Origin of the sequence: Kitasatospora sp. NPDC051170, from assembly GCF_044455705.1 — a bacterium.
In the GTDB taxonomy this organism is placed as follows: domain Bacteria; phylum Actinomycetota; class Actinomycetes; order Streptomycetales; family Streptomycetaceae; genus Kitasatospora.
Map to the genome: position 1 here is coordinate 290703 of NZ_JBITFA010000004.1, position 57671 is coordinate 348373.

The window sequence follows — 57671 nt, forward strand, 5'->3', positions numbered from 1 at the left end:
GTGCGGGGGGGGGGGGGGGGGGGGGGGGGGGGGGGGGGGGGGGGGGGGGGGGGGGGTGGTGGGGGGGGGGGGGGGGGGGGGGGGGGGGGGGCGCGGCCCCCCCCCCCCCCCCCGCTTCGACGTAGGAGGGAGATGTTTGGTCAGGGCCCCGGACGGGTCGGCGTGGTGGCTCCCGCACTCGCGAGGAGGGAATCCAGCGGTTGGGACGTGGGCAAGGCGGGCCGGGGCGGGGAGTGCGGGGAAGCCGGCGGGTCCAGGTGGAGGGCCCAGGCGGCGAGCGCAGCGAGGACGACGGCAACGAGTGCGAGCGCCTGGGTCGAGCCGAACCGGCGGATCGGTCGGGCTGGACCGGGCGCTGCCTGGAGGGCCCGGAGGCGCTCGCGATCGGGGCGCCGGCCGTGGTGCACGGCGGCGATGTGGTCGCGGCGCTCGGCTGCGGCTCCGGCCTCGCTGGAATGCTCGCTGACGGTGCGGCAGACCCCGCACCAGTACTCGTACGGCATCCGCCGAGCATGGCAGAGCTCCTGTCGGCCGGGGGCCGAACGGCGGTTTCGGGAAACGAGGGCCCAGGAGCTGGGGTAGGGCGGTAGGTAGGGGCGCGGTAGGGGAAGCGGTAGGCGGGTGCTGACCTGCGATTCCTACTGCTTCACCGTCTCCGAGAGGGGGTGCTGGGGAGGGGTGGGGGAGCGGGGTCAGGCGGCCTTCCGGGCCACCGCCGGAAGGGTCCCCGGGGCGCTCTCCGGGAGGGCCTCCAGCAGCACCGCGAGGCGGTTGCGCTGGCGGCCGTTGAAGGTGAGCTTCTTGCCCTCGACCAGGGCCACCCCCAACCCCTCCAGATGGGCCCTCAGGTCGGCGACCTTCCAGCCCTCGAAGAGGCCCCGGGCTTGGCCCTCATCCAGGACGTGGGAGAGGTGCGCGGCGGTGCCCTGGTCAGACATCCCGGCGATGTACCGCACGAGGGCGAACAGGTCGGCGTCGGCGGGGGCGGCCTGGAGCTCGTCGTCCTGGTCCTCGGAGTCGTCCTGCTCGACCTCGGCGAGCGCCTGGTCGTCGGCGGCCGCGTCGGCGCTGAGGGCAGCGTTGCCCACCACGACCGCGACGACGACCCACAGGACCAGCGCGACGGTGACCACGGTCGGCGCGTACCGGGCGACGGGCCGGGCCAGCGCGGGGGAGAGGAACGCCAACAAGGCGACAGCTCCCCCGACTTGCTGCTTCGTGAACCGGACCTTCGCGGCGTGGGGCCGGACGGCCCGGATGATCCGGCGGTTGCCCGCCCCGAACGCGGTGAGGCTCACGCCCTCGAGGTAGCGGCGGAACCTCATCAGGCACCGACCAGGCCCTTGAGGACGGAGCCGATCACGGTCAGCGGCAGCGCCCAGATCCCGCCGGCGGCGGCGTAGACGGACGGCACCGTCGAGCCGAGGATGCTGTCCTTCCACGGACCGGGCTTGGTGCCGAACAGGACGAGGGTCAGGACTGCGGCGACCGCACCCGCGCCGACGTTGCCGAACGCCTGGCTCTGCGAGGTGAAGGCGTGGGTCAGCGCGTCGCCGACCGTCCCCGGTGCGCTGAACGCCTGGCCCGCGCCTGCCGCGAAGATCCCGAAGACGATCATCAGCCAGGCGGTGTGCTCGTCCTTGTGCTTCTTGGCGAGCTTGCCCTGCTTGTCGGCCTTACGACTGCCGAGGATGATCCACACGGCGATGGCCAGGCAGAGCCCGCCGGAGCCGAACGAACCGAGCAACTGGGTGTCCATGGTGGCCTCCTGGGGTCAGTGGTGGTGGGACGAGATGAGGGTGATCAGCGGAGCCAGCCCGAGCGCCCCGACCAGGGCGGAGGCGAGCGGCACCCGGACGAGGACCAGGACGGTCAGGGCGCCTGCGCCCCGGACCTCGGACACCCGGACATGGCCCCACCCGCGCATCCGCAGGTCGAAGAACCAGGTAGCGCCGGCGGCGAGCGCGGCAACGGCGATGGGCAGGTGGGCGGCCAACTGGACGGCGCCGACGCTGTAGCCGACCACGGCGGAGGCGGTGGTGAGGATGCACCAACGCCGGAACCGGCGGGCGCGCTCGGACTGCGGCTGACGCCAGGCCGCGGAGACCCGGCGGCGCTCGGCCAGCTGCTCGGAGCGGTGCCGGGCCTCGCGCTGGGCGGGGGTCTCACCCTGCCGCTCGTGCCAGTCCTCGCGCTCGGCGCGCATCCTCTCGACGCGCTCCTCCGGCGTCTCGCTGATCAGCAGGCCGAGGCGCTCGACGACGTCGTTGAGATTGTAGGCCGGGGCCGCGCTGGACTGCTCGTCCTCGACGGCCTGGTCCTCGGAGTCGGCGAGGACCTCGTCCTTGTGGAGGTCGACGGGCACGGCCCCGGAGGCGGCGCGCTGCTTCGGCGGCCAGCTCTTGCGCCACCACTCGACCACCTCGGTTGCCTCCGGCCGGGGCGGGGGAACGGTCACCGGAACCACCCCCGGCGGGCCAGCTCCTGCAGGGCCCAGAGGCCGATCCCGGCGTCAACCAGGATCAGCAGCAGAACCAGGTAGATCACTGTCTTCTCCAGTGGCAGATTGGGGGCTCGACCACGCGGGGCCGAGCCCTACAGCGGGTCAGGAGGAGCGCCGCGAACCGTCCGACGCCCGCCACCAGTTCGTGATGGAGCGGCTGGTCGGGAGCGCGTCGATCGCGGCGTGCCCGGCACGGTCCGCCTCGCGGACGGCCTTCGCCCGACGCTGCTGGCGGGACGGGGGCTGAGCGGGCTGCTTCTTGCCGATGCCGAACATCAGGAGCACGCTCCGATCCGGCCGATGAGCACGAACGGGTCGCCGTCCAGCTCGCAGATCGCGCGGAACTGGGCGGGCCGCTGCCCGTCGCTGGAGGCGTCGGAGACCTCCAGGCGGCGGCACCACGACTCGCGGGCCAGGCCGCTGACCTGGCCGATCGTCAGCGGGTCGGCCAGGCGGTAGGCGACGCCACCGCCGTCGAGGTAGGCGATGCCCAGCCCGGGCACCACCTTGTGCGGGTTCACCGGGCACCGCCCTTCGCAGCGGCGAGGCGGGCGAGCAGACGAGCGGCGGCGCCGGCGGCGCGGGTGCGGTCGTCGTTGGTGATCGGGGGGACGGGGAGTGCGCCCTTAGTCAGGGCCATGACATTGACCTCCTTGCGGCGTGGTGAAGCCGAGGAATTCGAGCAGGTCAGGCGGCGCTCAGCGCGTAGCCGGAAGCGAGCAGTTCGGCGGCCTCGGCCCGGCGCCCGGAGGCGGTGGCGAGGGAGACGTCGAGGGCTTCGGCGATGGACTGGAGGGTGACGGCCTCGGGGTTGCCGCCGGCGGCGAGGATCATCCGGGCGACGCGGCGGGTGGCGCGGGCGGCGGGGGTCAGCTTCGCCGCGTCCTCCGCTTCGACGGCGCGCAGCTCGGCTTCAGCAGCGCGTGCGCGGGTTTCAGCGGTCCGCAGCCGGGCCACCTCGGTGGCCTCTTCGGCGTCGGCCCGGGCGCGCTGAACGGCGGCCGCGCGTTTGCCCGTTTCAGCGGCTGACTCCTCGATTTCAGCGGAGTGCCTGGCCGTTTCAGCGGCACGCAGGCGGGCGGCCTGGGCGGCCTGCTCGTCCTCGGCCCGGGCCCGCTCGGCGGCCGCCGCCTCGCGGTCCGTTTCGGCGGCACGGCGCCGCGTTTCAGCGGCGACGTGCTCCGTTTCAGCAGCGGCCCGATCGGTTTCAGCGGCACGTCGGCGGGCCTCGGCGGCGTCCTGCTCGGCCTCGGCGGCGGCCAGTTCCTCGGTCGCCTGGTCCAGCCGCTCGGCGGCATCCGCCTCCCGGCTGGCGGCGAGCGTACGGGCCTGTGCCTGGGCGCGGGCGGCGGCCGTATCGGCGTCGACCTCGTACCCGGCGGCCTCGACCCGGCCCGTCGTACGCAGGCTGGAGATCCGGGCGTCCGCAGCCCGGGCCTCGGCCCGCGCGCTGACCTCGGCCTCGAACGCGGCCGTGCGGTCGGCCCGCAGCCGGGCACTCTCCTCTGCCTCGATCGGCAGGGCCAGGGCCTCGTTCACGGAGAGGCCGAAGCGCTCCATCGTGAGCGGGAGCCGCTGGTCAGCGGGGGCTTTGCGCCAGTCACCTCCGTACTGGCGCTCCAGTAGGACCCGGTAGACGAGCCTCTCGCGTTCCAGCTCGACCGCGCGGTCGTAGGAGGCGATGCCGTTCAGGCGCATCCGCCGGTACATCCGGAACGACGGCCACGGGGCGAGCAGCCAGCGGTGTACGGGTACGCCGTCGCGCTGGTGGCCGGCCTCGATGCTGGTGATCCGGATGACCAGGCGCCGTCCGGCCTCGACGGCCGCGACGAACATGATCGGGATGACGGCGTGCAGGGCCGAACCGGTCGGATCGGCCGTGATCGGGCCGTTCGAGGCGGCGTTGAAGTAGATCGTCGCGCCGGTGAAGGTGTGGGCCAGCAGCCGCAGCAGCGGCCACGGGGTGCGCTGGCGGATCAGGTAGAGATCCAGGGCCAGCAGGACCACGATCCCGGCATCCAGCCCGACCGGGTAGACGTGGCTGAAGTCGCCGAAGCCGTGCCTGAAACCGAGCTTCACCAGGGCCGAGTACGAGCCGGTGAAGCCGATCCCGGCCAGCACCACCCCACCCGCGAGGGCGAGCACCGCCAGCCCGATCAGCACCGGGCTGGACGTCTGGGGCGGCGCGGTTGAAGCGCCCGCTCGCGGCGTTGAAGCGGTGGCGGCCGGGGCCGAAACTCCCGTCGGCGCGGCCATCGTCGTCACGCGGCCACCCGCTCGAAGCGCGCCATGCGGCGGCGGGCCGCCCGGCGCCGCAGCGGCACCGGCGCGATGCTCAGCAGCTGCTCGGCGAAAGTGGCCAGCAACGGGTCCTCGCGGCGGAGGTCCGTCAGGACGTCCCTCGCGGCGTCCATCCGGGCCTCGCGCTCGATCTCGCTCTCGCCGACCACCCCGGTGAACAGCCGGCTGAACTCCGACTCCACGCCGAGCGCGAGCTCGGCGAACTCGCCCTCCGTCAGGGCGGTTTGACCTGCAACAATCGACCTCACGGGTCTACCTCGATTCTCGTGGGGAGGGGCCCGGGGCCGCCGCGCGCCCGGCCAAGGAATGCGCGGCGGCCCGATCCACGGGCCGATGGCAGCAGCGGCCAGCGCGGGACGCGCGGCGTGCTGCACGTGGACGGGGAGGGAGTCGCACCCTCGCCCCCGCAGGGGCCCACTTCGGGCCGTCCGCTCGGTCTGCCTCCGCCTCTCCCCAGGCACCTCCTATCGCGGGGTTCTCGGCGGGACCTATGGAGTTGTGAAGGAACGAGCGCTGCCATCGGGGGGCTGTCACCCCACCCCTCCGGGCGCATTTGCGCAGCTCAGAGCAGCCCAAAGAAGGCCCCTCTGTGTCGCCCCTGTCTCACTCAGTGCGACACTCACAACATAGACAACCTGCTTAGGCAGGTCAAGAGAGTTGGGTTTCTCGCCCCTCTTGGGTGTCTGCCCTAGCATGGGGAGATGGCCTTGGACCCAGACGACTCCCGCCCCCCGTATCAGCAGGTCGGCAGCACTCTGCGGGCCTCGATCCTCACGAAGAAGGCCGGCTTCGAGCCCGGCGACAAGCTCCCCTCCGGCCCCGAGCTGGCGAAGCACTTCGGCGTGGCGCGCGGCACGGTGGACAAGGCCCTCGATCTGCTCCGCACCGAGGGACTGATCGTGACCCGCCAGGGGAGCGGCTCCTTCGTCCGCGAGCGCACCTCCCGGCCCGTCGGCCTGCGGCCGCATCTAGAGGCGGCCTTCGAGCAGCAGCAGGTGACCCTCGACTTCGCCGGCTTCTCCAGTGAGACGCTGCACAACGCGCTCCAGGAGCCGCTCGACAAGGTCCGCTCCGGCCGGCTGGCGCCCGAATCCATCACGGTCCGCCTGCTGCTGCCCGACACGACGTCACCCATGGCCGTGCCCGTCCTCGTCGACGGCCTCCAGGACGAAGCCGCCCTCCGCGAGCGCGCCCGCAACATCGCCCTGACGAACGCCGGCGGCATCGCCCACTCGGTCGAGATGCTCGCCGAGTTGGGCCTCGTCCAGAAGGCCAGCGTCCAGGTCAAGGTCCACCGGGCGTCCAGCCTCTTCAAGCTCTATATCCTGAACAGGACGGAGGCGTTCTTCGGCTTCTACCCGCTCCGCGAGCGCACCGTCACGATCGACGACACTGCCCACACCTTCTTCGACGTGACCGGCAAGGACACCACCCTGTTCCACCACGTCGCCGGCCCGGACGACGCCTCACTCGGATCGCAGTACGTCCAGCAGGCCCAGATGTGGTTCGACAGCGTGTGGAGCACCATCGCCTACGAGCGGCAGCCATGATCGCCACCCCTGATCAACTCGCCGCCGTCCTGCGGCCGGTGAAGCACATCCTCCTCGACTTCGACGGCCCGGTCTGCTCGGTCTTCGCTGGCCTTCCCGCCCCAGTGGTCGCCCGCCGCCTCCGGGAGGGCTGGTTTGCGGCAGGGGCGCAGGCTCCGCCCGGGGTCGAGGAGGAGACTGACCCGCTCGCCCTGCTCCGGCTGATCGCGGACGCTCGGCCCGACCTCACGGCGAGCACGGACACCGCGCTGGCCACGCTGGAGAACGAAGCCGTCCAGGTCGCTCGCCCGACCCCAGGCGGCGAATCGCTTCTGCGCGCTGCTGTCCTCTCCGGCCGACTGGTCTCAGTGGTCAGCAATAACGCGGGCGCAGCCATCGAGTCCTACCTCGCCGAGCATGGTCTTACCGACTATGTGGCGGGTGTCTTCGGGCGCGCCCCGGGCGAGCCCTCCTCCATGAAGCCGAACCCGCGCCTTCTGCTCGAAGCGATGGAAGCCGCGGGCACCGGGCCGGTGCAGTGTGTTTTCATCGGCGACGCGGTCCGGGATATCGAGGCCGGTGAAGCCGCCGCCGTGCCGACGATTGGCTACGCCAACAAGCCGGGTAAGGACGCCAAGCTAGCCGCCGCCGGCGCCGTGATAGTCGTGGACTCGATGCAGCACATCGCGGATGCCCTGACCCGATGCTCGAGCTCCTGATGTTCCGTGCCTGAGACATCGAGGCATGAGGGGCATCGTGACGAGACGTCCGCGGCGGTCGGCCCCAGATAAATCATCTGCCGTCTGTGCTTTCCGGGTTGCCTGCTGAATGCTGTTCTACTCGACCACAGGCACTCACCCGACCAGACAGTCAGCAGCCGGGCTGGAGCCCAGGGCACAGAGCGCGCTGCGTGTAGGGCTTCTGCTGATTCGTGATTGCTTGCTACGTGGCGCTTGCCGGCTTCGTCGATTTCGTGATTCTGCAGACATGCTGCGCGCGTGCTGACAGAATTGATGAATCGGCTGATCCGGGAACGAGGGGAGAGTAGTGAGTCAACGGGAGCTAGTTTCCTACTTCAAGCAGGCCACCATGGAAATACAGCTCGAATACGAGCGAATCCGCGCACGTGCCATGGAAGATCCAGGGACAGCCGGAGATGAAGGCGAAGAGAATTGGGCGTCGCTCTTGAGGAAATGGCTTCCCGGGGACTTGCAAATCGCCACAAAGGGGCGAGTTCTATGTGGTGACGGAGAGGCGACTGATCAAGTTGATATCGTAGCCCTTTCTTCGCTGTATCCGCATGGAATGCTGACGAAGAAGATGCACCTCGCCTCGGAGGTGATGGTCATCGTTGAGTGCAAGTCGACCCTGAAAGCGCAGCACATCGAAAAGACGATCGCAAGTGCCAGTCGAGCAAAAGAGGCCATCTATAGGGCGCACGGGAAGGAGGTGATTTATGGACTAGTTGCCCACTCTCACTCGTGGCGAGCTGACAGGCAGCGGGTGGTGGACGTGATCTCGGGCATGCTTGCAGAGATCGATAAGAGGCATGTCGGCCACCCAAATAACTCGCTCGATTTTTTGTGCGTCGCAGATCTGGGGGCTTGGGTTCTTCGCGCGGAGTCAGACGAAGAAATGTATGGCCCGGGGGTCGTTAGCTATTATTCGGGTCCATCGTTTAGCGGCTTTGGCGGAAAAGCTGTCGAAATATCTCCGATTGGAAGGATGGTGACATATATGCTTCGGCGTCTTTCCTATCTAGATGGCAAGTATCATGGCCTGGCTGGATATTTCGCGATGGCAGGTCTCGAAGGAGTGGGTTCTTACAATTCGAGAAATCTTCGAAAATGGAAGGACTTTGAAAGTGGGCGTCAGCATGTCGACCTCTTCCTTTGATCGGATGTTGTCCCGCGAGGTTTTCCGGTGAAGAGTATTCGAGAGTCGAGCTTGGTTGCCGTCAGAAGCTGAGCATCCAGGGCGATGCCTATCGAGGCTCACTTTGTTCACGCTGCACATCCTGAACTGGCCGGAGGTTTTGCGGCGTCTGCCCCGCGAGCGCACCGTGGCGATCCGACGGCGTGGGTTAGGCATTAGGGGGTTGGAAATTTAGAAGCCATCGAGCGCCATGTTGCTAAAAAGCGTGGCGATCAAATTTTGCGCGTTTTGCAAGTTTGACGCTTCTGGTGAAGCTGGCTTCGGCGGTCGGAGGATTGGAATCCCTGTTGTCGGAGTGCTCGCTAAGGACCCTTTTGGCCTTCGCTACAGGATTTCGAATGTGAGCAAGTCGGGCCGCCACTTTGAATCGGTGTGCGGGCATCACCTCCCCTCTTTCTAGGCGCCGGTGAAACTGGATCAGCTTTCCATCGAAATGCCGATCTCCGGATGACATCCTCTCGATCAGGCCGAAGCCTTCCAGTAGAAGATGCGTCTCGTAGACATCCCTGGAGAGGCAGTACTCGTAGTCCCGAATGCTGCCGGCGCAGTAGACACCCGTCTCGCGATGGTTCTTGCGGAACCTCCGCGCCATATGTAGCAGTACCAGATACATTCGAATCTCGGACTGCGTGAGGATGAAGATCCAGCCATCCGTGAAGAATTCAACCGGAAGAAAGATGAGGCGCATCGAATCCCCGCTGGGGATTACGTAATCATTTACCTTGGAGTCGGTAATGCCAGACTCGTGAAGGGGCATGATCGAAATGGTGCCCCGCGAAGATTTAATTATCCTCACCAGGCCCTCGGAAGCCAGTCGTTGAAATCCTGATTTAACTTGCCTGATGCGATTTCCAAGCTCGGTAATCTGTCTCCTTGCTTCCATATTCTCCCTTGCCTGGGAAGCGGTGACCCTGACCCATGATGCTTCTTCTGGTTCAGCGCTATAAATTGGCAAGGGGCTCGGGCCGGCGACGCCGGTTCGCTTCCTGCATTGAGCTTCAAATAGTGCGATCAGGTAAAGCTGCAGATTTAGGCCGCGCGGCGCGGTGACCCGGCAGATAGGGGGCTCTCGGAGCGGCCCGCCATTAAACTCTCCTCCCCAGAAGAGGTCAGCCCTGACCCTCACCCACGCTGGCCTGGTGCCCTTTTGATGAACCGAGTGCAACCATCTTGCCGCGCTCAAAACTTGCGGTGCGAGCTCCTCTAGGGCCCGCCTGCGCTTGACGAGCCGTTCAACGTTCCTCGACACGCGTCCTCCCTGCCTGCGTGCCCGCATCTTTGCATGCCAGGTACCTGCAAGGGCCGTGGGAGCGGGGGCCCGAAGCCATTGCGACCTTTTGGCCGCGATGCTTCAGGGGCAGCTACCTGCGGTTTTGCGTGAGCCACGGCCCACCCCAGGGTGGTCATGCGGGCCAAAGGGTGCTGTGACTCTTTGCGACCTTTTGGCCGCAGTGCTTCAGGGCCAGCTACCTGCGGTTTTGCGCGAGGCACAGCGAACCTCAGGGTGGTCATGCGGGCCAAAAGGTCAATTGGCTGGACCCAGGTTGGCGTTAGCGATGGATCAAAGTGAGAGGGCAGAACGACGTGAGCGGCCTCCCTGGCCCGGGAGGCCGCTCACCGCATCACCGCTCACCATCTACGCAGACAGAGCAGGCAGGTAACGCCCTATGAATGTACGCCGAAGGCGCCACTTGGCATACAGCATCCGAAGCTCTCTACCTCTCGTAACGGTGTTCAGCGCTTCGCTCTTCACGGCTGGCCTGGTGTGGCTAACCCCGAGTCTCGCTACTCCGATCGCCACGGCCGCAGCTGTTTGCGGCGCAGCGCTGCCTGCGATCAAGCGGCGCCGTGCCCAAGGAGTCCAACGCCGGCTGCGTTCTGACATCGAGAGTCAACCGCCTGTGGGCCCCAATAGCGGGGCTCCAGCCCGCAGCACGTCTTCAGGGGGACGTGACGAGTAGCCGGCCGCTGGCGGGCCCGCAGGAAGCCTCCGCAACGAGTTCCTGCGGGGCTTCGCCCTTCTGCGGCGCGCGGCGTCGGTAGGTTCTGGGTGGTGATTACTCAGATCGTCACGCTGGTGGGCGTCCTGCTGGGGGCGCTCACCTCGTTCGTGGCCACCGGGTGGGCGGAGCAGGTCAAGCACCGGCGGCTTATGGCCTCGCGGTGGGGTGAGCGGAAGCTCGACACCTACGTGCAGTACGCGACCTGCGTGAAGGAGATCTCTGCGGTCGCCAAGCGGGCCGTGGAGGCTGAGGCGGGGTCGGAGGGACGGGCGGAGTTCCTGGCGACGATGGAGAAGGCGGAGATCCAGCGGTCGGCGCTGTTCGAGATGCTCGTACTGCTCGCGAGTCCGGCGGCGGTGGAGGCGGCGAAGGCGGTCAACGCGGTGCTGTGGGAGTTCGAGACGGCCGCGCGCGAGCACACCGTGGTGGCCAACGGCGTCGTCCTGGTCGAGTTGCTCAACGCCTATCACTTGCAGGCCCGGCTCGACCTCGGCGTCGGTGGGGCGTGAGCAGGAACACAGGAGGCCGGGCCGGGCAGCGGAGAGCGCTGCCCGGCCCAGCCTGTGAGGTGCTCGTGGAGGTGGGTCGGTAGGGGCTACCGGGACCATGATCCGGACCAGGGGCGGACCAGATGGGGGCTGGGAGCGGGAGTTGGCTGTTCAGGGTGGGTGTAGCCAGCGGCCTGTAAATCTGCCGCGCAAGCTACGCAGGTTCGAACCCTGCACCAGCCACCGGATGGAGAAACGGCCCCCGATCTGCGGAAACGCGGATCGGGGGTCTTTTCGTGTGCCCGGGGGCCGGTGGGGGTGGGGTTATTGCGCATGGGTTGCAATTACGGGGGTGGGGCAGGAGAGTGGGGGGTGTGGGGGTGGGAGTCCTTCGATCGAGCTGGTCGTCTTCCCAACCGGCGTCCGCCGGGACTTCGGCTCGGCCCACCCCCCACCAGAGGATTGCGCGTCAAGGGCGTGTCAAAGGGGCTCGTGGGGGCGTCAGGAACGCGTAGGGGTGCGGGAGGGGTGTGGGGGCGGGGGCGCAGGATCTGAGGAATCAGTTCACTGCGGAGGTCCCGTCCGATGTCCAGCGTCGCCAGTAGCCCGTCCGTGACCGCCCGCCCGGAGGAGCCGCCGGATCCCGGGGTGGGGGAGGAGCGGCACCGGCTGTCGGTGTTCGGGGGGCTGGCGGCGCTGTCGTTGGACGCGATGGCGTCGGTGGCGTACGGGCCGGAGTCGATCGTGCTGGTGCTGGCCGCGGCCGGTGCGTACGGGCTGGGGTTCACGCTGCCGGTGACGGTGGGGATCGCCGTGCTGCTCGCGGTGCTGGTGGCCTCCTACCGGCAGGTGATCGCGGCGTTCCCGGACGGCGGCGGCTCGTACGCGGTGGCCAAGGCGCACCTGGGGCGGCGGACGGCGCTGACGGCGGCGGCCTCGCTGGTGATCGACTACGTCCTGAACGTCGCGGTCTCGGTGACGGCCGGGGTGGCCGCGCTCACCTCCGCGTACCCGGGCCTGTACGGGGACCGGGTCTGGCTCTGCCTCGGCGTGCTCGCCCTGGTGACGGCGGTGAACCTGCGCGGCATCGCGGAGTCGGCCCGCTGGTTCATGGCGCCGACGGCGGTCTTCGTGCTGTCGATCCTGGCGATCATCGTGGTCGGCCTGTTCCGCGACGCCCCCGCCAGTACCGAGGCGGCCGCCGGGCACGCCTCGGTGCTCGCCGAGAACGCGACGACCGTCGGCGCGCTGCTGCTGCTCAAGGCGTTCGCGGCCGGCTGCTCCGCCCTGACCGGCGTCGAGGCCGTGGCCAACGCCGTCCCCTCCTTCCGCGCCCCGCGGGTGAGGCGCGCCCAGCAGACCGAGGTGGCGCTCGGCGTCCTGCTCGGCGTGATGCTGATCGGACTGGCCGTGCTGATCGGCCGCTTCCACCTCCAGCCGGTGGAGGGCGTCACCGTCCTCGCCCAGCTCGCCGACGCCTCGCTCGGCCACGGGGCCGGCTTCTACGTCGTCCAGTTCGCCACCGTCGTCCTGCTCGGCCTGGCCGCGAACACCTCCTTCGGCGGCCTGCCCGTCCTGCTCGACCTGCTCGCCCGGGACAACCACCTGCCGCACGTGTTCGCGCTGCGCGCCGACCGTCAGGTGTACCGCTACGGCGTGCTGTTCCTGGCCGCCGTCTCGGCGGCGCTGCTGGTCGGCTCCGGCGGGGACGTCAACAGCCTGGTGCCGCTGTTCTCGATCGGCGTCTTCGTCGGCTTCACCATCTGCCAGGTCGGCATGGTCCGGCACTGGTACCGGGAGCGGCCGGACGGCTGGCGGTGGAAGGCCCTGCTGAACGGCTTCGGGGCCCTGCTCACCGGCGTCGCCACCGTCGTGGTCACCGGAACCAAGTTCACCGAGGGGGCCTGGGGCATCGTCGTGGCCCTGCCGCTGCTGGTGCTGCTGTTCGAGGCCGTGCACCGCAGCTACGCCCGCATCGGCGAGCGGCTGGAGCTGGGCCGGGTGCCCGGCGCGGTCACCCGCCAGCGCAGCCTGGTCGTCGTGCCGGTGACGGCGATCACCAGGCTCACCCGGGACGGCCTGTCGGCGGCGCTCTCGCTCGGCGACGAGGTGCTGGCGGTGACGGTCGTCCACGAGTCCGCGCAGGCGGAGGCGCTGCGCAGGGACTGGGAGCTGTGGCAGCCCGGTGTGCCGCTGGTGGAGATCCCGGACGGGCACCGCCGGCTGGGCGAGCCGATCGCGGACTTCGTCAACGAGCTGGGCCGGGAGCACGTCTACGACCGCCTGACCGTGCTGATCCCCGAGGTGGAGCCCGCGCACTGGTGGCAGCGGGCGCTGCAGAACCGGCGCGGCGCCGTGATCGACCGCGCGCTGAGGAGGAAGACGGACGCGGTGGTGTGTCGGCTGCGGATGAGGATGTGATCGCGCGAGATCCCGGGGCCCGGACGGCGAGTTGCCGTCCGGGCCCTCCCACATGCGCGGGCGGACGGGGAGCGCCCGATGATCTCGGCCGGATCACGACGGTCTCGGCCCGGTGAAGCGGACGTCAACGTCGCGTCAACGTGGCGCTATCACCCGTATGGACGGCGTCAGGGGCCCCTAACGCGCCCCAGACGGCTGGTTTGCTGCATCTGCCGGTCGTCCGCCGGCGCCGCACGAGGCCCCCGGGCCCGTCCGCGGCACTCTCCCGAACCACGCTGGTGGAGCCCATGTCCGATCTCATCTACGTCGGTGTCACGGTCGCCGTGTTCGCCGTCATCGCCCTGATCGCGCGGGGGGTGGAGAAGCTGTGAGCGCCGAGAACATCGCTGGTCTCATCGTGGCCGTCGCGCTCGTCGGCTATCTCGTCGTGGCGCTGATCTTCCCGGAGAAGTTCTGACATGGGAAACACTCTCGCGGGCTGGCTGCAGGCCCTCGCCCTCGTCGGCGCGCTGGCCCTGTGCTACCGCCCCCTGGGCGACTACATCGCCCGCGTCCTCACCACCTCCAAGCACCTCAGAGTCGAGCGCGGCGTCTACAAGCTGATCGGCGTCGACGGTGACGCCGACCAGCGCTGGCCGGTGTACCTGCGCTCGGTGGTGGCCTTCTCGGCCGTCTCCGTGCTCTTCCTGTACGGCCTGATCCGCCTCCAGGGGTGGCTGCTGCTGAACCTGGGCGTTCCGCAGATGGACGGCCACCAGGCGTGGAACACCGCGATCTCGTTCGTGGCGAACACCAACTGGCAGTCCTACGCCGGTGAGTCCGCGATGGGCCACCTGGCGCAGATGGCGGGCCTGGCGGTGCAGAACTTCGTCTCCGCGGCCGTCGGCATCGCCGTCGTCGCCGCGCTGATCCGGGGCTTCACCCGCAACCGGACCGACCGCGTCGGCAACTTCTGGGTGGACCTGGTCCGGATCAACCTGCGGCTGCTGCTGCCGATCTCGATCGTCTTCGCCCTCGTCCTGGCCGCCTCCGGCGTGATCCAGAACTTCCACGGGTTCACCGAGGTGACCACCCTCGGCGGCGACGTGCAGAGGATCCCGGGCGGCCCGGTGGCCTCGCAGGAGGTCATCAAGCTGCTGGGCACCAACGGCGGCGGCTTCTTCAACGCCAACTCGGCGCACCCGTTCGAGAACCCGACCGGCTTCTCCAACCTGGTCGAGATCTTCCTGCTCCTGGTGATCCCGTTCGCCCTGCCGCGCACCTTCGGCCGGATGGTCGGCGACAACCGCCAGGGCTACGCGATCGTCGCCGTGATGGGCCTGTTCTGGGTCGCCTCGACGGCTCTGCTGACCTGGTCCGAGGTCGCGCACCACGGCAGCGCCCTGCAGGCCGCGGGCGCCGCGATGGAGGGCAAGGAGCAGCGCTTCGGCATCGCCGCGAGCACCCTGTTCGCCTCCTCGACCACGCTGACCTCGACCGGCGCGGTGAACTCGTTCCACGACTCGTTCACCCCGTTCGGTGGCGGGCTGACGGTCTTCAACATGATGCTCGGCGAGATCGCGCCCGGTGGTACCGGCTCCGGCCTGTACGGCATGTTGATCCTGGCCGTCGTGGCGGTGTTCGTCGCCGGCCTGATGGTCGGCCGTACCCCCGAGTACCTGGGCAAGAAGCTCGGCGGCCGGGAGATGAAGTTCGCCTCGCTGTACATCCTCACCACCCCGACCCTCGTGCTGGTCGGTACGGGCGTGGCGATGGCGCTGCCCGGTGAGCGTGCCGGGATGCTCAACTCGGGCGCCCACGGCTTCTCCGAGGTGCTGTACGCCTTCACCTCCGCCGCGAACAACAACGGCTCGGCGTTCGGCGGCATCACGGTCAACACCGACTGGTACGACACGGCGCTGGGCCTGGCCATGATCTTCGGCCGTCTGCTGCCGATCGTCTTCGTCCTGGCGCTGGCCGGCTCGCTCGCCCAGCAGCAGCCGGTTCCGGCCACCCCGGGCACCCTGCCCACCCACAAGCCGCTGTTCGTGGGCCTGCTCTCGGGCGTGATCCTGATCGTCGTCGGCCTCACCTACTTCCCGGCCCTGGCTCTCGGGCCGATCGCGGAAGGTCTCTCCTGATGTCCACCCCCACCCTGAACCCCGCACCGGCCGACAAGGCCGAGGCCGCCGCGCCGCACAGAGTGCAGAGCGGCCTCCTCGACCCGAAGCTGATCCTCGCCTCCCTGCCGGACGCGGTGAAGAAGCTCGACCCCCGGGTGATGGTCAAGAACCCGGTCATGTTCGTGGTCGAGGTCGGCTCGGTGGTCACCACCGTCTCCGCGATCGTCAACCCGTCCGTGTTCGCCTGGTCGATCACCGTCTGGCTCTGGCTGACCACCGTCTTCGCCAACCTGGCGGAGGCCGTCGCCGAGGGCCGCGGCAAGGCCCAGGCCGACACCCTGCGCAAGACCAAGACCGAGTCCGTCGCCCGCCGGCTCACCGACTGGCCCGCGAGCCGGGCCGAGGAGGAGGTGCCCGGTACCGCGCTCCAGCTGGGTGACCACGTGGTGGTCGAGGCCGGGCAGGTCATCCCCGGCGACGGAGACGTCGTCGAGGGTGTCGCCAGCGTCGACGAGTCGGCGATCACCGGCGAGTCCGCGCCCGTCATCCGCGAGTCCGGCGGTGACCGCAGCGCGGTGACCGGCGGGACGAAGGTGCTCTCCGACCGCATCGTGGTCAAGATCGCCTCGGAGCCCGGCAAGTCCTTCATCGACCGGATGATCGCCCTGGTCGAGGGCGCCGCCCGGCAGAAGACGCCCAACGAGATCGCGCTGAACATCCTGCTGGCCTCGCTGACCATCGTCTTCCTGGTCGCGGTCGTCACGCTCCAGCCGATGGCGACCTTCGCGGGCGCCCCGCAGTCGATGATCGTCCTGGTCGCCCTGATCGTGGCGCTCATCCCGACCACCATCGGCGCGCTGCTCTCCGCGATCGGCATCGCCGGCATGGACCGCCTCGTCCAGCGCAACGTGCTGGCGATGTCCGGCCGCGCCGTCGAGGCCGCCGGCGACGTCAACACCCTGCTGCTCGACAAGACCGGCACCATCACCCTGGGCAACCGCCAGGCCGCCGAGTTCCTGCCCGCGCCCGGGGTGGAGCAGGGCGAGCTGGCCGGCGCTGCCCAGCTCTCCTCCCTCGCGGACGAGACCCCCGAGGGCCGCTCGATCGTGGTGCTCGCCAAGACCGAGTACGGCCTGCGGGCCCGCGCCCAGGGCGAGCTGACGCACGCCACCTGGGTGCCGTTCACGGCCCAGACCCGGATGTCGGGTGTGGACCTGGACGAGCCGGGCGGCGTGCACCAGGTCCGCAAGGGCGCGGCCGGTTCCGTCTCCAACTGGGTGACGGAGAACGGCGGTTCGGTCGGCTCCGAGGTCGCCACCCTGGTCGACGGGATCTCCGCCGCCGGTGGCACCCCGCTGGTCGTCGCCGCGAAGATCGGCAGCGAGCCCGCCCGCGTCCTCGGGGTCATCCACCTCAAGGACGTGGTCAAGGAGGGCATGCGGGAGCGCTTCGACGAGCTGCGCCGCATGGGCATCAAGACCATCATGATCACGGGCGACAACCCGCTGACCGCCAAGGCGATCGCGGAGGAGGCCGGCGTGGACGACTTCCTCGCCGAGGCCACGCCCGAGGACAAGATGGCCCTGATCAAGAAGGAGCAGGAGGGCGGCAAGCTGGTCGCGATGACCGGCGACGGCACCAACGACGCCCCCGCGCTCGCCCAGGCCGACGTCGGCGTCGCGATGAACACCGGGACCATGGCGGCCAAGGAGGCCGGCAACATGGTCGACCTGGACTCCAACCCGACCAAGCTCATCGAGATCGTGGAGATCGGCAAGCAGCTGCTGATCACCCGCGGCGCGCTGACCACCTTCTCGATCGCCAACGACGTGGCCAAGTACTTCGCGATCATCCCCGCGATGTTCGCCGGGGTCTACCCGGGCCTGAGCCACCTCAACATCATGGGCCTGCACAGCCCCCAGTCCGCGATCACCTCGGCGATCATCTTCAACGCCCTGGTCATCGTCGGCCTGATCCCGCTCGCCCTGCGCGGCGTCAAGTACCGCCCGTCGGACGCCAGTTCGCTGCTGCGCCGCAACATCGGGGTCTACGGCTTCGGCGGTCTGGTGGTGCCCTTCGTCGGCATCAAGCTGATCGACCTCATCGTCCAGTTCATCCCCGGCCTCAGCTGAGCAGGGAAAGGAGCCAACCACCATGTCCAAGCCCCTGCCGACCGCCGTCCGCACCCACTTCACGGCGCTGCGCGCCCTCCTGGTGCTCACGGTGATCCTCGGAATCGCCTACCCGCTGCTCGTCACCGGGATCAGCCAGGTCGCGTTCAGCGACAAGGCCAACGGGTCGATGGTCAGCGCCGACGGCAAGAACGTCGGGTCCAGCCTCCTCGGCCAGAACTACAACCTGCCGAAGAAGGACCCGAACGACAAGAACGAGGAGGCGCAGCCGGACCCGCAGTGGTTCCAGCCCCGCCCCTCCGCCAACGGCTACGCCGGCGACAACTCCGGCGCCAGCAACCTCGGCCCGAACAGCGAGGACCTGCTGAAGGCCGTCGACGACCGCCGCAAGGCCGTCGCCGAGTTCGACGGCGTCGACCCGGCGAGCGTCCCGGCCGACGCACTGACCGCCTCCGGCTCCAGCCTCGACCCGCACATCTCCGTGGCCTACGCGAAGGAGCAGGTCAAGCGGGTCTCCGAGAAGCGCAACCTGCCGCAGGACACCGTCACCAAGCTCGTCGAGAAGTACACCGAAGGGCGCTCGCTCGGCTTCCTCGGCAACGAGGGCGTCAACGTCGTCCTGCTGAACCGGGCGCTCGGCGAGCAGAAGTGACACCGGATCTGATGGAGAGTTAGATGGCCGACCCGGGCCGGGGCTCGCTCCCGGCCCGGGTCGGCTCGCGGCATGTCACCGCCCGCAAGCCGAACCCGCCCGACCGCCCCGCGATGACGAAAGAGCAGCGCCCATGGCCCGCGACCTCACCTCCGGCACCGGCACCCGCGGCGGCCGGCTGAGGGTGTACCTCGGCTCCGCCCCGGGGGTCGGCAAGACCTACCGGATGCTGGACGAGGCCCGGCGCAGACAGGAGCGCGGGGTCGACGTCGTGGTCGGGTACATCGAGTGCCACGGCCGCCGCCACACCGAGGCCATGCTGGAGGGCCTGGAGGTCGTCCCCCGCGTCCACCGCTCGTACCGGGACGCCGAGTTCGAGGAGATGGACCTCGACGGGCTGCTCGCCCGCCGCCCCTCCGTCGTGCTCGTGGACGAGCTGGCGCACACCAACATCCCCGGCGGCCGCCACGCCAAGCGCTGGCAGGACGTCGAGGAGATCCTCGCCGCCGGGATCGACGTCATCACCACCGTCAACATCCAGCACCTGGAATCGCTGAACGACGTCGTCCAGAAGATCACCGGCATCCCCCAGCGCGAGACCGTCCCGGACGAGGTGGTCCGCCGGGCCGACCAGATCGAACTCGTCGACATGGCCCCGCAGGCACTGCGCCGCCGGATGGCCCACGGCAACGTCTACAAGGCGGAGAAGGTGGACGCCGCGCTCTCCAACTACTTCCGCGTCGGCAACCTCACGGCCCTGCGCGAACTCGCCCTGCTCTGGGTCGCCGGCCGGGTCGACGAGGGCCTGCGCGACTACCGCGCCGCCCACCGCATCGACCGGGTCTGGGAGACCCGCGAACGGGTCGTGGTCGCCCTGACCGGCGGCCCCGAGGGCGAGACCCTGATCCGCCGCGCCGCCCGGATCGCCGACCGCACCGCCGGCGGGGACCTCCTGGCCGTCCACGTCTCCCGCAGCGACGGCCTCGCCGGCGCCTCCTCCGGCGCCCTCGCCCAGCAGCGGCTGCTGGTCGAGACCCTCGGCGGCAGCTACCACGTGGTGGTCGGCGACGACATCCCCACCGCGCTGCTCGCCTTCGCCCGTGCCCACGACGCCACCCAGCTGGTGCTCGGCACCAGCCGCCGGGGCCGGATCACCCGATTCCTCACCGGCCCCGGCATCGGCGAGACCACCGTGGACGACTCCGAGGACATCGACGTCCACATGGTCACCCACGAGTTCACCGGCCGGGGCCGGCTGCCCTCGTTGGGCCGGCGCCACTCCAGGCGCCGCACCGTCCTCGGCTACGCGGCGGGCCTGGTGCTGCCCTGGCTGCTCACCGCCGTGCTCTCCCAGGCGCACGACTCCATCAACCTCACCACCGACGCGCTGATCTTCCAGCTCGGCGTGGTCATCGTCGCCCTGCTTGGCGGCGCCGTCTCCGCCCTGCTGGCCGCCTTCATCGCCTCGGTGCTGCTCAACTACTACTTCATCCCGCCCGTCCACAGCCTGACCATCGGCGAGACCAACAACATCGTCTCCCTGGTGGTCTTCGCCGCCATCGCCCTGGCCGTCTCCACCGTGGTCGACCACGCCGGCCGACTCACCAGCCGCGCCGCCCGCGCCACCGCCGAGGCCGAGACCCTCTCCACCCTGGCCGGCAGCGTGCTGCGCGGCGCGGACGCCCTGCCCGCCCTGCTGGAGAAGTCCCGCACGGCCTTCGGCATGCGCACCGTCGCCCTGCTCTCCCGGACGGGCGAGGTGCTCGCCCACTCCGAGGCCGAGCAGCCGGACGACGGCGCGCCGGGCGAGACCACCGAGGTGCCGGTCGGCGCGGACGCGGTGCTGGTGCTCACCGGCCGCCGGCTGCCCGCCGCCGACCAGCGGGTGCTGACCGCCTTCGCCGCCCACGTCGGCGCCGCCCTGGAACGCGACCGCCTCGCCGTGGTCGCCGCCGAGGTGGAGCCCATCAAGGCCGCCGACCGGATGCGCACCGCCCTGCTCGCCGCCGTCAGCCACGACCTGCGCACCCCGCTCGCCGCCGCCCTCGCCTCGGTCGGCTCGCTGCGCAGCCCCGACGTCGAGTTCTCGCCCGAGGACCAGGCCGAACTCCTCGCCACCGCCGACGAATCGCTGGTCAAACTCACCCGTCTGGTGGACAACCTGCTCGACATGAGCCGCCTCCAGGCCGGCGCCCTCACCCTGCACCTCACCGAGACCCACCTCGACGAGATCCTGCCCCGGGCCCTCGACAGCCTGCCCGACCCGTACGCCCCCATCCAGCCGCTCGACCTCACTGTGGACATCGGAGAGGGCGCCCCGCCGGTGCTCGCCGACCCGCCGCTGCTGGAACGCGTCCTCGCCAACGTGATCACCAACGCGCTGCGCCACAACGCCCCCGGCGCACCCGTCCTGGTCACCGCCAGCCACCACGCCGACCTGGTCGAGATCCGGGTGATCGACCGGGGCCCCGGCATCGCCCCCGAGGACCGCGACAGCGTCTTCCTGCCGTTCCAGCGCCTCGGCGACACCGACAACACCACCGGCGTCGGCCTCGGGCTCGCCCTCTCCCGGGGCCTCGCCGAGGCCATGGGCGGCAGCCTGGAGGTCGAGGACACCCCCGGCGGCGGCACCACCATGCTGCTCACCCTGCCCGCCGCCCGGCCCACCGCGCCGCCCGCCGACCACCCCGGGGAGGGACCTGAAGCGTGAGTGAGATCCTGGTCGTCGACGACGAACCCGCCCTCCTGCGGACCCTGCGGATCAACCTCAGCGCCCGCCGGTACGCCGTCCGCACCGCCGCCACCGGCGGTGAGGCCCTGGACCGCGCCGCGCACACCCTCCCCGACGCCGTCCTGCTCGACCTCGGCCTGCCCGACCTCGACGGCATGGACGTGCTGCGCGGCCTGCGCACCCGCAGCGCCATGCCGATCATCGTGCTCTCCGGCCGGGCCGGCTCCGCCGACAAGGTCGACGCCCTCGACGCCGGCGCCGACGACTACCTCACCAAGCCGTTCCAGATGGACGAACTCCTCGCCCGGCTCAGGGCGGTGCTGCGCCGCCCCCTCGGCGGCCCCCCGCCCGGGCGGCCCGTCATCGGCGAGCACACCGTCGACCTCGCCGCCACCACCGTCACCGGCCCCGAAGGCCCGGTGCGGCTCACCCCGACCGAGTGGCGCATCCTCGCCCTGCTGCTCGCCAACCCCGGCCGCCTGGTGCCCGGACGGCAGATCCTGCGGGAGGTGTGGGGCCCGGCCCAGGAGGCCCGCGGCAACTACCTGCGGGTCTACCTGGCCGGACTGCGCCGCAAGCTGGAGCCGGACCCGGCCCGGCCGCGCCACCTGATCACCGAGCCGGGGATCGGGTACCGGTACGAGCCGTAGGGGCGTGCGGCCCTCGTCACGCCCCCGCGAGCCCCCGCGAGCCCCCGCGTCAGCCGTCCGCGCCGCCCGACTGCCGGGGCAGCGCCAGCGCCACCGTGTCCGCGAACTCCCGTACGGCGCTGGTCCGGCTGACCACCCGCCCGCTGTGCACCACCAGCCGGCTGTGCCCGCCCGAGAGCGCCCCGGCCAGGCTGTCCCCGCGCACGGCCAGCAGCTCCGCCGGGAATCCGGCGTCCACCCGCACCGGCGCCAGCCCGAGCGCCGCCCGCGCCTGGTTCGCCACCGCGTCGTACGCGGCCTCCACGGCCAACTCCCCGCCCGCCGCCAGCAGATGGGCCGCCTCCAGCGGGTCCGCCCGGCCGACGGGGTTGGACGGGTCGCGCAGCGCCCCGCTCCCGGCCGCCAGCGGCACCCGCGCCTCGGCCAACTCCCGCAGCAGGCCCGGGCGCAGGCCGGTCGGCGCGCCCTCCAGGCCCGTGCAGCAGGAGTTCTGCGGCAGGCAGACCACCCGCACCCCGGCGCTGGCCAGCACGGTGGACGCGCCCCGGGCCAGCGCCCCGCAGGGCCCCAGCGTCACCCTCGGCCGCAGCGGCGCCAACGCGCCGACCAGCCGCGCCAGTTGGGGCGCGTCCGCACCGGTGGTGTGCAGGTCCACCGGGCAGTCCGCCTCCCGGGCGGCCTCCAGCAGCAGCTGCACGTACCCGGCCGGGTCCGGGTCCAGTTCCGGGCAGCCGCCCGCCGCCGTGGCGCCCAGCTTGAGCGCCTCGCGCAGCTGCGTCCGCCCGTCCGCCCCGGCCCGGCCGGTGAGCAGCCGGGGCATCGCCACCGCCTGGAGGTCGGCCAGCCCGCGCAGCGCCTGCCGGGCGGTGAGCACCGCCTCCAGCCGGCGCAGCCCGTGGACGTCTCCGATGCGGACGTGGGTGCGCTGCGCGGTGGCGCCGTAGCCGAGCGAGGTGAGCGCGGCCTCGGTGACGCGGCGGGTGAGGTCCTCCGGGGTCTCCGGCGGCGGGGTGGCCAGGGCGGCGGAGAAGGCGGCGTCGTAGTGGGCGTGCGGCTCGGCGGGGGCGGGCAGCAGGAGGTAGCCCTTGAGGTCGATCCGGGCGCCGGTGGTGACGGTGGGGGCGCCGGGCAGGGCGGGCAGCGGGCCGAGGCTGCCGACCGTGCCGACGGCCTGGATGCGGTCGCCGCTGATCCGGACGTCCACCACCCGCCCGTCCGCCAGCCGGGCGCCGGTGAGCAGCAGGACCGGGCCGTGCCCGAGCGGGTTGGCCGCAGGGCCGGGCCCGGAGTGCGACCCGTCCGCGGCTGCGCTGTCCATCGCGGGCTCCCTCGTCGCGCCGTACGGCCGCCCCGGTGCGGTGCGGTCGGCCTCCCGGTCAATGAGGGTCGAGCCTATGGCGGACGGGGGCGGGGCGCCGGGAGGCGGGCAATAGTCGTATCGGTCCGGGCCGTGGGTTCGCGGGGTGCTCGAACGCCAGACCTCGGATCGTCTGCTCGTTGCAAGCCGTTGGCCTGCGGTCTCGCCCCCGGATACGGATTTCACCTCTGGGCGCGGAACGTGTAATCTCTTCCTCGTTCGCCCCTATAGCTCAGTCGGTAGAGCGTCTCCATGGTAAGGAGAAGGTCTGCGGTTCGATTCCGCATGGGGGCTCTGGTGAGAAACGGTCAGCTCCGGCTGTGCCGCAGATCACCGTGGCGGTGTAGCTCAGTTGGTAGAGCAAGCGGCTCATAATCGCTGTGTCACCGGTTCAAGTCCGGTCACCGCTACCCCGCGTAGTCGGTCGGGAGATCGCACTCCCGGTCGGCTACTCTTGTCGTGTTCTTATTCGTTGTCCAAGGAAGGCACTCCCGTGGCTGCCACCGATGTCCGCCCGAAGATCACGCTGGCCTGCGTGGAGTGCAAGGAGCGGAACTACATCACCAAGAAGAACCGGCGTAACGACCCGGACCGTCTTGAGATGAAGAAGCACTGCCCCCGCTGCAACTCGCACACCGCGCACCGCGAGACCCGCTGACCCCTTCGCGGGAATCATCGGGCCTGTGTGAATTCAGGTCTTCGACTCCGGGCCGCATCCCTCACGAGGGGTGCGGCCCGGAGTCATTTCCACATCCGTTCCCGTACCGTCCATCAGTGTTCCGAGGAGCTGTCATGGCGCTCGACCCCTCCTTCATCGGGCGTGGTTACCCGCCCACCGAGCCGTACGAGGTCGGCCGGGAGAAGATCCGCGAGTTCGCGGTCGCGATCGGGGACGCCAACCCCGCGTACACCGACACGGAGGCGGCCAAGGCGCTCGGCCACCCGGACGTGATCGCCCCCCCGACCTTCCCGTTCGTGATCACCTACACGGCGGCCGGCCAGGTCGTGAACGACCCGGAGCTGGGCCTGGACTACACCCGGGTGGTGCACGGAGACCAGAAGTTCGCCTACACCCGCCCGGTGCGGGCCGGCGACCGGCTCTCCGTCGAGGTCTTCATCGACAACATCAAGTCGCTGGCGGGCAACGACGTGCTCACCGTCCGCGGTGAGGTGACGGACGCCACGGGCGAGCACGTGGTGACGTCGGTCATGACGCTGGTGGCCCGGGCCGCCGAGGAGACGGGGAAGTGAGCGCGATGACGATCCGCTACGACGAGGTCGAGGTCGGCACCGAGCTGCCGGCGCAGTCCTTCCCGGTGACGCGCGCCACGCTGGTGCGGTACGCGGGCGCCTCGGGGGACTTCAACCCGATCCACTGGAACGAGAGGTTCGCGCTGGAGGTCGGCCTGCCCGACGTCATCGCGCACGGCATGTTCACCATGGCCCAGGCGATCCGGGTGGTCACGGACTGGACGGGCGATCCGGCCGCGGTGCTCGAGTACGGCGTGCGCTTCACCCGTCCGGTGCCGGTGCCCGACGACGGGGTCGGCGCGGTGATCGAGGTCTCGGCGAAGGTCGCCAAGAAGCTGGACGACCACAAGGTGCAGGTCGACCTGGTCGCCACCACGGGCGGCCAGAAGGTGCTCGGGATGTCCCGGGCCGTCGTCCGCCTGGTCTGAGCCGCCGGACCGGACCGCAAGTCGCCGCGCGTCGCGGCGGGGCCCGTACGGCGGCCCCGTCGCGGTGGTCGCGGTCGTCGCGACCTGGGGTCTTGCGAAGATAGTGATTGGCCACTAACTTGAGGGTCATGGCGAAGTCGAGCATTCGGATGAGTGCGGAGGAGCGGCGCGAGAGCGTCGTCCGGGCCGCGATGATCGAGTTCGCCCGCAGTGGTTACCGGGGGACGTCGACGGAGTCGATCGCCCGCCGCGTCGGGGTCTCGCAGCCGTACCTGTTCCGGCTGTTTCCCGGCAAGCAGGCGATGTTCACGGCCGCCGCCGAGCGCTGCATCGAGGAGACCTGGCAGGTCTTCGACGAGGCTTCGCACGGGATGACGGGTGAGGACGCGGCCCGGGCCATGTCCGACGCGTACATGGGCCTGGTCGAGGACCGCGACCGCCTGATGATGCAGATGCAGCTGTACGTCTCGGTGTTCGCCGAGAGGACGGGCGGCGAGGACGAGATCGGGGCCACGGCCCGGGTGCTCTGGGAGGAGCTCTTCAACCGGGTCAAGGAGCGGATCGGCGGGGACGTGAAGAACGCCACGGAGTTCTTCGCGCACGGGATGCTGATCAACACCCTGGTGGCCCTGGGTTACCCCCAGGACCACTGGGTCTGGGCCGGCTTCGAGGAGGCCGGGGACGAGAGCAGTGCGAACGAGGGGTCCGGGTAGGCGGGCCGCGCGGGGGTGATCGCGCGGCCTTTTTTTCGGGCCTTCAAAGTTATTGATCAATAACTACCCGAGAGGTTCCTGGGGGTTCACCATGACGGAAAGCAAGGAACAGGAGGCGCGGGAGGAGTCGCCCGCCCTCGGCAGGACCGGTGTCTGGACGCTGGTCATCACCAGCGTCGCCGGCTTCATGGCCAGCCTGGACAACCTGGTCGTCACCACCGCCCTGCCCTCCATCCGCGAGGAGCTCGGCGGCGGCCTCTCCGACCTGGAGTGGACGGTCAGCGCCTACACCCTGTCCTTCGCCGTGCTGCTGATGTTCGGCGCGGCCCTCGGCGACCGCTTCGGGCGGCGCAAGATCTTTCTGGCCGGCCTCACGCTCTTCACCGTCGGCTCCGCCGCCGCCGCGCTCTCGCCCGGCATCGGCGCGCTGATCGCCGCCCGCGCCGTCCAGGGCGCCGGCGCCGCGATCTCGATGCCGCTCACCCTCACCCTGCTGACCGCGGTCGTGCCCGCCGCCAAGCGCGGTATGGCCTTCGGCATCTGGTCCGGCGTCAACGGCCTCGCCGTCGCCACCGGCCCGCTGGTCGGCGGCTCCCTGACCGAGCACTTCTCCTGGCAGTGGATCTTCTGGGTCAACGTCCCCGTCGGCCTCGTCCTGATCCCGCTCGCCGCCCTGCACCTGCGCGAGAGCCGCGGCGCCAGCCCGTCCCTGGACGCGGTCGGCACCCTGCTCGTCAGCGGCGGCATGTTCGGCGTCGTCCTCGGCCTGATCCGCGGCAACCCGGACGGCTGGACCAGCCCGCTGGTCCTGTCCTCGCTGACCGCCGGCGCGGTGCTGCTGGTCGGCTTCGTCCTGTACGAGCAGTACGGCGCCAGGCACCCGATGCTGCCGATGCGGCTCTTCCGCAGCCGGTCGTTCTCGATGATCAACGCCTCCGGCCTGCTGATGTTCCTCGGCATGTTCGGCTCGATCTTCCTGATCAGCCAGCACCTCCAGACCGTCGGCGGCTACTCCCCGCAGGAGGCCGGCATCCGGATGCTCCCGTGGACGGGCATGCCCCTGCTGATCTCCCCGTTCGCCGGCGCGCTGGCAGACAAGATCGGCGGCCGCTGGATCGTCTTCGCGGGCCTGGTGGTCCAGAGCCTCGGCCTGGGCCTGTACGCGCTGATCAACGACAACCTCGACCACTTCGAGTACGGCCCGGTGGTCCCCGCCGTCGTGCTCTGCGGCGCCGGGATGTCGCTGTACTTCGCGCCGATGGCCACCCTGGTGATGGACAGCGTCCGCCCGGAGGAGCAGGGCATCGCCTCCGGCGCCAACAACGCACTGCGCGAGGTCGGCGGGGCGCTCGGCGTGGCCGTGCTCGCGGCGGTGTTCTCCGCGCAGGGCGGGTTCGGCACCGAGCAGTCCTACGTGGACGGGATGATCCCCGCGCTGTACGTCGGCGCCGGTGTGATCCTGCTGGGCGCGGTCTGCGCCTTCCTCCTGCCGCGCCGGCCGCAGCCCGCGCCGGCCGGCCCGGCCTCGGCGGGCGAGCCCGCGGACGCCGCGGCGGAGCCCGTGCGGATCTGAACGGCGAGCCCGGAAGGGCCGGGCGGGGGCGTGGTCCTGGGACCGCGCCCCCGCCCCCGTACGCTGGTGGGCGTGCTGGTAGAAAACGACGCCCCCCTCGCCCCGCTGACCACGCTGCGGCTCGGCGGCCCGGCCCGCCGCCTCGTCACCGCCCACACCGACGACGAGGTGATCGCCGCCGTCCGCGAGGCCGACGCGGCGGGCGAGCCGCTGCTCGTCCTCGGCGGCGGCTCCAACCTGGTGATCGGCGACGCGGGCTTCCCCGGCACCGTCCTGCGGATCGCCACCACCGGCTTCGCCCTGGACGGCACCGTCCTGGAGCTGGCGGCCGGCGAGGTGTGGGCCGACGCCGTGACCACCACCGTGCTGGAGCACGGCCTGGCCGGCATCGAGTTCCTGGCCGGCATCCCCGGCTCGGCCGGCGCCACCCCCGTGCAGAACGTCGGCGCCTACGGCCAGGAGGTGTCGCAGTCGATCACCGAGGTGGTGGCCTACGACCGCCGCTCCGGCGAGGTGGTCACCCTCACCGGCGCCGAGTGCGGGTTCTCCTACCGCCACAGCCGCTTCAAGGCCGATCCGGAGCGCTACGTCGTCCTGCGGGTGCGCTTCGCGCTCCAGGACGCGGACGGGCTCTCCACCCCGGTCGCCTACGCGGAGACGGCCCGGCACCTGGGCGTCGAGCAGGGCGAGCGCGTGGACGTCCGCACCGCCTGGAACGCCGTCCTGCTGCTGCGCGCGGGCAAGGGCATGGTGCTGAACCCCGAGGACCACGACACCTGGTCGGCCGGCTCCTTCTTCACCAACCCGGTGCTCACCGCCGCGCAGTACGAGTCCTTCCGCACCCGCCCGGGCACTGAGAACGCCCCCGCCTACCCGGCCCCGGAGGGCTGCACCAAGACCTCGGCCGCCTGGCTGATCGACCGGGCCGGCTTCGGCAAGGGCTACGGCAGCGGCCCGGCGACCCTCTCCACCAAGCACACCCTGGCCCTCACCAACCGCGGCGCGGCCACCGCCGAGGACCTGCTGGCGCTGGCCCGGGAGATCCGGGACGGCGTCCGCGAGGCCTTCGGGGTGGAGCTGGTCAACGAGCCGGTGATGGTGGGCGTCAAGCTGTAGCCCTCCCTCAGACGGCCACGGGAGCGCCCACCAGCCAGGCGTCGACGTCCGCCAGGATCTCCCGGCGGACGGACTCCGGCGCGCAGGAGCCGCGCACCGACTGCCGTGCCAGCTCGGCGAGTTCGGTGTCGGAGAAGCCCAGCACCTCCCGTGCCAGCTCGTACTGGGAGGCCAGCCGGCTGCCGAACAGCAGCGGGTCGTCCGCGCCGAGCGCCAGCGGCACGCCGGCGTCGAACAGCCGGCGCAGCGGGACGTCCTCCGGCCGCTCGTAGACGCCGAGCGAGACGTTGGAGGACGGGCAGACCTCGCAGGTGATCTGCCGGGCGGCGAGGCGCTCCATCAGCCGGGGGTCCTCGGCGGCCCGGACGCCGTGGCCGATCCGGCCGGCGTCCAGGTCGTCCAGGCAGTCCCGGACGGACTCGGGCCCGGCCAGCTCGCCGCCGTGCGGGGCCGCCAGCAGTCCGCCCTTGCGGGCGATCTCGAAGGCGCGGTCGAAGTCGCGGGCCAGGCCCCGGCGCTCGTCGTTGGAGAGGCCGAAGCCGACCACACCCCGGTCGGTGTACCGGACGGCCAGGCGGGCCAGCGTCCTGGCGTCCATCGGGGACTTCATCCGGTTCGCGGCGACCAGCACCCGGATGCCCACCCCGGTGGCCAGGGAAGCCTGCTCCACCGCGTCGAGGATCAGCTCCAGCGCGGGGATCAGCCCGCCGAGCCGGGGTGCGTAGGAGGTCGGGTCGACCTGGATCTCCAGCCAGCGGGAGCCGTCGCGCCGCTCGTCCTCGGCCGTCTCCAGGACCAGCCGGCGGATGTCCTCCTCGTCCCGCAGGACGGAGCGGGCGGTGTCGTACAGGCGCTGGAAGCGGAACCAGCCGCGCTCGTCGGTGGCGCGCAGTTTCGGGGGTTCACCGGAGCTGAGCGCCTCCGGCAGCCGGACACCGTGCTTGTCGGCCAGTTCCAGCAGGGTGGCCGGGCGCATCGAGCCGGTGAAGTGCAGGTGCAGGTGGGCCTTCGGGAGGTCCCTCACGTCGCGCGGGTTCAACAGGCGTTCCATTGACGAATACTGCCGCATCCGGCCCCCGAACGGGAACCGCCCTCTCACCATCCCCCCAAGGGGTGAAAGAGGGCGGTTCCACGGGTGAATCCCGCGCGTCGCGTTGACGTCAGGCGTCAGCGCCCGGATTCAGCGCTCGGCTTCCACCGCTCAGTCGCGGGCCTCGCCCAGCAGCTTCTGCACGCGGCTGACGCCCTCGACCAGGTCGGCGTCGCCCAGCGCGTAGGACAGGCGCAGGTAGCCGGGGGTGCCGAAGGCCTCGCCCGGGACGACGGCGACCTCGGCCTCGTCCAGGATCAGCGTGGCCAGCTCGGCGGAGGTCTGCGGGCGCTGACCGCGGATCTCCTTGCCCAGCAGGGCCTTGACCGACGGGTACGCGTAGAAGGCGCCCTCGGGCTCGGGGCAGACGACGCCCTCGATCTCGTTGAGCATCCGCACGATGGTCCGGCGGCGGCGGTCGAACGCCTCGCGCATCTCGGCGACGGCGTCCAGGTCCCCGGCGACGGCGGCCAGGGCGGCGCGCTGGGCGACGTTGGAGACGTTGGAGGTGGCGTGCGACTGCAGGTTGGTCGCGGCCTTGACGACGTCCTTGGGGCCGATCACCCAGCCCACGCGCCAGCCCGTCATCGCGTAGGTCTTGGCGACGCCGTTGACCACGACGCACTTGTCGGCCAGCTCGGGCAGCAGGGCCGGCAGCGAGGTGAAGGTCGCGTCGCCGTAGACCAGGTGCTCGTAGATCTCGTCGGTGAGCACCCACAGGCCGTGCTCCAGGGCCCAGCGGCCGATCGCCTCGGCCTCGGCCTCGGTGTACACCGCGCCGGTCGGGTTGGACGGCGAGACGAAGAGCACCACCTTGGTGTTCTCGGTGCGGGCGGCCTCCAGCTGCTCGACCGAGACCTTGTAGCCGGTGGTCTCGTCGGCGACGACCTCCACCGGGACGCCGCCGGCGAGCTGGATCGACTCCGGGTAGGTGGTCCAGTACGGCGCCGGGACGATGACCTCGTCGCCCGGGTCGAGGATCGCGGCGAAGGCCTCGTAGATGGCCTGCTTGCCGCCGTTGGTGACCAGCACCTGGGAGGCGTCCACGCGGTAGCCGGAGTCGCGCAGCGTCTTGGCCGCGATCGCCTCCTTGAGCTCGGGCAGCCCGCCCGCCGGGGTGTAGCGGTGGTTCTTCGGGTCGCGGCAAGCCTCGACGGCCGCCTCGACGATGTAGTCCGGGGTCGGGAAGTCGGGCTCGCCGGCGCCGAAGCCGATCACCGGACGGCCGGCCGCCTTGAGGGCCTTGGCCTTGGCGTCCACGGCGAGGGTCGCGGACTCGGCGATCGCGCCGATCCGGGCGGAGACCCGGCGGTCGGCGGGGCGGATGGACTGGTCGGGCTGCGGGGTGGAAGCGCTCATGCCTGCATCGTCGCAGAACCCGGACGGACCGGGCATCGTGGTTCCAGTATCCGTACGGGACCGTCCGCATCCCGGCCTCCGACGATCCGTCGGTGATCGCCGGGCGACGCAGGACGATCGCCGCCGGGCACCCGGTCGCGGAAGAAGAGGTTCGACCAAACACCCCTCGACCACGTACACTCGCTGCTCGACGGCCCGCCGAAAAAGACCGCAGCTTTCACCGTCTGTACAGACAACGTGGTCGGATGCGGTAGGTTGGTCGCCACGGCGCCGCGAGGTTCCGTAGGGCAATAGCTCAATTGGTAGAGCACCGGTCTCCAAAACCGGCGGTTGGGGGTTCGAGTCCCTCTTGCCCTGCTGTTCGATCCTCATCTCAGCCCGTTCGCTCCACAGAGCGAGCGGGCTTGATGCGGAGAGGGCACCATCAGCACCGCTTAGCCGGCCGTCCCTGCCCCTCACCGGGTGCGGGCGAGAGGTCCGGCAGGACCCGGATTCAGGTGAGGACGAGTGACGGAGACCACGGGCTCCACCGCAACGCCTGAGAGCGGCAACCCCGAGGGGGCCGACGGCGCTGCCGAGACCACGCCTGTCGACGGCGAGGAGAAGGCGCTCTCGCGCCGCGACCGCAAGCGCGCCAACCGCTCCGGCGAGAAGAAGGCCGGCAAGCGGGCCAAGAAGGGCCCGTTCGCCCGCATGGGCCTCTTCTACCGCCAGATCATCGCCGAGCTGCGCAAGGTCGTCTGGCCGAGCAAGGGCGAGCTGACCAGCTACACCGCCGTCGTGGTCACCTTCGTGGTGGTCGTGATGGGCTTCGTGGCCGCCCTCGACTACGGCTTCTCCAAGCTGAGCCTCTGGGTCTTCGGCTGATCCTGCCGCCCCACCTTCGAAATGCCTCCCGACCCGGGCCGATCCTTCGGTCCGGGTCGAGCTGTCGGCGGCGGACGTACGCGCGGCTACCGTTGACTCGGTACTGTTGAAGTCTCCGAGACCACGTCCGACGCTCCCGCGTTCGCTCGTGCGACGGGCCGGCTTCGGAGCGCGCCACCTTCACCATCTCCAGGAAAGAAGCAGCCACCGTGTCTGAGTCCCCCCTGTACGACGCCGACGAGACCGTCCGCGAGGCGGATGTCGCCGCCGAGCTGGACGCGGCCGAGCTGGCTGACGAAGCCGAGTCCGCCGAGCAGATCGTCGACGCCGTGGACGGCGACCAGGACGAGGTCGAGGCGTTCGACGAGGCCGAGGCGGGCGAGCCGGCCGAGGAGACCGCGCTGCACGTGGAGGACGTCGAGGTCGACGAGGACGCCGTCGAGGTCGGCGACGCCCCCGAGACCGACGACGCCGACGACGCCGTCGAGGCTGTCGAGGAGGAGGCCGAGGAGGCCGAGGAGGACGTCGATCCGGTCGCCAAGTTCCGCGAGGACCTGCGGTTCATGCCCGGCGAGTGGTACGTGATCCACACCTACGCCGGCTACGAGAACCGGGTGAAGCAGAACCTGGAGCAGCGCGCCGTCTCGCTGAACGTCGAGGAGTACATCTTCCAGGCCGAGGTGCCGCAGGAGGAGGTCGTCCAGATCAAGAACGGCGACCGCAAGACCATCCGCCAGAACAAGCTCCCCGGCTACGTCCTGGTGCGCATGGACCTCACCCCCGAGTCCTGGGGCGTCGTGCGCAACACCCCCGGCGTCACCGGCTTCGTGGGCAACGCCTACGACCCGTACCCGCTGACCCTGGACGAGGTCGTCAAGATGCTCGCCCCCGACGTCGAGCGCCAGGCCGCCAAGGAGGCCGGCAAGCCGTCGCCGGTCAAGCCGAGCGAGATCCAGGTCCTGGACTTCGAGGTCGGCGACTCGGTCACCGTCACCGACGGTCCGTTCGCGACCCTCCAGGCCACCATCAACGAGATCAACCCGGACTCGAAGAAGGTCAAGGGCCTCGTGGAGATCTTCGGCCGCGAGACCCCGGTCGAGCTGTCCTTCGACCAGATCCAGAAGAACTAGTCGTACGGTCTTCGGACTTCGGGGCGGGGGCCACGGCTCCCGCCCCGAATCCGTTTTGGTCCAGCGGCGCATACGCGTTAGCCTGGTCCGATGTGTGTGCTGGCGACCGGGTGTCGCCCCGGTTCCGCACGCACCAGCAATCACCTCTCGGAAGGACCCGGAGAGACATGCCTCCCAAGAAGAAGAAGGTCACGGGGCTTATCAAGCTCCAGATCAACGCCGGTGCGGCCAACCCGGCGCCGCCGGTCGGCCCCGCGCTCGGCCAGCACGGCGTCAACATCATGGAGTTCTGCAAGGCGTACAACGCCGCGACCGAGTCGCAGCGCGGCATGATCGTGCCGGTGGAGATCACGGTCTACGAAGACCGTTCCTTCACCTTCATCACGAAGACGCCGCCGGCCGCCCGCCTGATCCTGAAGGCCGCCGGTATCGAGAAGGGCTCCAGCGAGCCGCACAAGACCAAGGTCGCCAAGCTCACGAGCGCCCAGGTCCGCGACATCGCCACCACGAAGATGCCCGACCTGAACGCCAACGACCTGGACGCGGCGGAGAAGATCATCGCCGGCACCGCCCGGTCGATGGGCATCACCGTCGAGGGCTGATTCCCCCTCTCTTTCCCTGTGGTAGGGCCTGCGCAGGCCCGTGACACCACAACTCCATTCACCATTCAGGAGCAGCCATGAAGCGCAGCAAGGCCCTGAAGGCCGCGGACGCCCAGGTCGACCGCGAGCGCCTTTACGCCCCCCTCGAGGCCGTCCGCCTCGCCAAGGCGACCAGCACCACCAAGTTCGACGGCACCGTCGAGGTCGCCATGCGTCTGGGTGTCGACCCGCGCAAGGCCGACCAGATGGTCCGCAGCACCGTGATCCTCCCGCACGGCACCGGTAAGACCGCTCGGGTCCTGGTCTTCGCGACCGGCGAGCGTGCCGAGGCCGCGCGTGCTGCTGGCGCCGACATCGTCGGCTCCGACGAGCTGATCGACGAGGTCGCCAAGGGTCGTCTGGACTTCGACGCCGTCGTCGCCACCCCGGACCTCATGGGCAAGGTCGGCCGCCTCGGCCGCGTGCTCGGTCCCCGTGGTCTGATGCCGAACCCGAAGACCGGCACCGTGACCCCGGACGTCGCCAAGGCCGTCAACGAGATCAAGGGCGGCAAGATCGAGTTCCGCGTCGACAAGCACTCGAACCTGCACTTCATCATCGGTAAGGCCTCCTTCACCGACGAGCAGCTGGTCGAGAACTACGCCGCCGCGCTGGACGAGGTGCTCCGCGCCAAGCCGTCCGCCGCCAAGGGCCGCTACATCAAGAAGACCGCGTTCTCGACCACCATGGGCCCCGGCATCCAGGTGGACCCGAACCGCACCCGCAACCTCCTCACCGAGGAGGACCCGGCCGCGGTCTGAGCCTCAGCGCTCTAGAGCAGTCCGTACGGCGGGCCCGTACCCCCTTCACCGGGGGTGCGGGCCCGCCGTCGTTTCCGGCTACGGGTGTCGTGGCCTGCGCGGATGGGAACGTACGCCCGAGTCGTCGTACGCTTCGCCGGTCAGATCATGTGGAGAACCCGTGACCGCCGGAGTGAACCGTGCCGCCCGCCCCCCTTTCCCGCACCGTTCGGGCGGCGGCAGCGGCCCTGCTGCTCGGCGCCACCACCGGCTGCAGCCTCCTGGCCGCCCCGAACGCCGAGCCCCCCGGCACGCCCGCCCCGGTGTCGCCCCGGCAGGTGGTGCTCACCGCGGCCCAGACGCTGGACGACTCCGGCGGCGCCCGGATCGCGGTGCTCCAGGAGGGACCGGCCGGCCGGCGCACGGCGGGCGGCACGCTCACCTGGGGAGCCCGGGACGAGGGCGCGCTGACCGTCACCGATGAGCTCGGCACCGGGCGGCTGACCGTCCGCGACGGCGTGCTCGACCTCGCCTACCAGGGCGGAGCGGTCAAGCACGGCGACCGGGCGGCCGCCGAGTCCCTCGACCCGGCCACCGCCGCGGGGGCGGCTCCGGCGCCCTGGGCGGGCGGCTGGATGACGGCCCTGGTCACCAACCCCGGCAGTCGGGCGTACGCCGTCGGGCAGACCGCCAAGCTCTCCTCCCTGGGCGGTGAGGACCTGGGCGGCACGACCGTCGCGCACTACCGGGGCACCGTGGAGGTGGCCGAACTCTTCGGCGCGGACGGCGAGTTGAGCCCGCAGCAACTGGCCGCCACGGTCGGCTGGTACCAGGGGCGCGGAGTCGCGACGCTCGGGTACGACCTCTGGGTCGGGCCGGGGGACAGGCTGCTGAGGATGCGGGAGACGGCCACCGGCGCCGCCGGGACGACGGTCACCACGACGGACGTCGGCCCCGCCGAGGAGAGCGCGGACCCGGCGCCCGAGGCCACCGGCTGACGGAGGAAACCGTTCCGGTGCGGGCGGGCGTCGTTGATCGGTAGAGTCCGCTCGGGAATCGGCCCGACGCGGGCCGCCGAGGTCTCTGGGGGGATCTTCATGCGCGCTGTGCGCATCGCTTCGGCCGTCGTGGCCGCCACCGTCCTGTTCGGCACCGCCACCGCGTGCGGCAGCAGCAAGAGCAACGACCAGAAGACCGCCTCCGTCGGTGACGCCGCCTCCGCGGCGGCCCCCGCCGCGGCCAAGCCCGACGGGGACCCGAAGGCCGTGCTGACCGCCAGCGCCCTGGTGATGCAGAAGGCCGCCAACGGCAAGGTCGAGGTCGACGAGTCCGGCGACCCGGACCCCTCGACCGGGGACGCCCACTGGAACAACCCGTCCAAGCCGGCCGTCGACCTCACCAACAAGACCGACGGCAAGCCCTTCCACCTCCGTGTGGTGGGGCCCGACGCGTACCTGGGCACCGAGGCGCTCGGGGCCAAGGCGCCGAGCGGCAAGGCCTGGGTACGGATGCCCGCCACGAGCGCGCTGGGCGGGGGCCTCCAGGTCGCGGCCCTGATGGTCAACCCGGTGGTCCAGCTGACCGTCGCCGCCCAGAGCGGCAAGCTGACCAAGCTCGACCAGGAGGACGTGGGCGGCGCCAAGGCCACCCACATCCGCGCCACCGAGGACAGCAGCGTGCTGATCGCCGGCATGACGGGCCTCTCGGCCGAGCAGCGCGCGGCCGTCCAGCGGGTGATCGAGCTGGAGGGCAAGACCCTCACGGTCGACTTCTGGATCAACGACAGGATGGAGCTGGTCAAGCTCCAGGAGCACGGCGACGCCAAGGGGAGTCAGGACCCCACCACCGTCAAGTACTCCGGCCTCGGCAAGGCGGCGCCGGTCGAGGCCCCCGCCGCCAAGGACGTCGGCGACGGGGACCTGAGCAAGCTGCTCGGCTGACCGGCGGGGGCTGGCGTCCGCCGGCCCGGCCCGGGATGGCAAGGTAGGCCCGAGGGCGGGGCGAGGGAGGAACGGACGATGGTGGCACGGCGGCGGTTGGCGGCCCTGTCCGTCGTCGTGCTGCTCGCGGGCGGGGCGCTGACCGGCTGTGACGGGGGAGGGGGCGCGGCCGCCGCGGGGAGCGCCCGCCCCAGCCCCACCAGCGCCCCGGCCACCGTCTCCACCCCGACCGGCCCGGCCAAGCCGACGGACCGCTCCCCGCACGGCGTCCTGCTCTCCGCGGAGCTGGCCATGCAGACCGCCCGCCGGGCCAAGGTCAGCTACCGGCTGGGCGCGGACGCCGGCTCGGGGCCGTTGTTCTGGGCGCCCAAGACCGCGATGCAGATCAAGCGCTCCACCGCGGCCGGCCCCCAGGAGCTGATCGTCGTGGACACCGTCGCCTACCAGGGCGGCGACGCGGCCACCGCGGCCCGCCAGGGCGGCCGGCACTGGGAGCGCTTCACCGTGCCGCCCGGCCCGGACGGCCACAAGGAGGTCCCGTACGCGGGGCTGATCGACCTGCTGAACCCGGTGGAGGCGCTGGCCGCCGCCACCGCGGACGGCGTGGAGGCGACCCTCCTCGGCGAGGAGAAGCTGGACGACTCGACCGTCGAGCACTACCGGGTCACCACCACCGCCGAGAAGTACGCGGCCGCCCAGACCCAGCTGTCCCAGGCCCGCCGGGACGGCCTGCGGGCGGCGCTCGCCCCCGGCGGCTCCCGGACGCTCACCCTGGACCTCTGGCTCAACGACCGGGACCAGCTGGTCAAGCTCCAGCGCACCGGCACCGGGGACAGTGGCCTGGCGGACGACTCGGTGCTCTACACCGACCACGCCGGCGCCCTGCTCTCCGCCCAGGCCCCGGCCGAGACGGACACCGTGGACACCGGTGTGCGAACGGTCCCGCCCACGGCCCGGTAGGCGGCGTCCGACTACTCCGTCCGAGGGCGATTTGCGTCGCCCGGGCGTGTCCGTCTACTCTGGCGGAAGCCAAAGACCGCTGGTTGTCGCCGTGCACCCGACAGGGAGCCGGTGGCCGAAGGATCTGCGATTCGTCGCAGGCAGCCCGCGCAGGTGTGTCTGGAGCTTTCGACTTCCGGGTGCCGCGTCCGCGTGGAGCCCGTCGAGGTCACTGCGAGCCCCGTGCGCCTGCGCACCGGGGCTCATTGCTTTTTTGCAGGAGCTTTCCTTCCCCGCCGGTCCGAGGTGCTGATGGTCGACTTTCACGGTCGGCCTGACTTCGACATCACGGAAGGAGGCGTAAGCCTATGGCCAGGCCTGACAAGGCTGCTGCCGTCGCCGAGGCCACGGAGAAGTTCCGTGGCTCCTCTGCGGTGCTGCTGACCGAGTACCGCGGTCTCTCGGTGAAGCAGGTCAAGACCCTGCGTCGCTCGCTCGGCGACAACGCCGAGTACGCCGTGGTGAAGAACACGCTGACCAAGATCGCGGCCAATGAGGCCGGGATCTCCGAGCTGGACGACCTCTTCAACGGTCCGACGGCTGTCGCCTTCGTCACCGGTGACCCGGTGGAGTCGGCGAAGGCTCTGCGTGACTTCGCCAAGGAGAACCCCGCTCTCATCATCAAGGGCGGTGTCCTTGACGGTAAGGCGCTGTCCGCCGATGAGATCAAGAAGCTCGCGGACCTCGAGTCCCGCGAGGTGCTGCTCGCCAAGCTGGCGGGTGCCCTGAAGGCCAAGCAGTCCCAGGCTGCCGCGCTCTTCCAGGCCCTGCCGTCGAAGCTCGTCCGCACTGTGGACGCGCTGCGCGACAAGGTCGAGCAGGGCGGTGCCGGTACGCCGGCTCCCGCCGCCGAGGACGCCGCCGCCGAGTAGTCGGCAGGCTCACGCCTCGCTGCGGGCCCGTGCCCGCCCAACCCGTACATACGGCACCACCTGCCGATTTAGTGGAAGGACGCCATCATGGCGAAGCTGTCCCAGGACGAGCTGCTCGCGCAGTTCGAGGAGCTCACCCTCATCGAGCTCGCTGCCTTCGTGAAGGCCTTCGAGGAGAAGTTCGACGTCACCGCCGCCGCCCCGGTCGCCGTTGCCGCCGCCGGCGTTGCCGGTGCCCCGGCCGAGGCCGAGGCCGAGCAGGACGAGTTCGACGTCATCCTCGACGGCCCGGGCGACAAGAAGATCCAGGTCATCAAGGAGGTGCGCACCCTGACCTCCCTCGGCCTGAAGGAGGCCAAGGACCTCGTTGACACCGCTGGTGCCAAGGTCCTGGAGAAGGTTGCCAAGGACGTTGCCGAGAAGGCCAAGGCCGCCCTCGAGGGTGCCGGCGCCAAGGTCACCGTCAAGTGACTTCGCGCTCTCTCTGAGAGAGCCTGAGGCCGGGCCGATCACCCCTGTGGTGGTCGGCCCGGCCTTTTCGCGTACCCGGGCCGGGACTCGCTCGTTCGGGTCAGCGGGTCCACCGGTGTGGCCGATCGCCCACTCGGCACTGTCGGTGGCGAGGAGTAAGGTGATCACCGTCATCGAGGTGGCTCCCACCACGGCTTCTGTAACGCCGGAGGGGTCTGGAGCGATGGTGGAGGCAAGGCCCGCCGAGCAGGCGGGCCCTTGACGAACCCGACGCGGCGCGCGATTCTCAAGGCGCGAGTCCACCGGGTTGGTCGGCTGCCGGATGCATAACCGGCGGCCCCGGCGGGAAAGTGACTCGTCGTGAGTTAGAGCAGTACCCGGCGGGCCCCGAGCCCGCCGGCTACCGGGAGGAGTCTCCGATTCGGTTTCCGAATCAGAGCTGGACAGCAGTGCAGCCTTTGGCTACACTGTCCCTTTGCGCTGCCTGTTAGCTTCTCCGTGACTCGTCGCCCGGAGTTTGCGTTGCCCTGATGGGGTCTGGCACCGCCTCCGCAAAGCGGCTCTGACCTGGGGTTTCGACCCCGGCGGAGGCCAGTGGCGAGGGAGGTGGGACCGAGCCCGACCAGGCCCGGCCGGTACGCGCGTAGTGAGCTCCGAGCCCTCGGAAGGACCCCCCTCTTGGCCGCGCCGCGCAACGCCTCGAACAATTCCGCCGCATCCACCGCCCCTCTCCGCGTCTCGTTCGCGAAGATCAAGGAGCCCCTCGAGGTCCCGAACCTCCTGGCCCTGCAGACCGAGAGCTTTGACTGGCTGCTCGGCAACGCGGCCTGGAAGTCCCGGGTCGAGGCGGCCCTGGAGAGTGGTCAGGACGTCCCCACCAAGTCCGGTCTGGAGGAGATCTTCGAGGAGATCTCGCCGATCGAGGACTTCAGTGGGTCGATGTCGCTGACCTTCCGCGACCACCGTTTCGAGCCGCCGAAGAACTCCATTGACGAGTGCAAGGACCGTGACTTTACGTACGCGGCCCCGCTCTTCGTCACGGCCGAGTTCACCAACAACGAGACCGGTGAGATCAAGTCTCAGACGGTCTTCATGGGCGATTTCCCGCTCATGACCCACAAGGGCACGTTCGTGATCAACGGCACCGAGCGTGTCGTCGTCTCGCAGCTGGTCCGCTCCCCGGGTGTGTACTTCGACTCCACCCTGGACAAGGTGTCCGACAAGGACATCTACTCCTGCAAGGTCATCCCCTCGCGTGGTGCCTGGCTGGAGATGGAGATCGACAAGCGCGACATGGTCGGCGTCCGCATCGACCGCAAGCGCAAGCAGTCCGTCACCGTGCTGCTGAAGGCCCTCGGCTGGACCAACGAGATGATTCTCGAGGAGTTCGGCGAGTACGAGTCCATGCGCAACACCCTGGAGAAGGACCACACCCAGGGCCAGGACGACGCGCTGCTGGACATCTACCGCAAGCTGCGTCCTGGCGAGCCGCCGACGCGCGAGGCCGCGCAGACGCTTCTGGAGAACCTGTACTTCAACCCGAAGCGCTACGACCTCGCGAAGGTCGGCCGGTACAAGCTCAACCGCAAGCTGGGCAACGCCGAGTCCCTGGACTCCGGCGTGCTCACCGAGCCCGACATCATCGGTGCGATCAAGTACCTGGTGAAGCTGCACGCGGGCGAGACCGAGTGGCGTGACGAGACCGGCCGCGACATCGTGGTCGAGGTCGACGACATCGACCACTTCGGCAACCGCCGCCTGCGCAACGTCGGCGAGCTCATCCAGAACCAGGTCCGTACGGGTCTCGCCCGTATGGAGCGCGTCGTGCGCGAGCGCATGACCACCCAGGACGTCGAGGCGATCACGCCGCAGACCCTGATCAACATCCGGCCGGTCGTCGCCTCCATCAAGGAGTTCTTCGGCACCAGCCAGCTGTCGCAGTTCATGGACCAGACGAACCCGCTGTCGGGCCTGACCCACAAGCGCCGTCTGTCCGCCCTCGGTCCCGGTGGTCTCTCCCGTGAGCGCGCCGGCTTCGAGGTCCGTGACGTGCACCCCTCGCACTACGGCCGCATGTGTCCGATCGAGACCCCCGAAGGCCCGAACATCGGTCTGATCGGGTCGCTGGCCTCGTACGGCCGGGTCAACGCGTTCGGCTTCATCGAGACCCCGTACCGCAAGGTCATCGAGGGTGTCGTCACCGAGCAGGTCGACTACCTGACGGCCGACGAGGAGGACCGCTACGTCATCGCGCAGGCCAACGCCCCGCTGACGGCGGAGCTGACCTTCGCGGAGCCGCGCGTCCTGGTCCGCCGCCGTGGCGGCGAGATCGACTACATCCCCGGCACCGAGATCGACTACATGGACGTCTCGCCGCGCCAGATGGTGTCGGTCGCGACCGCCATGATCCCGTTCCTCGAGCACGATGACGCCAACCGCGCGCTCATGGGCTCGAACATGATGCGCCAGGCCGTCCCGCTGCTCCGCAGCGAGGCGCCGCTCGTCGGCACCGGCATGGAGTACCGCTGCGCCGTCGACGCCGCCGACGTGATCACCGCCGAGAAGTCGGGTGTGGTCCAGGAGGTCTCGGCCGACTACGTCACCGTGGCGAACGACGACGGCACGTACACCACGTACCGCGCCGCCAAGTTCACCCGCTCCAACCAGGGCACCGCCTTCAACCAGAAGGTGCTCGTGGACGAGGGCGCCCGGGTCGAGGTCAACCAGGTGCTGGCCGACGGCCCCTGCACCGACGAGGGCGAGATGGCCCTCGGCAAGAACCTGCTCGTGGCGTTCATGTCGTGGGAGGGTCACAACTACGAGGACGCGATCATCCTGTCGCAGCGCCTCGTGCAGGACGACGTCCTCTCCTCGATCCACATCGAGGAGCACGAGGTCGACGCCCGTGACACCAAGCTCGGCCCCGAGGAGATCACCCGGGACATCCCGAACGTCTCCGAGGAGGTCCTCGCCGACCTCGACGAGCGCGGCATCATCCGCATCGGCGCCGACGTCGTCACCGGCGACATCCTCGTCGGCAAGGTCACCCCGAAGGGTGAGACCGAGCTGACCCCCGAGGAGCGCCTGCTCCGCGCGATCTTCGGCGAGAAGGCCCGTGAGGTCCGCGACACCTCGCTGAAGGTCCCGCACGGTGAGTCCGGCAAGGTCATCGGCGTGCGCGTCTTCGACCGCGAGGAGGGGGACGAGCTTCCCCCGGGCGTGAACCAGCTGGTCCGCGTCTACGTCGCCCAGAAGCGCAAGATCACCAACGGTGACAAGCTCGCCGGCCGTCACGGCAACAAGGGTGTCATCTCCAAGATCCTTCCGGTCGAGGACATGCCCTTCCTCGAGGACGGCACCCCGGTCGACATCATCCTCAACCCGCTGGGTGTCCCGTCCCGAATGAACCCGGGACAGGTCCTGGAGATCCACCTCGGGTGGCTCGCCAAGCAGGGCTGGGACGTCTCCGGCCTCGCCGACGAGTGGGCCCAGCGCCTCCAGGCGATCGGCGCCGACCAGGTCGTGGGTGGCACCAACCTCGCCACCCCGGTCTTCGACGGCGCCCGCGAGGACGAGATCACCGGTCTGCTGGACAACACCACCCTCACCCGTGACGGTGAGCGCCTGGTGAACTCCACCGGCAAGGCCCGCCTGTTCGACGGCCGCTCCGGCGAGCCGTTCCCGATGCCGGTCTCGGTCGGCTACATGTACATCCTCAAGCTGCACCACCTGGTCGACGACAAGCTCCACGCCCGCTCGACCGGCCCGTACTCGATGATCACCCAGCAGCCGCTCGGTGGTAAGGCGCAGTTCGGTGGTCAGCGCTTCGGTGAGATGGAGGTGTGGGCCCTCGAGGCGTACGGCGCTGCGTACGCCCTGCAGGAGCTGCTCACCATCAAGTCCGACGACGTCCTCGGCCGAGTCAAGGTCTACGAGGCCATCGTCAAGGGCGAGAACATCCCCGAGCCCGGCATTCCTGAGTCCTTCAAGGTGCTCATCAAGGAAATGCAGTCGCTCTGCCTCAACGTGGAGGTGCTGTCCTCGGACGGCCAGTCCATCGAGATGCGGGACTCCGACGAGGACGTGTTCCGCGCCGCCGAGGAGCTCGGCATCGACCTGTCCCGGCGCGAGCCGAGCAGCGTCGAAGAGGTCTGACGGAGGCCGGGCCGGCTCACGCTTCCGAACCGACGGAGTGTGCGGCCGGCCCGTCCCCCAGGCCCCCCTCAGACCACAGATAAGAACCTCGAATCACGAAAGAGGGCTTGACGACCAGTGCTTGACGTCAACTTCTTCGACGAGCTCCGCATCGGCCTGGCCACCGCCGACGACATCCGCCAGTGGTCCCACGGCGAGGTCAAGAAGCCGGAGACCATCAACTACCGCACCCTGAAGCCGGAAAAGGACGGGCTCTTCTGCGAGAAGATCTTCGGCCCCACCCGGGACTGGGAGTGCTACTGCGGCAAGTACAAGCGCGTCCGCTTCAAGGGCATCATCTGTGAGCGCTGCGGCGTCGAGGTGACCCGCGCCAAGGTGCGTCGTGAGCGGATGGGCCACATCGAGCTGGCCGCCCCCGTCACCCACATCTGGTACTTCAAGGGCGTGCCGTCCCGCCTGGGCTACCTGCTGGACCTGGCGCCGAAGGACCTCGAGAAGGTCATCTACTTCGCCGCCTACATGATCACCTGGGTCGACGACGAGCGCCGTCAGCGCGACCTGCCGTCGCTGGAGGCGCACGTCTCCGTCGAGCGCCAGCAGATCGAGAACCGCCGCGACTCCGACCTCGAGGCCCGCGCCAAGAAGGCCGAGACCGACCTGGCCGAGCTGGAGGCCGAGGGCGCCAAGGCCGACGTGCGCCGCAAGGTGCGCGAGGGCGCCGAGCGCGAGATGAAGCAGCTGCGCGACCGCGCGCAGCGCGAGCTCGACCGCCTCGACGAGGTGTGGGCCCGCTTCAAGAACCTCAAGGTCCAGGACCTCGAGGGCGACGAGCTGCTCTACCGCGAGCTGCGTGACCGCTTCGGCACCTACTTCTCCGGCTCGATGGGCGCCGCGGCGCTCAAGGACCGCCTGGAGAGCTTCGACCTCGCCGCCGAGGCCGAGCGCCTGCGCGAGATCATCCGCACCGGCAAGGGCCAGAAGAAGACCCGTGCGCTCAAGCGCCTCAAGGTCGTCTCCGCGTTCCTGCAGACCAGTAACAAGCCCAACGGCATGGTGCTCGACTGCGTCCCGGTCATCCCGCCGGACCTGCGTCCGATGGTGCAGCTGGACGGTGGCCGCTTCGCGACCTCCGACCTGAACGACCTGTACCGCCGCGTCATCAACCGCAACAACCGCCTGAAGCGCCTCCTCGACCTCGGTGCCCCCGAGATCATCGTGAACAACGAGAAGCGCATGCTGCAGGAGGCCGTCGACGCGCTGTTCGACAACGGCCGCCGCGGCCGTCCGGTCACCGGCCCGGGCAACCGCCCGCTGAAGTCCCTGAGCGACATGCTCAAGGGCAAGCAGGGTCGTTTCCGTCAGAACCTGCTCGGTAAGCGCGTCGACTACTCGGCCCGTTCGGTCATCGTCGTCGGCCCGCAGCTCAAGCTGCACCAGTGCGGTCTGCCGAAGGCCATGGCGCTGGAGCTCTTCAAGCCGTTCGTGATGAAGCGCCTGGTCGACCTGAACCACGCGCAGAACATCAAGTCGGCCAAGCGCATGGTCGAGCGCGCCCGTCCGGTCGTGTGGGACGTCCTCGAAGAGGTCATCGCCGAGCACCCGGTCCTGCTGAACCGTGCGCCCACCCTGCACCGCCTCGGCATCCAGGCCTTCGAGCCGCAGCTCGTCGAGGGCAAGGCCATCCAGATCCACCCGCTCGTCTGCACCGCGTTCAACGCGGACTTCGACGGTGACCAGATGGCCGTCCACCTGCCGCTCTCCGCGGAGGCGCAGGCCGAGGCCCGCATCCTGATGCTGTCCTCGAACAACATCCTGAAGCCGGCCGACGGTCGCCCCGTCACCATGCCGACCCAGGACATGGTGCTGGGCCTGTTCTTCCTGACCTCGGACCGCGAGGACACGAAGGGCGAGGGCCGCTCCTTCTCGTCGACCGCCGAGGCCATCATGGCCTTCGACGCCCGCGAGCTGGCCGTCCAGGCGCCGATCAACCTGCGCCTCGGCGCCGGCACCGTCCCGCCGCGCGGCTGGACCCCGCCGGTGGACGAGGAGGGCCAGTCGACCTGGTTCGACGGCGAGCCCTTCCGCCTGAGCACCACCCTGGGCCGCGCGCTCTTCAACGAGCTGCTGCCCGAGGACTACCCGTTCGTCGACTACGAGGTGGGCAAGAAGCAGCTCTCCGCGATCGTCAACGACCTGGCGGAGCGCTACCCCAAGGTCGTCGTCGCGGCGACCCTGGACAACCTGAAGGCGGCCGGCTTCCACTGGTCGACCCGCTCGGGTGTCACCGTCTCGATCTCCGACGTCGTCGTCCCGCCGAACAAGCCCCAGATCCTGGAGGGCTACGAGGCGAAGGCGGAGAAGGTCCAGCGTCAGTACGAGCGCGGCCTGATCACCAACGACGAGCGCAAGCAGGAGCTCATCGGCATCTGGACCCAGGCGACCAACGAGGTCGCCGAGGCCATGAACGAGAACTTCCCGAAGACGAACCCCATCTTCATGATGGTCGACTCGGGTGCTCGTGGAAACATGATGCAGATGCGCCAGATCGCCGGTATGCGTGGTCTGGTGTCCAACGCCAAGAACGAGACCATCCCGCGACCCATCAAGGCGTCGTTCCGTGAGGGTCTCACCGTGCTGGAGTACTTCATCTCCACCCACGGTGCCCGTAAGGGTCTGGCCGACACCGCCCTCCGTACCGCCGACTCCGGCTACCTCACCCGTCGTCTGGTCGACGTCTCCCAGGACGTCATCATTCGCGAGGAGGACTGCGGCACCGAGCGCGGCCTGAAGCTGTCGATCGGCTCCGTGGGCGCCGACGGCGTGCTGCGCAAGGCCGACGACGTCGAGACCAGCGTCTACGCCCGCATGCTCGCCGAGGACATCACCGTCGACGGCAAGCTGCTGGCCACCGCCAACACGGACCTCGGCGACGTCCTCATCGACGAGCTGATCCGCCACGGCATCGGCGAGGTCAAGACCCGCTCGATCCTCACCTGTGAGTCGGCGGTCGGCACCTGTGCCATGTGCTACGGCCGCTCGCTGGCCACCGGCAAGCTGGTCGACATCGGTGAGGCGGTCGGCATCATCGCCGCCCAGTCCATCGGTGAGCCCGGTACCCAGCTGACGATGCGTACCTTCCACACCGGTGGTGTGGCCGGTGACGACATCACCCAGGGTCTGCCCCGTGTCGTCGAGCTCTTCGAGGCCCGTACCCCGAAGGGTGTGGCCCCGATCTCCGAGGCCACCGGCCGGGCGCGGATCGAGGACACCGAGAAGACCCGCAAGATCGTCATCACGCCGGACGACGGCACCGACGAGATCGCCTACCCGGTCTCGAAGCGTGTGAAGCTGCTCGTCAGCGAGGGCGAGGCGGTGGAGGTCGGCCAGAAGCTGACCATGGGTGCCACCAACCCGCACGACGTCCTGCGCATCATGGGCCAGCGCGCCGTCCAGATCCACCTGGTCGCCGAGGTCCAGAAGGTCTACAACTCGCAGGGTGTGTCGATCCACGACAAGCACATCGAGATCATCATCCGGCAGATGCTCCGCCGCGTGACGATCATCGAGTCGGGCGACGCCGAGCTGCTCCCGGGCGAGCTCGTCGAGCGCGGCCGCTTCGAGACCGAGAACCGTCGTGTGGTCGCCGAGGGCGGTCACCCCGCCTCCGGCCGTCCGCAGCTGATGGGTATCACCAAGGCCTCGCTGGCCACCGAGTCCTGGCTGTCGGCCGCCTCCTTCCAGGAGACGACCCGGGTCCTCACCGACGCGGCGATCCACGCCAAGTCGGACCCGCTGCTGGGCCTCAAGGAGAACGTCATCCTCGGTAAGCTCATCCCGGCCGGTACGGGTCTTCCCCGCTACCGCAACATCCGGGTCGAGCCGACCGAGGAGGCCAAGGCCGCCATGTACTCGGCCGTCGGCTACGACGACTACGACCTGTCGCCCTTCGGCGCCGGCTCCGGCCAGGCGGTCCCGCTGGACGACTACGACTACGGCCCGTACACCGGCTGAGTCTCCCTCCTCGCCCGCCAACGGGCAGGAGGGCCCGGCACCACGCCCGCAGGGCGGTCACCCCACACGGGGTGGCCGCCCTGCGGCGTTTCCGCGGCGGCTACCGGCCGGCGGCGGCCGCCGCGCGCCAGTCCTCCAGGCGGCGGATGCGGGTGTGGGGGTCCGGGTGGGTGGAGAGCAGGCGCTGGGCCAGGCTCGGCCGGGGGACATGGCCGTGCATCCGCTCGGCGATCGCCAGCGCCTGCCGCTCCTCCTGCAGGAAGCGGTGGAAGACCTCGATCTGGGCGTCGGCGAAGCCCAGCTCGGCGGCGTGGAGATCGGCCCGCAGCTCGCCCCGGCGGCCCACCGCGGCGAGCAGGTACGGGGTGACGACGACCAGCAGGAGCGGCGGGAAGGAGACGGCCACCGCCACCACCGCCGCGACCGCGACCAGGCCCACGACGAGCGCGCCGAGCAGCGAGAAGACCGAGGCGATGCGGATGGCGATCGCGGAGGCGATACGGAAGAACGCCCAGGCGAACCGGCCGGGCAGCGAGTACCAGTAGCCGAGCAGGGAGGCCCAGGGGTGGCCGCCGCGGTGGTGGCCGAGCTCATGGGCCAGCACACCGGCCAGCTGGGCGTCGGGGAGGCTCTGCAGGGCGTAGCTGGTGACCCCGACGATGTGCCCGGCGGCGGCCGAGGCGTTGATGTCCCGGTGGTCCTCGATCCACAGGTCGTACGTCCGGGGGTTCACCCCCGCCTTGGCGGTGACCTGGTGCCAGATCGGCTCCAGCCGGGCCAGCTCGGAGTGCAGGGGCGGACGCATCCGGAACAGGTAGCGGGCGAGCACCTTCTCGGTGGGGCGGTGGAAGACCAGCGCGCCGGAGGCGATCCAGAGGCCGATCAGCACCACGCGGGCGAGGTCGGAGAGGACCAGCGAGACGCTCCCGACCACCAGCAGGCTGCCGAGGAAGTTCGGGACGTGGAGCAGCAGCCGGCCGATGGCGGTGGCGTCGGCGCCGCGCTGGCGGGCGGACATGTGGACGCGGCCGGTGTGCGGGTCGATGTCCACGGTGGGGTCGAGGACGGGCGGCCGCGGTGGGGCGGCCGGCGCGGGGGCGGGGTACGGGGGCTGCGGCGGCGGCGCGTACTGGGGCGGGACGGTGGGGTGCTGCGGCGGTGCCGGGTGGCCGGGGGCGGCGGTGGGGTACTGCGGGGGCGGGTAGCCCGGGGGCGGGGACTGGGGCGGGGACTGGGGCGGGACGGTGGGGTGCTGCGGCGGTGCCGGGTAGCCGGGGGCGGCGGTCGGGTACTGGGGCGGCGGGGCGTCCGGGTAGGTCGGTTCGGTCATGGCGGAGTCCTCGGGACGGGACGCGCGCTTCGGCGGCGTCCGTACGGTGGTGGACGGGTGTGTGGAACCCGGTCAGCCCAGGAACAGGGCGGTGACCAGCGGGAACAGACCGGCGCCGAAGGCGAGGATGCCGATCCGGACCCAGGAGTGCTTGCGCGAGGCGATCCGGCTGTTCGCCGCGAGCGCCGCGCGGACGGCCTCGGCGGCGTGTTCCTCGGTGTCGGCCAGGGCGTCGGTGAGGAGCCCCTGCTCGGCGGCGAGGCGGATGTCGCCGAAGTAGGCGAGCGGGCGGCCCGGGCGCCAGTTGCTGCGGCCGAAGCGGGGCAGCACCGCGAGCAGCAGGGCGACCAGCGAGACGGCGAGGCCCGAGCCGCCGAGGACGAGCAGCGCCTTGGCGGCGCCGGAGAGTTGCTGCGGCGCCCAGCCGGTGCTGGTGAGCAGGCCCCCGAGCACCCCGACGATGACGCCGAGGGCGGCGACCAGGATGGCGGCCTTGCTGTCCGCCCGGGCGATCTCGGTGCGCAGTTCGGCGAGCAGCGAGGCGCCCGGCGGGGGCGGGGGCGGAGCGGACATGGCGGGGCTCCTCGGGCGCTAGGAGGCGGGCGGGTTCGGGTCCTTGTCGAGCCGGGGCCGGTCCGGGCCGGCGGGCCGGGCGCGGAGGAGGGCGTCGAGCGCGGCCCTCGCGTCGCGGCGCGGGCCCTCCAGTTCGAAGTCCTCCAGGGTGTTCTCGTCGAGGAGCCGCTGGATCACGTGGAGCTGGCCCTGGACCAGCTCCTGCTGCTCGTCCTTGAGGTAGCGCATCGCCTGCGGCAGGTCCTCGGGGTGGGCGGCGACCTGGAGGGCCCAGGCGGTGACCCCGCCCTGCTCCAGGTGGTACTGGTAGAACTTCGCCTTCGCGGCGAGGACCTCGTTGGACTCCTGGACCTGCCGCAGGGCGTGGGGGTGGGCCTGGGTGTCGAAGTGGTAGCCGCGCAGCCGTTCCTTCTGGTCGCGGGCGGCCTGGTCGATGTCCAGCTGGACGGCGCAGCGCACCCGCAGGCCCTCGGCCTCGGCGATCGGGGACTCGTCCAGGGCGCGCTGGACGGCGAGTTCCGCCTCGCCGCTCCGGTCGGTGGTGAGGCCGCGGGTGACCGTCCGCATCCGCTGCCGGATGCGGGGCACGACCAGGGCGGGGACGTCGCCGATCCGGCTGGCCACGACCAGGTCCGGGGCCTCGACCTGCCAGTCGACCGCCACGACGGCCTCGAAGGCACCGATGTCGTCCAGGCCGGGCAGCCGCTCCTCGACCCGGAGGTGGTACAGGCCGAGGTCGACCTCGTACGCGGCCCGGTAGTTGCGGCCGACCAGGGCGCTGAAGCCGGGGCGGTTCGGCGGGAGGAAGACCTGGTGGCCGCCGGAGGAGGTGGTGAGGACCAGGGCGGAGCCGGCCCGGAGGGCGATGGGCCGCTTGGGCAGGCCGAAGGGGCGGCCGAGCGGGTGGACCGTCAGGACCGGGTCGGTGAGGTCGCCGGCGGGCTGGTCGGGGCGGTGGGGTGCCGACATGTGCGGGTGCTCCAGGGGCGGGACGGGGCTGGTGTGGTCGGGGCTGGTGCGGTCGGGTCGGGGCGTTCGGGATCAGTGGCCGGGCAGCACCGGGGTCGCGGGACCGCCGGGGCGGACGGTTCGGACGGAGCGGACGAGGTGGTCGAGCCGCTGGCGGTCGCGCTCGGTGACGGCCAGGTCGTCGAACAGTTCGGTGAGCCGGGCGTCGGTCCCGGGCTGGTCGGCGGCGCCGATCAGCCAGCCGCGCAGGACGGCCAGGGCCGCGTCGCGGTAGAGGCGGTCCTCCAGGGCCGTGCGCCACAGGGCGACGAGCAGGGAGCGGACGGGCGCGGGCTGCGCGGGGTCGGCCAGGACGGTGACGCTGACCACGCCGCCCGGTTCGGGGCGCGGGCTCCGGGCGTACCAGTCGAGCAGCAGCGGCCGGCCCTCGGCGGTGTCCTCGGTGCGCCGGGCGGCGGTCAGGAAGGCGGCCAGGGCCAGTTGCCGCAGGGCGGCCGGGCCGGTGAGCCAGCGGACCAGGGCGCGCAGGGTCTGCTCGGCCTCGTGGGAGAGCAGCAGCAGTTCGGTGGCTTCGAGCAGGCCGAGCGCCTGGAACCGGTCGGGCTGGCCCGGCTGGTCGGGTCGCTCTGGAGCCGGTCGGTCCGGTGCCGGCCGGTCGGTGCGGAGCCGGGCGGCGAGCTGGTCGAGTTCCGCGGCGCCGAGCCGCTCGGCGCCCAGGGCGATGGCCTCCAGGGCCTGGGCGGGCAGGAGCGGCCCGAGCAGGGCGTAGCAGCGGACGGCCGTCCAGCGGCGGCGGGCGTTGTCGTCGCCGGCCCAGCCGCGCAGGATGCGCGGGACGGCGGCGGTGCCCGCGTGGTACGCGAGGGCGAGGCTGTTGGCGGCCTGGAGGCAGAGCCGGAAGTCCTTCGCGCCGGACCAGGGGCCGAGCAGTCCGCTCATGGTGGCGGAGAGGTCGACGGAGGCCAGCAGGGCGGTGGTGGAGGCCACCCGGGCGCGGACCAGGGCGCGGGAGTCGGTGGCCAGCGCGTGGAGCCAGCCGGTGAGGGCGGGGCGGGCGGAGGGGTGGCTCGTCCAGACCTCGCGCAGCAGGGTGGGCGAGGTGCGGGGGTCGAGGAAGGAGGCCATCCGCTGCGGCACCGGGCCCCAGGGGGTCTGCTCGGTGTCCTCGGTGAGTCGGGCGCGGGCGAGGGTCATCCGGTCCTCGACCGAGCTGCCGAAGGGCGGGATGCCGTCCGGTTCGCCGGCGGTGCGGATCACCTCCAGCCGGCGGAACAGCTTGTCGGCGCTCTCCGCGGCGAGGGTGTAGGGGGCGTGGTCGAAGACGGCCAGGGAGATCAGGAACGCCTTGTCCCGGAGGTGGAGTTCGGGGTCGCCGAACCAGCGGTCGACGTTCTCCTGGACGATGCCGTGGCCGAAGCCGGTCAGCTCCGAGGCGTCGGACTCGGGGGAGTGGTCGGCCAGCCTGACGGCGAACTCGGCGACCTCCCGGACCGGCGGGCACTTGGCCAGGAACTCCTCGACGGGCTCCAGGGCGATCAGCCGGGCGATGACGGGGGCCTGGTCGTCCAGCAGGGTGCGCAGGTGGGCGGTGAGGACGAGCCCCGGGTCGGGCGGCAGCCAGTCGACCGTGGGGAGGTCGCGGTTGGCCTGGGTGGTGGTGATGACCAGGTGGCCGTCCTGCTTGGCGAGGGTCTCGCGGAGCCGGTCGAGGTCGGCGCGGCCGAGCGGGCGGGTGCGGGGGGTGGTGTAGTCGGCGAGCAGGTAGCCCTCGGCCCGTTCGGCGCCGGTGAGCAGCGCGGTGGGGGAGACGGCCGGGTCGAGGTTGCGGATGCGGTGGGCGCCCAGCGCGTGCAGGAGCATCAGGGCGGCGGAGCGGCGGCCGGTGTCGGCGCGGCCGGTGAGGATCAGGACCCGCTGCTCGCGCAGTTGTCGCAGGGCCTGCTGGAAGGCCGGGCCGGGGCGGAAGACCTCGGCCAGCGCGCCGAGTTCCTCCTCCGGGACCTCGCCGGAGGCGTGCGGCGGCGTGCCGAAGGCGGAGCCGAGCTGGTAGACGGTGGTCTTGTGGCCGGTGACGACGTCGCCGTGGACCCGGCCGCCGGAGACGGTGTGGTGGTCCCCGCCGACGAGGTCGCCGCCGAAGCGCGGATTGCCGCCGGCGAAGAGGTAGTGACGGCCGGCGAAGGAATCGGGGACGTGCTCCAGGAGCTCCTGGACGGCCTCGAAGGCGTCCTGCGGCGCCTCGGGCGGGGCCTCCTGGAGCTCGTCGCCCTCCTGGTGCGGGGCCTCCGGCTCGGCGTCGGCGATCATCGGTCACCGCCGACGGTGTTGCCGGTGTTGACGTCGCCGTGGACCACGCCGCCGGAGACGACGTGCTGGTCGCCGCCGATCAGGCTGCCGCCGAAGGACGGCGATCCGCCGAGGAACTGGAAGGTGGCGGGGGTGCGGGGCGCGGCCGCGGGGGTGACCGGGGCGGCTTCGGCCGGTGCTTCGGCCGGTGCTTCGGTTTGTGGATCGGCCGGTGTATCGGTCGGGGCGGCGGTCGGTGCCTCGGCCGGTGTCGGGCCGGGATCGCCGTGCAGCCAGGCCGGGAACCTGCCCTCCTTGCCCTGGACGGTGACCCGGTGGAACGCCTCCGGGCGCAGCCCGCCGTGGCCGTGCCGGACGACGCCCCGGTAGAGGGCGTCGGACACGGCGAGCACGCAGGGCCCGTCCCGGTGCCGCAGCGCCTCGCGCAGGGCGGTCGAGTCGAGCAGCCGGAACGCCTGGTTGAGGTCCCAGCCGACCGCTCCGCCGAGTGCCCCGCCCAGTTCCTGGACGGCGACCTCGCCGGAGGCGAGCACGATCCGCAGGCGTACCCGGGCGCCGTCGGCGGCGAGGCGGTTGTTGGCGTGCAGCAGGGTGGGGGTCTCGTGGATCAGGGCGTGGAGCAGCCTGGGCTTGGGGACGGTGGGGCTGATCAGGACCATCACGGAGTCCCCGCGGTCCTCCAGCCGCTGGTCGGCGGGGTCGACGCCGGCGCTGCGCAGGGTCTCGTGGAGGACGGAGTAGAGCATGCGGCGCATGAACGCCTGCTCGACGTCGTCCCGCCTGCCGAACCGCTCGATGTCCAGCAGCAGGATGGTGTGGTTCACCGGGTCGGTCATGGTCGCCTCTCGGTCGGTGGTCGGGCCTCAGCCTGCCCGCTGCGGGCGGTTCGGCGTGAGGGCCGTTGAGGGGCTCGCTCTGTGACGGTGTGCACAGAACGCGGGTGCGGATCCGCCGTGCGGGTCAACGGAGTTGACCGGGCCTCCGGAGCAGGTCCGGGCGCGCGACGACCAGGGTGCGGCGGCTGGTGGCGATGATGCCGCGCTCCCGTAGGGACTTGAGCAGCCGGGCGACGGCCTCCCGGGAGGCGCCCACTGAGCCGGCCAGCTCCTGCTGGCTGAGGGGGACGGAGATGACGATGCCGTCCGGGCCGCGGCGGCCGTGGGTGCGGGCGAGCTCCAGCAGGAGGTCGGCGAGCCGTTCGCTGACGCTGAGCGAGGCGAACTTCAGCCGGTGGTGGTCGGCCGCGCGCAGCCGGTCGGCGGAGAGCGCCAGCAGCTGCATCGAGGCGGCGGGGGTGCGGTGCAGGTAGTCGGTGAAGGCGGCCCGGTCGACGGCGGCGGCCGCGACCTGTTCCAGCGCGGTGACGGTGGCCGACCGGGGCCGGCCGCTGAGGGCGGCGGACTCGCCGACGATGTCGCCCGGTCCGCGCAGGGCGAGCAGCGCCTCGTACCCGTTGGCGGCGGAGGTGGTGACCTTCAGCCAGCCGTGCAGGACGAGCAGGACGTGGTCGGAGGGCTCGCCCTCGCGCAGCGCGGTGGAGCGCGCGGGGTAGTCGAGCCGGCGGCCGAGGGCGAGGAGTGCGGTGCGGTCGGCGTGGTCGAGCCGGGCCAGGAACGGTACGCGGTCGTCGAGGCCGTGGCCGGTCACGGGAGCCGGGCCGCCGGACGGCGTGTTGGCCATGCCTGTTCTGCCTTCGCTGGGTCGGCCTCGGTGCGGTGGGGCGGGGTGAGGTAGGGCGGGGTGGGGCGGGGTGCGGGAGGACTTGAGCGCGGTCAAACAAGCTACCCGTGGGGGCGGCCCGTCCGCCGGTGAATCCGCGAATTCCCCAGGCCTGCGCCGCGTCGCGGTCGTGCCTCCGTCGTGCCACCGTCGTGCCTCCGTCGTACGGGGGAGGGGGAGGAACCGGTCGGGGGAGGGATGTGGGGGAGGGGGCGGGAGGAGGAGGCTTCCAGGCGTCGGGACCAGGGGTTTTGAGCAGGAGGCCGGGGATGAGGCGGGTGTTGGGTGCGGTGGCGATCACCGCGGGGGTCGTGCTGGGGATGCAGGGGTGCCTGCCCTTCGGGAGTGACCGGGAGGAGCGGACGGTCGAGTACGGGGTGTCCGGGCAGGTGAGGGAACTGGTCGTCGAGACGGAGAACGGCGGGGCGGTGGTCGCCGGGGGAGGGGACTCCGTGCGGGTGAGCGAGAAGTGGCGGTGGAAGGGGAGCGAGCCGTCGGCCACGCACGAGGTGAAGGATGGGGTGCTCACACTGCGGTACTCCTGCGAGGCCTGCGGGATCGGGTACACGGTGCATGTGCCCTCCTCCGTGAAGGTGCGGGTGAAGGCCGAGAACGGTGGGGCGCGGCTGTCCGGGCTGGCGGGGGAGGTGGACGCCTCGGTGGAGAACGGCGGGGTGGAGGCGACCGGACTGACCGGGCCGAAGGTCCGGATGCACGCCGACAACGGCGGGGTGAAGGCCGAGTTCACGGCGGCGCCGGCCGAGGTGGAGGCGACGGTCGGCAACGGCGGGGTGCAGCTGAAGGTGCCGGCCGGGGAGGCGTACGCGGTGGACGCGAGGGCCAAGGTCGGCGGGACGGCGGTGGGCATCCCCTCGCAGGCGGGTGCGGCGCACCGGCTGACGGCGCGGGCGGAGACCGGTGGGGTGAGCGTCGGTGCCGTCTGAGCGGGAGGCGTCCGAGCGGGAGGCGTCCGAGCGGGTGTTCGAGCGGGTGTCCGACCGCGAGGTGCCGGGCGGGGCGGTGGCCGCCCGGGGCGTACCGGAGGATCTGCCGGTAGGGCATGATCTTCTCCGCGGGGACGGCGTCCCCGGCTACGGGGGAGGTACGGGGGTGGAGCGCGTTGCGCGCTGGCGGGTGCGGACGAGTGGGCTGAGCCCGTACCGGCTGGACACGTTCCTGGCGGTCTGTTCGGCCGCGGTGTCGGTCTGGTCGGTCTACAACGACGACAGGCACTGGCCGTGGTGGGTGTACCTGCTGGCGGTGTCGACCGCGGCGTTCCTGCCCTGGCGGCGCAGGCTGGGACTGTGGGGGCTGGTGCTGTGCAGCCTGCCCTCGCTGGTGATGTCGGGGGTCGCGCACTCGGCGAATCCGCAGGTGCCGCTGTACGTGGTGATCGGGATGTACACGGTCGCGGACCGCTTCCCGGACCGGCAGCGCTGGCCGGTGCTGGCGGTGGTGGTGGTCGCCAACGTGTTCGGCACGAACTCGCCGGACGGTGCGCTGTTCAGCGTGCTCGTCTCCGGGGGCAGCTTCGTCTTCGGCGTGCTGGTGCGCGCCCAGCGGGAGCTGGCGGCCGTCCAGGCCGAGCGGGCGCGGGAGGCCGGGGACCGGGCGGCCAGCGAGGCGGCCCGCGCGGTGGCCGAGGAGCGTTCCAGGATCGCCCGGGAGATGCACGACATCCTCGCGCACGCCGTCTCGCTGATGGTGATCCAGGCCGAGGCCGGGCCGGTGGTGGTGCACAGCGATCCGGACCGGGCGGTGCGCGCCTTCGATACGATCGCCGACGCGGGCCGCGACGCCATGGTCCAACTGCGGCGGGTGCTGGGCGTGTTGAAGGAGGAGGGGGCGGGTCAGGCGCTGGCGCCGCAGCCCCGGCTGGCCGAACTCGCCGACGTGGCGGAGCGGGTGCGCGGCGCCGGGCTGAGCGTGGACCTCGAACTCGCCGAGGCGCCGGCCGGATTGACGGCCGACGTGGAGGCGGCGGCGTACCGGATCGTCCAGGAGGCGCTGACCAACACCGTCAAGCACTCCGGGGCGGACCGGGCCGCGATCAGGGTCCGGTGCGTCGGCGAGGTGCTGGAGCTCGTGGTCTCCGACAACGGGCGCGGTGTGCCGATGGCCGCCGACCGTACGGTGGCCGGCTGGTCCGGCGGCCGGGGGCTGGTCGGCATCCGGGAGCGGGCGGCGGCCTGCGGCGGGCGGGCCGAGGCCGGTCCGGGGCCGCGGGGCAAGGGTTTCGTGGTGAGCGCCCGGCTGCCGCTGGGGGCCGGGGTGGTGAGGGAGAAGGTGGGCGGATGACGCCGATTCGGGTGGTCGTCGCGGACGACCAGGAGCTGGTGCGGGCCGGGTTCGGGATGATCCTGGACGCCCAGCCGGACATCGAGGTCGTGGCGGAGGCGTGCGACGGCGCCGAGGCGGTGGAGGCGGTGCGCGTCCACACCCCGGACGTGCTGCTGCTGGACGTCCGGATGCCGGTGATGGACGGGCTGGAGGCGGCCCGCCGGGTGTGCGCGGAGTTCCCCGCCACCAAGGTGATCATGCTGACCACCTTCGACATCGACGACTACGTCTTCGACGCGCTGTACGCGGGCGCGAGCGGCTTCCTGCTCAAGGACGTCCGGCGGGACGACCTCGCGCACGGGGTGCGGATGGTCGCCTCGGGGGAGGCGCTGCTCGCGCCGTCCGTGACCAAGCGGCTGATCGGCGAGTTCGCCGCGCGCCGCCCGGGCACGCCGGACCGGGCGGTGCGCCCGCCGTCCAAGCTGCTGGAGCAGCTCACCCTGCGCGAGCACGAGACGCTGCGGCTGCTCGCGCGCGGGCTGTCCAACGCGGAGATCGCCGCGGAGCTGGTGGTCAGCGAGCACACCGTGAAGACCCACGTCAGCAATGTGCTCAGCAAGCTGGGGCTGCGCGACCGGGTGCACGCGGTGGTGTTCGCGTACGAGGCCGGGGCGGTCGTCGCGGGGGAGGGCTGAGCCCCTCCGTCGTGCGGGGGAGGCGGGAGGTTCGCCGGTGCGGGCGATCCGTGACGAGGGCCTCGGCGGAGAAGCTCTGTGGTGTCGGAACGGACCGACGGACACCCAACGGAGGGCTTGAAATGACTGTGGATCCCCACTCCCGTCGCACCGCGTACGCCGTCGTCGGCGCCACCGGCCTGATGGCCCTGTACGGCGCCGTCCGCCTGGTGCCCGGCTCCCGGCAGCCGGGCCCGGGCTGGACGGCCGGGCACACCGCGATGTTCGCGGGCCTGGTGCTGTTCGTCCCGATCCTCCTGGCCCTGCGCCGGGTGCTCGCCCCGCGCGGTACGGCGGTCGGGCGGCTGGCGGCCAACGCCGCGCTGTGGACGGCGTTCGCGGGGCTGGCCTGCTCGCTGGTGCAGATCGGGATCGACCTGGTGGTCGGCCTGGCGGCGGCGGACAAGGCGGACCAGTCGCGGATGTTCGAGGACGTCCAGGCCGTTCCGGGGGTCTCGGCGGCCGTGTACCAGGTCGGCCCGCTGCTGTTCTACGTCGGCCTGCTGGCGATGCTGGTCGCGGCCTCGGTGGGCGCGGGGCGGGCGCTGCGCTGGTGGAGCCCGGTGCTGATGCTGGTCGGGACGGTGGCCACGGCGGCCGACCTGGCCTTCATCCCGGTGGCCGCCGTCTGCTACCTCGCCGCCCTGGCCCCGCTGGCGGGCTTCGGTACCCGGCCGGCCGCGGCGCTGGCCTGACCTCGGGCCTGAACGTCGGGGCCTGAACCTCGGGCCTGAACGTCAGCTCACCCGGAAGACCGGCCCGCGCGGGGTGAACGGCAGCCCGGCCCCGCGCGGCACCAGGTAGGCGTGCTCGCGCCGCACCCGCAGCACGTCGCAGGCGCCGTCGGTGATGATCAGGACGGGCGCCCCGGGCGGGAAGTCCTCGGCCCGCTCCAGCAGGTCGACGCCCGGCTGGAGCACGGTGCCGCCGCGGCCGTGCACCCTGACCCGCCCGGCGATCTCCTCGACCGCGACGTACCCGACGTCGTGCGGGGCGGCGTCGCAGTGCACCACCCGGGCGGCGGGGACGTCCCGCGCGGCGGCGTAGGAGGCGATCGCGCCCAGCGCCTTGCCGAGCAGCGTGCGGTCCATCGAGCCGGAGGTGTCCAGCACCACCCCGAAGGTGCAGCGCGGCACCTCCTCCTCGGGGTGGTGGCGCCCGGCCCGGGGGATGTCCGGGGTGGCGGACTGCCGGCGGGCGGGGCGGGAGTAGCTGCGGACGGGCTGCGGGCTCGGCACGAACTCGTCGAACCAGCGCGCCAGTTTGGCGTCCCAGGTCAGCGGCGGGTGGGCGAGCGCCCTGATCTCCTCGACCAGCCCGGCCGGGAGCAGGCCGCGTTCGCGCCCGTGCAGCTCGAAGCCCTGCTGGAGGCCGCGCCGGTAGAAGTCGTCGAGGTCGACGAAGTCGCGCGGGCCCCGGTCGAGCGGGGCGTCCAGGACGTCCGGGCGGTTCTTGCCGGCCAGGGTGGCGAGCCGGCGGATGCGGCGCTGGTCGCGGACGATGAAGTCGTACACCTCCTCGGCGGACATGCCCTTCAGCTGCGGGTCGTGCAGCAGGCCGTCGGGCATGTCGCCCACGCCCATCTCCAGCAGCCAGCCG

51 protein-coding genes and 3 tRNA genes (1 of these 54 only partly in view) are annotated in these 57671 nt (G+C 71.1%); 35 read left to right on the forward strand and 19 right to left on the reverse strand.

Annotation, left to right across the window (positions count from 1 at the left end; translation table 11 throughout):
- Positions 1-692: 692 nt before the first annotated feature.
- The 8 genes from ACIBCA_RS11495 to ACIBCA_RS11530 form a co-directional block, all read right to left on the reverse strand.
- Positions 693-1298: a hypothetical protein gene (locus ACIBCA_RS11495; protein ID WP_396282657.1), complete on the reverse strand. Its 606-nt coding sequence runs from the start codon at positions 1296-1298 to the stop codon at positions 693-695.
- 26 nt (positions 1299-1324) lie between these two features.
- Positions 1325-1759 (reverse strand): hypothetical protein, encoded by a 435-nt coding sequence (locus tag ACIBCA_RS11500; protein WP_396282658.1) that lies wholly within the window; start codon positions 1757-1759, stop codon positions 1325-1327.
- 15 nt (positions 1760-1774) lie between these two features.
- A complete protein-coding gene (locus ACIBCA_RS11505; RefSeq protein ID WP_396282659.1) occupies positions 1775-2458 on the reverse strand; it encodes a hypothetical protein in 684 nt (227 codons plus the stop codon).
- Positions 2459-2605: 147 nt separating this feature from the next.
- Complete coding sequence (locus ACIBCA_RS11510) at positions 2606-2788, reverse strand: hypothetical protein (RefSeq protein ID WP_396282660.1); 183 nt, start codon at positions 2786-2788, stop codon at positions 2606-2608.
- Entirely contained in the window at positions 2779-3024 is a 246-nt protein-coding gene (locus tag ACIBCA_RS11515) for a hypothetical protein (RefSeq protein WP_396282661.1), read from the reverse strand. Before ACIBCA_RS11515 ends, ACIBCA_RS11510 begins: the two co-directional genes overlap by 10 nt.
- On the reverse strand, positions 3021-3143 hold the full coding sequence (locus ACIBCA_RS11520; RefSeq protein WP_396282662.1) for a hypothetical protein: 123 nt from the start codon (positions 3141-3143) through the stop codon (positions 3021-3023). The genes ACIBCA_RS11515 and ACIBCA_RS11520 overlap by 4 nt, the downstream gene beginning before the upstream one ends.
- 47 nt (positions 3144-3190) lie before the next feature.
- Positions 3191-4666 (reverse strand): DUF2637 domain-containing protein, encoded by a 1476-nt coding sequence (locus ACIBCA_RS11525; RefSeq protein ID WP_396282663.1) that lies wholly within the window; start codon positions 4664-4666, stop codon positions 3191-3193.
- A 98-nt stretch (positions 4667-4764) separates the two neighbouring features.
- Entirely contained in the window at positions 4765-5052 is a 288-nt protein-coding gene (locus ACIBCA_RS11530; protein ID WP_396282664.1) for a hypothetical protein, read from the reverse strand.
- Between the two features lie 453 nt (positions 5053-5505).
- Between ACIBCA_RS11530 and ACIBCA_RS11535 the strand changes: the two genes are divergently transcribed.
- From ACIBCA_RS11535 to ACIBCA_RS11545, 3 genes are all read left to right on the forward strand, one after another.
- A complete protein-coding gene (locus ACIBCA_RS11535; RefSeq protein ID WP_396282665.1) occupies positions 5506-6354 on the forward strand; it encodes a GntR family transcriptional regulator in 849 nt (282 codons plus the stop codon).
- Positions 6351-7052: an HAD family hydrolase gene (locus ACIBCA_RS11540; RefSeq protein WP_396282666.1), complete on the forward strand. Its 702-nt coding sequence runs from the start codon at positions 6351-6353 to the stop codon at positions 7050-7052. The genes ACIBCA_RS11535 and ACIBCA_RS11540 overlap by 4 nt, the downstream gene beginning before the upstream one ends.
- Positions 7053-7422: 370 nt before the next feature.
- Entirely contained in the window at positions 7423-8229 is an 807-nt protein-coding gene (locus ACIBCA_RS11545; protein WP_396282667.1) for a DUF6602 domain-containing protein, read from the forward strand.
- Between the two features lie 235 nt (positions 8230-8464).
- Here the strand turns inward: ACIBCA_RS11545 and ACIBCA_RS11550 are convergent, their stop codons facing one another.
- Positions 8465-9517 (reverse strand): hypothetical protein, encoded by a 1053-nt coding sequence (locus ACIBCA_RS11550; RefSeq protein WP_396282668.1) that lies wholly within the window; start codon positions 9515-9517, stop codon positions 8465-8467.
- A gap of 804 nt (positions 9518-10321) precedes the next feature.
- Here ACIBCA_RS11550 and ACIBCA_RS11555 point away from each other — a divergent pair.
- From ACIBCA_RS11555 to ACIBCA_RS11590, 8 genes are all read left to right on the forward strand, one after another.
- Positions 10322-10780, forward strand: coding sequence for a hypothetical protein (locus tag ACIBCA_RS11555; protein ID WP_396282669.1), 459 nt, complete (start codon positions 10322-10324; stop codon positions 10778-10780).
- 564 nt (positions 10781-11344) lie between these two features.
- Positions 11345-13180, forward strand: coding sequence for an APC family permease (locus ACIBCA_RS11560; RefSeq protein WP_396282670.1), 1836 nt, complete (start codon positions 11345-11347; stop codon positions 13178-13180).
- A 367-nt stretch (positions 13181-13547) separates the two neighbouring features.
- Complete coding sequence (kdpF, locus tag ACIBCA_RS11565) at positions 13548-13637, forward strand: K(+)-transporting ATPase subunit F (protein ID WP_037971201.1); 90 nt, start codon at positions 13548-13550, stop codon at positions 13635-13637.
- A 1-nt stretch (position 13638) separates the two neighbouring features.
- Positions 13639-15300 carry a potassium-transporting ATPase subunit KdpA gene (gene kdpA, locus ACIBCA_RS11570; protein ID WP_396282671.1) on the forward strand — a complete coding sequence of 554 codons (1662 nt, stop codon included), beginning with the start codon at positions 13639-13641 and terminating at the stop codon, positions 15298-15300.
- On the forward strand, positions 15300-17414 hold the full coding sequence (kdpB, locus tag ACIBCA_RS11575; RefSeq protein ID WP_396282672.1) for a potassium-transporting ATPase subunit KdpB: 2115 nt from the start codon (positions 15300-15302) through the stop codon (positions 17412-17414). Before kdpA ends, kdpB begins: the two co-directional genes overlap by 1 nt.
- A 22-nt stretch (positions 17415-17436) precedes the next feature.
- Positions 17437-18066: a K(+)-transporting ATPase subunit C gene (kdpC, locus tag ACIBCA_RS11580; protein WP_396282673.1), complete on the forward strand. Its 630-nt coding sequence runs from the start codon at positions 17437-17439 to the stop codon at positions 18064-18066.
- 133 nt (positions 18067-18199) lie between these two features.
- Positions 18200-20776 (forward strand): ATP-binding protein, encoded by a 2577-nt coding sequence (locus ACIBCA_RS11585; protein ID WP_396282674.1) that lies wholly within the window; start codon positions 18200-18202, stop codon positions 20774-20776.
- Entirely contained in the window at positions 20773-21447 is a 675-nt protein-coding gene (locus tag ACIBCA_RS11590) for a response regulator (RefSeq protein ID WP_396282675.1), read from the forward strand. The genes ACIBCA_RS11585 and ACIBCA_RS11590 overlap by 4 nt, the downstream gene beginning before the upstream one ends.
- A gap of 49 nt (positions 21448-21496) precedes the next feature.
- Here the strand turns inward: ACIBCA_RS11590 and ACIBCA_RS11595 are convergent, their stop codons facing one another.
- Complete coding sequence (locus ACIBCA_RS11595) at positions 21497-22765, reverse strand: hydrolase (RefSeq protein WP_396282676.1); 1269 nt, start codon at positions 22763-22765, stop codon at positions 21497-21499.
- Positions 22766-23025: 260 nt separating this feature from the next.
- Between ACIBCA_RS11595 and ACIBCA_RS11600 the strand changes: the two genes are divergently transcribed.
- The 8 genes from ACIBCA_RS11600 (at position 23026) to ACIBCA_RS11635 (ending at position 27885) form a co-directional block, all read left to right on the forward strand.
- Positions 23026-23098 (forward strand) — tRNA-Thr (locus ACIBCA_RS11600).
- 43 nt (positions 23099-23141) lie between these two features.
- Positions 23142-23214 (forward strand) — tRNA-Met (locus tag ACIBCA_RS11605).
- An 83-nt stretch (positions 23215-23297) separates the two neighbouring features.
- A complete protein-coding gene (gene rpmG, locus ACIBCA_RS11610; RefSeq protein WP_006604855.1) occupies positions 23298-23462 on the forward strand; it encodes a 50S ribosomal protein L33 in 165 nt (54 codons plus the stop codon).
- Positions 23463-23596: 134 nt separating this feature from the next.
- Positions 23597-24055, forward strand: coding sequence for a MaoC family dehydratase N-terminal domain-containing protein (locus ACIBCA_RS11615; RefSeq protein ID WP_396282677.1), 459 nt, complete (start codon positions 23597-23599; stop codon positions 24053-24055).
- A 5-nt stretch (positions 24056-24060) separates the two neighbouring features.
- A complete protein-coding gene (locus ACIBCA_RS11620; protein WP_396282939.1) occupies positions 24061-24483 on the forward strand; it encodes a MaoC family dehydratase in 423 nt (140 codons plus the stop codon).
- Positions 24484-24611: 128 nt separating this feature from the next.
- A complete protein-coding gene (locus ACIBCA_RS11625) occupies positions 24612-25196 on the forward strand; it encodes a TetR/AcrR family transcriptional regulator (protein ID WP_396282678.1) in 585 nt (194 codons plus the stop codon).
- Positions 25197-25287: 91 nt separating this feature from the next.
- Positions 25288-26769 carry an MFS transporter gene (locus tag ACIBCA_RS11630; protein ID WP_396282679.1) on the forward strand — a complete coding sequence of 494 codons (1482 nt, stop codon included), beginning with the start codon at positions 25288-25290 and terminating at the stop codon, positions 26767-26769.
- 72 nt (positions 26770-26841) lie between these two features.
- The gene (locus ACIBCA_RS11635; protein WP_396282680.1) at positions 26842-27885 is read left to right on the forward strand and encodes a UDP-N-acetylmuramate dehydrogenase; all 1044 of its coding nucleotides are present in this window, start codon (positions 26842-26844) and stop codon (positions 27883-27885) included.
- 7 nt (positions 27886-27892) lie between these two features.
- Here ACIBCA_RS11635 and ACIBCA_RS11640 read toward each other — a convergent pair whose 3' ends face one another.
- Both ACIBCA_RS11640 and ACIBCA_RS11645 read right to left on the reverse strand, forming a co-directional pair.
- On the reverse strand, positions 27893-28936 hold the full coding sequence (locus ACIBCA_RS11640) for an adenosine deaminase (RefSeq protein ID WP_396282681.1): 1044 nt from the start codon (positions 28934-28936) through the stop codon (positions 27893-27895).
- A gap of 150 nt (positions 28937-29086) precedes the next feature.
- On the reverse strand, positions 29087-30334 hold the full coding sequence (locus tag ACIBCA_RS11645) for a pyridoxal phosphate-dependent aminotransferase (RefSeq protein ID WP_396282682.1): 1248 nt from the start codon (positions 30332-30334) through the stop codon (positions 29087-29089).
- Positions 30335-30618: 284 nt separating this feature from the next.
- On the opposite strand from ACIBCA_RS11645, the gene ACIBCA_RS11650 reads away from it, so the two are divergent.
- The 12 genes from ACIBCA_RS11650 (at position 30619) to ACIBCA_RS11705 (ending at position 46160) form a co-directional block, all read left to right on the forward strand.
- Positions 30619-30691, forward strand: a tRNA-Trp gene (locus tag ACIBCA_RS11650).
- A 150-nt stretch (positions 30692-30841) separates the two neighbouring features.
- Positions 30842-31201: a preprotein translocase subunit SecE gene (secE, locus tag ACIBCA_RS11655; RefSeq protein WP_396282683.1), complete on the forward strand. Its 360-nt coding sequence runs from the start codon at positions 30842-30844 to the stop codon at positions 31199-31201.
- Between the two features lie 209 nt (positions 31202-31410).
- On the forward strand, positions 31411-32331 hold the full coding sequence (gene nusG, locus ACIBCA_RS11660) for a transcription termination/antitermination protein NusG (RefSeq protein ID WP_396282684.1): 921 nt from the start codon (positions 31411-31413) through the stop codon (positions 32329-32331).
- A 167-nt stretch (positions 32332-32498) separates the two neighbouring features.
- Positions 32499-32933, forward strand: coding sequence for a 50S ribosomal protein L11 (rplK, locus tag ACIBCA_RS11665; RefSeq protein ID WP_030232334.1), 435 nt, complete (start codon positions 32499-32501; stop codon positions 32931-32933).
- 77 nt (positions 32934-33010) lie between these two features.
- Entirely contained in the window at positions 33011-33733 is a 723-nt protein-coding gene (gene rplA, locus ACIBCA_RS11670) for a 50S ribosomal protein L1 (protein WP_360494901.1), read from the forward strand.
- A 179-nt stretch (positions 33734-33912) separates the two neighbouring features.
- A complete protein-coding gene (locus ACIBCA_RS11675) occupies positions 33913-34710 on the forward strand; it encodes a hypothetical protein (protein ID WP_396282685.1) in 798 nt (265 codons plus the stop codon).
- 99 nt (positions 34711-34809) lie between these two features.
- Positions 34810-35652, forward strand: coding sequence for a hypothetical protein (locus ACIBCA_RS11680; protein WP_396282686.1), 843 nt, complete (start codon positions 34810-34812; stop codon positions 35650-35652).
- Between the two features lie 78 nt (positions 35653-35730).
- Complete coding sequence (locus ACIBCA_RS11685; RefSeq protein ID WP_396282687.1) at positions 35731-36612, forward strand: hypothetical protein; 882 nt, start codon at positions 35731-35733, stop codon at positions 36610-36612.
- 347 nt (positions 36613-36959) lie between these two features.
- Complete coding sequence (gene rplJ / locus ACIBCA_RS11690) at positions 36960-37523, forward strand: 50S ribosomal protein L10 (protein ID WP_396282688.1); 564 nt, start codon at positions 36960-36962, stop codon at positions 37521-37523.
- Positions 37524-37610: 87 nt separating this feature from the next.
- Positions 37611-37994, forward strand: a complete 384-nt coding sequence (rplL, locus tag ACIBCA_RS11695; RefSeq protein ID WP_396282689.1) for a 50S ribosomal protein L7/L12 — start codon at positions 37611-37613, stop codon at positions 37992-37994.
- A gap of 678 nt (positions 37995-38672) precedes the next feature.
- Complete coding sequence (gene rpoB, locus ACIBCA_RS11700; RefSeq protein ID WP_396282690.1) at positions 38673-42149, forward strand: DNA-directed RNA polymerase subunit beta; 3477 nt, start codon at positions 38673-38675, stop codon at positions 42147-42149.
- A gap of 117 nt (positions 42150-42266) precedes the next feature.
- Positions 42267-46160: a DNA-directed RNA polymerase subunit beta' gene (locus ACIBCA_RS11705; RefSeq protein WP_396282691.1), complete on the forward strand. Its 3894-nt coding sequence runs from the start codon at positions 42267-42269 to the stop codon at positions 46158-46160.
- A 100-nt stretch (positions 46161-46260) separates the two neighbouring features.
- Here the strand turns inward: ACIBCA_RS11705 and ACIBCA_RS11710 are convergent, their stop codons facing one another.
- The 6 genes from ACIBCA_RS11710 to ACIBCA_RS11735 all read right to left on the reverse strand — a co-directional run bounded on the left by ACIBCA_RS11710 (position 46261) and on the right by ACIBCA_RS11735 (position 53019).
- On the reverse strand, positions 46261-47490 hold the full coding sequence (locus tag ACIBCA_RS11710; RefSeq protein ID WP_396282692.1) for a M48 family metalloprotease: 1230 nt from the start codon (positions 47488-47490) through the stop codon (positions 46261-46263).
- 72 nt (positions 47491-47562) lie between these two features.
- Positions 47563-48063 carry a Pycsar system effector family protein gene (locus tag ACIBCA_RS11715; RefSeq protein ID WP_396282693.1) on the reverse strand — a complete coding sequence of 167 codons (501 nt, stop codon included), beginning with the start codon at positions 48061-48063 and terminating at the stop codon, positions 47563-47565.
- Positions 48064-48081: 18 nt separating this feature from the next.
- Positions 48082-49032, reverse strand: coding sequence for a hypothetical protein (locus tag ACIBCA_RS11720; protein ID WP_396282694.1), 951 nt, complete (start codon positions 49030-49032; stop codon positions 48082-48084).
- Positions 49033-49104: 72 nt separating this feature from the next.
- Positions 49105-51339 (reverse strand): hypothetical protein, encoded by a 2235-nt coding sequence (locus tag ACIBCA_RS11725; protein ID WP_396282695.1) that lies wholly within the window; start codon positions 51337-51339, stop codon positions 49105-49107.
- A complete protein-coding gene (locus ACIBCA_RS11730) occupies positions 51336-52175 on the reverse strand; it encodes a hypothetical protein (RefSeq protein WP_396282696.1) in 840 nt (279 codons plus the stop codon). Before ACIBCA_RS11730 ends, ACIBCA_RS11725 begins: the two co-directional genes overlap by 4 nt.
- Positions 52176-52299: 124 nt before the next feature.
- The gene (locus ACIBCA_RS11735) at positions 52300-53019 is read right to left on the reverse strand and encodes a Crp/Fnr family transcriptional regulator (protein WP_396282697.1); all 720 of its coding nucleotides are present in this window, start codon (positions 53017-53019) and stop codon (positions 52300-52302) included.
- A gap of 308 nt (positions 53020-53327) precedes the next feature.
- Here ACIBCA_RS11735 and ACIBCA_RS11740 point away from each other — a divergent pair, with 308 nt between their 5' ends.
- The 4 genes from ACIBCA_RS11740 (at position 53328) to ACIBCA_RS11755 (ending at position 56767) form a co-directional block, all read left to right on the forward strand.
- Positions 53328-54002, forward strand: coding sequence for a hypothetical protein (locus ACIBCA_RS11740; RefSeq protein WP_396282698.1), 675 nt, complete (start codon positions 53328-53330; stop codon positions 54000-54002).
- On the forward strand, positions 53992-55356 hold the full coding sequence (locus ACIBCA_RS11745) for a sensor histidine kinase (protein ID WP_396282699.1): 1365 nt from the start codon (positions 53992-53994) through the stop codon (positions 55354-55356). The genes ACIBCA_RS11740 and ACIBCA_RS11745 overlap by 11 nt, the downstream gene beginning before the upstream one ends.
- Positions 55353-56033 carry a response regulator gene (locus ACIBCA_RS11750; RefSeq protein ID WP_396282700.1) on the forward strand — a complete coding sequence of 227 codons (681 nt, stop codon included), beginning with the start codon at positions 55353-55355 and terminating at the stop codon, positions 56031-56033. Before ACIBCA_RS11745 ends, ACIBCA_RS11750 begins: the two co-directional genes overlap by 4 nt.
- 122 nt (positions 56034-56155) lie before the next feature.
- Positions 56156-56767, forward strand: a complete 612-nt coding sequence (locus ACIBCA_RS11755) for a hypothetical protein (protein WP_396282701.1) — start codon at positions 56156-56158, stop codon at positions 56765-56767.
- 42 nt (positions 56768-56809) lie between these two features.
- On the opposite strand, the gene ACIBCA_RS11760 is transcribed toward ACIBCA_RS11755, so the two are convergent.
- Positions 56810-57671, reverse strand: the end of a protein-coding gene (locus ACIBCA_RS11760; RefSeq protein ID WP_396282702.1) for a hypothetical protein. The gene runs 974 nt beyond the window's last position; only the last 862 of its 1836 coding nucleotides appear in the window; its start codon lies off the right edge, out of view — the gene reads right to left on this strand; the stop codon is at positions 56810-56812.

Coding starts and splice junctions, on each gene's coding strand:
- ACIBCA_RS11640 (WP_396282681.1), bottom strand. CDS start 28,936: ATGGAACGCCTGTTGAACCCGCGCGACGTGAGGGACCTCCCGAAGGCC.
- ACIBCA_RS11710 (WP_396282692.1), bottom strand. CDS start 47,490: ATGACCGAACCGACCTACCCGGACGCCCCGCCGCCCCAGTACCCGACC.
- ACIBCA_RS11585 (WP_396282674.1), top strand. CDS start 18,200: ATGGCCCGCGACCTCACCTCCGGCACCGGCACCCGCGGCGGCCGGCTG.
- ACIBCA_RS11725 (WP_396282695.1), bottom strand. CDS start 51,339: ATGATCGCCGACGCCGAGCCGGAGGCCCCGCACCAGGAGGGCGACGAG.
- ACIBCA_RS11560 (WP_396282670.1), top strand. CDS start 11,345: ATGTCCAGCGTCGCCAGTAGCCCGTCCGTGACCGCCCGCCCGGAGGAG.
- ACIBCA_RS11620 (WP_396282939.1), top strand. CDS start 24,061: ATGACGATCCGCTACGACGAGGTCGAGGTCGGCACCGAGCTGCCGGCG.
- kdpB (WP_396282672.1), top strand. CDS start 15,300: ATGTCCACCCCCACCCTGAACCCCGCACCGGCCGACAAGGCCGAGGCC.
- ACIBCA_RS11545 (WP_396282667.1), top strand. CDS start 7,423: ATGGAAATACAGCTCGAATACGAGCGAATCCGCGCACGTGCCATGGAA.
- ACIBCA_RS11645 (WP_396282682.1), bottom strand. CDS start 30,334: ATGAGCGCTTCCACCCCGCAGCCCGACCAGTCCATCCGCCCCGCCGAC.
- rplL (WP_396282689.1), top strand. CDS start 37,611: ATGGCGAAGCTGTCCCAGGACGAGCTGCTCGCGCAGTTCGAGGAGCTC.
- ACIBCA_RS11500 (WP_396282658.1), bottom strand. CDS start 1,759: ATGGACACCCAGTTGCTCGGTTCGTTCGGCTCCGGCGGGCTCTGCCTG.
- ACIBCA_RS11535 (WP_396282665.1), top strand. CDS start 5,506: ATGGCCTTGGACCCAGACGACTCCCGCCCCCCGTATCAGCAGGTCGGC.
- ACIBCA_RS11680 (WP_396282686.1), top strand. CDS start 34,810: ATGCGCGCTGTGCGCATCGCTTCGGCCGTCGTGGCCGCCACCGTCCTG.
- ACIBCA_RS11595 (WP_396282676.1), bottom strand. CDS start 22,765: ATGGACAGCGCAGCCGCGGACGGGTCGCACTCCGGGCCCGGCCCTGCG.
- rplJ (WP_396282688.1), top strand. CDS start 36,960: ATGGCCAGGCCTGACAAGGCTGCTGCCGTCGCCGAGGCCACGGAGAAG.
- ACIBCA_RS11630 (WP_396282679.1), top strand. CDS start 25,288: ATGACGGAAAGCAAGGAACAGGAGGCGCGGGAGGAGTCGCCCGCCCTC.
- ACIBCA_RS11540 (WP_396282666.1), top strand. CDS start 6,351: ATGATCGCCACCCCTGATCAACTCGCCGCCGTCCTGCGGCCGGTGAAG.
- ACIBCA_RS11520 (WP_396282662.1), bottom strand. CDS start 3,143: ATGGCCCTGACTAAGGGCGCACTCCCCGTCCCCCCGATCACCAACGAC.
- ACIBCA_RS11625 (WP_396282678.1), top strand. CDS start 24,612: ATGGCGAAGTCGAGCATTCGGATGAGTGCGGAGGAGCGGCGCGAGAGC.
- ACIBCA_RS11740 (WP_396282698.1), top strand. CDS start 53,328: ATGAGGCGGGTGTTGGGTGCGGTGGCGATCACCGCGGGGGTCGTGCTG.
- ACIBCA_RS11715 (WP_396282693.1), bottom strand. CDS start 48,063: ATGTCCGCTCCGCCCCCGCCCCCGCCGGGCGCCTCGCTGCTCGCCGAA.
- kdpC (WP_396282673.1), top strand. CDS start 17,437: ATGTCCAAGCCCCTGCCGACCGCCGTCCGCACCCACTTCACGGCGCTG.
- ACIBCA_RS11750 (WP_396282700.1), top strand. CDS start 55,353: ATGACGCCGATTCGGGTGGTCGTCGCGGACGACCAGGAGCTGGTGCGG.
- ACIBCA_RS11720 (WP_396282694.1), bottom strand. CDS start 49,032: ATGTCGGCACCCCACCGCCCCGACCAGCCCGCCGGCGACCTCACCGAC.
- kdpA (WP_396282671.1), top strand. CDS start 13,639: ATGGGAAACACTCTCGCGGGCTGGCTGCAGGCCCTCGCCCTCGTCGGC.
- ACIBCA_RS11730 (WP_396282696.1), bottom strand. CDS start 52,175: ATGACCGACCCGGTGAACCACACCATCCTGCTGCTGGACATCGAGCGG.
- ACIBCA_RS11755 (WP_396282701.1), top strand. CDS start 56,156: ATGACTGTGGATCCCCACTCCCGTCGCACCGCGTACGCCGTCGTCGGC.
- ACIBCA_RS11615 (WP_396282677.1), top strand. CDS start 23,597: ATGGCGCTCGACCCCTCCTTCATCGGGCGTGGTTACCCGCCCACCGAG.
- ACIBCA_RS11735 (WP_396282697.1), bottom strand. CDS start 53,019: ATGGCCAACACGCCGTCCGGCGGCCCGGCTCCCGTGACCGGCCACGGC.
- rplK (WP_030232334.1), top strand. CDS start 32,499: ATGCCTCCCAAGAAGAAGAAGGTCACGGGGCTTATCAAGCTCCAGATC.
- rplA (WP_360494901.1), top strand. CDS start 33,011: ATGAAGCGCAGCAAGGCCCTGAAGGCCGCGGACGCCCAGGTCGACCGC.
- ACIBCA_RS11685 (WP_396282687.1), top strand. CDS start 35,731: ATGGTGGCACGGCGGCGGTTGGCGGCCCTGTCCGTCGTCGTGCTGCTC.